Origin of the sequence: Streptomyces sp. A0642, assembly GCF_004795105.1 — a bacterium.
GTDB lineage: Bacteria > Actinomycetota > Actinomycetes > Streptomycetales > Streptomycetaceae > Streptomyces.
In genome coordinates this window covers 1-55,598 of record NZ_SSBL01000036.1, presented here as the reverse complement: position 1 = coordinate 55,598, position 55,598 = coordinate 1, and the positions used below count along the sequence as shown (strand labels likewise).

The window sequence follows — 55,598 nt, the reverse complement described above, 5'->3', positions numbered from 1 at the left end:
AGCCGGCCGTCGGGTGACCGTGCGGCCATGCGGCGGCCGTGCTCGGCCACGTCCGAGGCGAGTGCGGTGAGCAGGGGCATCGCCCCGGGGCCGGAGCGCGGGTTCTCGATGGGTTCGCCGACCACGTAGAGGCTGCCCCCTTCGGCTGTGAAGGATTCCAGCGCGAGCGCGTCGGCGCGGTTCGGTGTGCAGGCCTCCCGGATGTGGACGGAGGACAGGGCGCCGAACGCCCGGACCGTCAGTTCCTGGGCCATTTCGCGGCGTTCGGGGTGCGCGGTGAGGGCGGATTCCAGTAGTCCGGCGAGGCCGGCGGCCGCCTTGGGGTGGGTGCGGAGCAGGCGTACCGGTTCATGGGCGCTGCCGCCGAGGGCCCAGCGGTGGACCTGGCGGAAGGGGCGGCCGTCGATGGCGGCGGCGTGCAGCCAGCACTGGAGGAGGGTCTCGGCGGTGTCGGCCGTCGCCGCGTCGATGCGGGACTGCGGGCGTACGGGGGCGAGGAGCGCGGCGGAGCGGGCGGCCGCGCGGTCGGGCTGTTCGCAGCCGGTGGTGGGGGACCAGTGGAGCCGGGCCGGGGTGTCGCAGAGGTGGCCGGGGTCGTAGACGAGGACCGGGCCGAGCTTGGCCCGGGCGTCCTTGGTCTCGGCCCAGACGCTGGGGTCGGAGGTGACGACGAGTACCGGCCCGTCCGCCTCGCGGATGGCCTGGACTGCGGTGGGCCGGCGGGTGGCCGCGGGGCCGTAGACGACGAGGGGGGTACGGGGGGAGGGGACGACGGGCGGGAGCGGAGCCGGGGCGTCCACGGGCGCGGGGGCTGCCAGGGCCCGGGTCGCGTCAGCCGGGGGATCCGAGCGGACGGGGGCCGACCGGGTCTGGGCCGGTTCCGCCGGGGCGGCCCGCTCGGTGACGGACGGGGAGGGCATGGGCTCCTGGCGGGGGCCCCGCGCCTCGTCCCCGTACTCCTGCGGGGGCCCGCTCGGCTGCTCCAGCCGGGCGTCGGCGCGTTGCCGGGCCCGTACGCCTCGCCAGCGGGCGATCACGCCCATCACGAACACCGTCAGTACCACCAGGACCATCAGTTCGCCGATGAACAGGCCCCAGAACAGCCCGTACCCGGAGAGCTCGCCGGCGGGGGTGGCCGGCCAGGCGGCCTGCAGGTCGTGCGGGGCTTCCACCAGCCGGCGCATGGCGGGCGGGGTCTCGGCGAGGGTGACGCCTTCGGGCCAGCCGCCGTGGGCGAGGAGGCCGGCGAGACCGGTGGCGGTCCAGGCCAGCAGCGTCAGCCCGAGCAGGAAGAGCAGCAGCCCGATCAGCAGCCCGTCCGGGATGCCGCCGCTGTTGCCCCCGCCGCGCACGTCGCCGCGTCCCGCACCCGTCATGTCATGCCACCGTTGACTCGGACGACTCGTTCAGCCGTTGCTGGTTCTCGATGCGTGCCGCGCGTTGCTCCGCCTCCAGTTCGGCGGCGCGTACGTCCTCCGGGAGGAGATCGACGGCGGAGGACTCGGTCATGGCGCGGTCGGTGAAGACGAGGGGGCGTTCGGCCTCGGTGATCAGGTGTTTGACGACCTGCACGTTGCCGTTGACATCCCAGACGGCGATGCCGGGGGTGAGCGTGGGGATGATCTCGACCGCCCATCGGGGCAGGCCGAGCACCCGGCCCGTGGCTCTCGCCTCGTCGGCCTTCTGGGCGTAGATCGTGCGGGTCGAGGCCATCTTCAGGATGGCCGCGGCTTCCCGTGCCGCGGCTCCGTCGACCACGTCGCTGAGGTGGTGGACGACGGCGACGAACGAGAGGCCGAGTCGTCGTCCGAACTTCAGCAGGCGCTGGAAGAGCTGGGCGACGAAGGGCGAGTTGATGATGTGCCAGGCCTCCTCGACCAGGAAGATGCGCTTCTTCCGGTCGGGCCTGATCCAGGTGTGCTCCAGCCAGACGCCGACGATCGCCATGAGGATCGGCATGGCGATGGAGTTGCGGTCGATGTGCGAGAGGTCGAAGACGATCAGCGGGGCGTCGAGGTCGATGCCGACGGACGTCGGTCCGTCGAACATGCCGCGCAGGTCGCCGTCGACGAGCCGGTCCAGGACGAGGGCGACGTCCAGGCCCCAGGCCCGTACGTCGTCTATGTCGACGTTCATCGCCTCGGCGGATTCCGGTTCCGGGTGGCGCAGCTGGTCGACGATGTCCATCAGCACGGGCTGGCGGTCGGTCGTCGTCTCGTTCACATAGGCGTGCGCGACCTTGAGGGCGAAGCCGGACCGCTCGTCGAGGCCGTGGCCCATGGCGACTTCGATGATGGTGCGCAGCAGGGCGAGCTGCCCGGTGGTGGTGATCGCGGGGTCGAGCGGGTTGAGGCGGATGCCGCCGTTGAGCGCGGAGGTGGGGTCGAGGCGAATGGGGGTCAGGCCCAGTTCCTGGGCGATGAGGTTCCATTCGCCGACGCCGTCCTCGCCCTGGGCGTCCAGGACGACGACCTGGCGGTCGCGGAAGCGGAGCTGGCGCAGCACGTACGTCTTCTCCAGCGCGGACTTGCCGTTGCCGGACTCCCCGAGCACCAGCCAGTGCGGGGCGGGGAGCTGCTGTCCGTACAGCTGGAAGGGGTCGTAGATGTAGCCCTTGCCGGAGTACACCTCGCGGCCGATGATCACGCCGGAGTCGCCGAGGCCGGGGGCGGCGGTGGGCAGGTAGACCGCCTGGGCCTGTCCGGTCGAGGTGCGGACGGGCAGCCGGGTCGTCTCCACCTTCCCGAAGAGGAAGGCGGTGAAGGCGTCCGACAACGCGGACAGCGGATCTCGCATGGCGTGACCGACCTCCCTTTCGTCTCTCTCGGTCGTGTGGCGGCTAGCGGCGGATGCCGGTGGCGAACGGCAGGGTGTTCACGAAGGCGCGGTGGTGCTCGCGGTCGCACCATTCCAGCTTCAGGTAGGACTTTCCGGCGGAGGCCCGGATCGTCCGCTTGTCGCGGGCGAGGGCCTCGGGTGAACGCGAGGACACGGTGATGTACCCCACGAGGTTGACTCCGGCCGCGCCGCTCGCGAGATCTTCACCCCGCTGGTCGAGCCGGCCGTGGGCGGCGATGTCGCGGGGGTCGACGGTGCGGTTCATCTTGGCCTGACGGCTGGCCTCGGCCTCGTCGTTGGTCTTCTCGGTGAGCATCCGCTCGATGGCGATCTCGGTGGGTTCGAGGTCCATGGTGACGGCGACCGTGCGGATCACGTCGGGGGTGTGGACGAGAAGGGGGGCGAGGAAGTTGACGCCGACGGGCGTCATCGGCCATTCCTTCACCCAGGCCGTGGAGTGGCACCAGGGTGCGCGGGTGGACGATTCGCGGGTCTTGGCCTGGAGGAACGTGGGCTCGACGGCGTCGAGTTCGGCCGGCCAGGCGTTGCGCTTCGTCATGGCCTGGATGTGGTCGATGGGGTGGTCGGGGTCGTACATCGAATGGACGAGGGAGGCCAGGCGGCTCTGCCCGAGCGGCTGGCGGACCCGGATGTCGGCTTCGGCGAGACGGGCGCAGATGTCGGTGAGCTCGCGCGCCATGACGACGGCGAGTCCGGCGTCCCGGTCGAGCTTGCGGCCGGCGTGCGGGCGGGCGGCACGGGCCATGGCGTTGGCCTCGGCGGCGAGCTCGCGGGTGAAGTGCATGCAGGCGACGAGGTAGGCGCGGTGCTGCTCGCTGGAGGTGGAGACCATGGACTGGAGCTGTTCGTACGACTCCTGCAGCCAGCCCGGGGAGGTCTTGTCGCCGCGCTGGGCGACGTCCTTGGCGTGGGCGTCCGGGTCGGCGGGCAGGGTGCGGGCCAGCATCTGGATGCGGGTGACGAAGCCGTCGCCGTTGGCCACGTGCTTGAGCAGGGTGCCGAAACGGTCGACGAGTGCTTCCTGGTCCTCGCTGTCGCGCAGCCCGACGCCGGGTCCCTCGATCTCGATGGCCGCGGTGACCGTGCGGCGGTCGGCGTGCAGCAGTACGGCGATCTCGTCGGGTCCGAAGGGGGCGGCCAGCCAGTTGATCCGGCCGATGCCGGGGGGCGGTCCGATCTCGACCTCCCGCCCGTCGGCGCTGACGCCCGCCTCCATGGCGGCGGAGCGGTAGGTCGTGCCGCGGCGCAGGGTGCGCTTGAAGCTGCGGTTGATCTCGAACCATTTGTAGAACGTGCGGTGCTTGTACGGGACGTAGACGATCGCCAGCGCGAGCAGCGGGAAGCCGGTGAGCAGCACGATCCGCAGGGAGAGGACCGGGACGAGCAGCCCGCTCATCATGCCGAGGAACGCGCCGCCGATGATCAGGGCGATCTCGCCCGTCTCGCGGTTCTTGCCGACGATCGCGTTCGGCCGGGCGCGGCCGATGAGATACGTACGGCGGGGCGCGATCGGATGGGACTGCGTGCTCAACGGCCGCCACCTCCTGTGCTCTTGTTACCTGAACTGCCTGATCCGCCGCGTGAGCCCCGGCTGCCGTGCGGGGTGCCGGACGTGGGGCCCGAACCGCTGCGGGGCGGAGGTGCGGCGGAGGGGACAGATCCGCCGCCGACCCCGCTCCCGGAGGTGCGGGAGCTGTGCGCGGCGACTCCGCCGCTGACCGGGTTGGAGGGCCGTCCGCCGCCGCTGTTGCCGCCGCCGTCCTGGCCGCCGCCGCGGCTGCTGTGGGTCTTGATGCCCTGTGAGACGAGAGCGGCCGGCGAGCTGATCATCGCGGCGGCCTGGGAGCCGTCGGTGGCCTGCTTGCGGTTGGTGCGGGCGCCCTGGATCTCGTCGCCGAAACCGGGGACGAAGCGGTAGATCATGCCGGAGGCGAAGATGGCGAGGAGGATGATCGCCAGCCCCGACACGACGGCCGAGAACGCGTCGGGCCCGTCGTCCGAGGACAGCGCGCCGGCCAGCCCGAGCACGATGACGATGACGGGCTTCACCATGATCACGGCGATCATGATGCCCGCCCAGCGGCGTACGTGGCCCCACATGTTCTTGTCGACGAGCCCGGCGTACACGGCGGTTCCGAGGAGGGCGCCGACGTAGAGCAGGGCGGCGCGGATCACGAGCTCCAGCCAGAGGATGCCTGCGGCGAGGATCGACACGAGCGAGACGACGATCAGCATGATCGGTCCGCCGCCGATGTCGGCGTCCTTCTTGAGCGCCTCGGCGAACGACCCGAAGAAGACGTCGGTCTGCCCGCCGGAGGACGACGAGATGACCTCGGTGACGCCGTCGGTGGCCGAGACGATCGTGTAGAGGATCAGCGGCGTGAACGCGGACGCGAGCACGGTGAGCCACAGGAACCCGATGGCCTCGGAGATCGCGGTGGTGAGCGGCACGCCACGGATCGCCCGCTTGGCGACGGCGAGCAGCCACAGGACGAGCGTCAGCACGGTGGAGGCGGCGAAGACGATCGCGTACTGCTGGAGGAAGCGGGTGTTGGTGAAGTCGACGTTGGCGGTGCTTTTGACGGCCTCACTGAGCTTGCCCACGATCCAGGCCGCGGCGTCGGCGCAGCCACGGCCGAGGGAGGTGAGGGGGTCCAGGGCGGGGTCGACGCTGTCGGGGAGGTCGGACTTGGGGGCGGGGTCGCCTTCGCAGTAGTCCTTGGCGAGACCCACGATCAGATCGCACGCCTCATTTCCCTTGGTCGGCGACGGCGAGGGTGAAGGCGACGGGGCTGCAGCGGCTTGTGAGGCAAGCAAGATCACCATGGCGGGCAGACTGCCCAGTGCGGTCAGGGCACGGGCGGCGGGGCGGCGGTTAGCGGGCATAGACGAAGCCTCCGTATCCCTCGACCGCGCCGGCGATTTCATCGGCAGACGAAGCCCGATTGTCACCACTGACGGGGGTAGGTCCCTGCGTCTGGCTGGACGACTCGATCTTCCAGTCATTACCGACCCACTTGAGCTTCTCCGAGATGGTGAACCAAGTCTCGGTGACGGGCTTCGTGGACCCTTGTCCGGCCATGCCTACGAGGCCGGTGCACCAGACCTCGACGGTTGCCGCGTCTCCGTTGTGGTCGATCACCTTCGTGCCCACCGGAACCGTCCGGGAGACAAACGTCAGACCGGCTGGTGCACTGCCGTCCTCGTTCAGGCCGACGTTCTTGAGGAACCCGGGGGAGTAGGCGGTGTTCAGATCAGTGACCAGCTTGTCGACGACAGACGGGTCGTGCGTGGACTGCACGATCGTCTGACGCGACGTCGGGTTGAACATGTCTGCAGAGCCAAGCGCCACCGCGAAGTTGGACGCCGCACTCTGCGCCCCCTGCTCATCGTGCGCGAACCCCGAGGGAATCTGCCCGTTCGTCCCCGTCACCGGCTTCGTCCCCGTCGCCGCAGTCGGCGCCGCGTCCGCCTTCTTGCCGTTGCCCCCCGACGCACCCTTCCCGCCGTCCCCGTCCCCGCCGCCCATGTTGGCGAACGCGATCGCTGCGAGCAGCAGGACGATCACGCCCACCACCGTGATCAGTGAGCGCGAGCTGCGGGCCGGGCGGCGGGGGCCGTAGCCGTCGCCGCCCTCGCCGTCGGGGAGGCGGGTGCGGGTCTGGCGGGTGCCGCCGAGGGTGCTGTAGCCGCCGTCGCCGGTACGCCCCGAGTCGTTGCCGTAGCCGTCGTCGTGACTCATGCCGCGTACGCCCCCTCAAGCGTTGCCTGAACCGTCTCCTTGTACGACGGTAGCCGTGCTGGTTTCCGCGCGGAGGCGGTGTGGTGACTCGTCATCAGGGAGACGCAACCTCTGCCGGTGGGCACGACGGACGGATGGTGAGGGTGGGGCGGGACCGCCCCTGGGCGTGGGCCGACGGGTGGTTAGACGGCCATCCCGTAGACGATGGTGAACACGGTGCCCAGCGATCCGATGATGAACACACCGGTCAGGCCGGCGACGATCAGTCCCTTGCCCTGTTCCGCGCTGAACGTGTCACGCAGGGCCGTCGCGCCGATGCGCTGTTTGGCCGCGCCCCAGACGGCGATGCCCAGGCAGAGCAGGATCGAGATCGCCATCACGACCTCGATCATGACGCGGGCCTCGTTGCCCAAGGTCCCGAACGGCCCCCAGTTCGGGGCGATTCCGCCGATGATGGTGGTGATGTCACCCTTCTCAGCTGCCAGGATCATGTAAGTCACCGCCCCTGTTGGGTAGTTCGACGCCCGTGCCGCACGGCACGAGTCACCCTCTATCTTCGCTGATGAAACTGCTCTCGTACGACGACTTGGCGGCTCTCTTTACCCGGATCTCGTACATATGACCGGTCTGGCCGCCCTGACCTGCGGATCGAATCGGTGTGTGAGGGATTTACGTCTGGTTACTCTGTGTATCACGGAGGGTGACGCCGGGCAATGATCGCCATCGCGCCACCCTGGCCGAGACCTGCGAGGAGGGGCGAACCGCACCCATCGGGGGAGGCCGGGCCGGTCGCGGTCAGAGGAGAGGGTGGCGGGGGACCGGGGGCCGGGGCGGGGTCCGCCAGGTCCGCGGCGGCCGGAAATCGCACCAGGAGCCGTCGAAGGGGAACGTTCCGGCCTCGGCGAGCCGGGCGACCCTGGCCCCTTCGGTCCTGATGGCCGCGGCTTCTTCCGCGGTCCAGTAGGCGGGATGGCCCGTCTTCTCGGCGAAGGACTCCTCGTCCTTCCACTGCCAGCTCCGGTCCGGGGCCACGTTGATGTCGAGCTCGTGGTCGGCGATGTCGATGTCGTCGCCGTGGTGGACGCGGCGTTCGAGGTTGACGTACCAGCCGCGGAACCTCTGTCTGCGGCCGAAGAGCCACAGCACGGAGTGCGCGGCGTCCGTCGGCTGGTAGAAGAGGGCGTTGCCCATCGGCCACCGGCCCGCGACCACGGGATAGCCCTCGGCGGGCCGCTCGTGCGGGGCGATGTCCCGCAGGTGTGTGGCGCCGCGGGGGAGAGCCGTGTGCCACATGGGGGTGCCCGACTCCATCCAGACCAGCTGGCCCGCCGGTGTCTGTTCGACGAGGCGTACGGGTACGGAGGCGCTCAGGTGGCCGCCTATGAAGAAGTTCCAGTGCAGGATCCGGCCCGGCTGGGCGGTCCCGGGGCTGCTCGTGCCGATGGTCGCACCGGCCCTCGTGATGCTGCTCGCGTCGTCCCTCTTGCCCGCTTTCATGCGATTGATCATGCCCGCGGCGAGGGCCCCGGACACGTGTCCGTACGCCCGGCCTGACCGGGCGTCAGTGGTGCGCCGCCCTCGGCCGGCTCTCAGTGGCCGCCGCGGTTCTCCACGCACGGCCCCGTCCCCGGCTGGGGTTCGGCGTAGGCGCCGTGCACCTCGATGGTGAGTTCCCGCTCCGTCGCGAGACCGGACACACACACGTCCCCCGTGTGAACGCTGTAGAACCCGTCCCCTATGTACATGCCGTGCTCCGGCCCGCAGCCGAGGTGCTTCAGCGCCGCCGTGATCCGCCGTTCGCTGACGTCGCCCTCCTTGCGGGCCTTCTCCAGCTCGTACCGGATGAGCGCGGCCGATGCCTCGCCCTTGGCGCGTTGGGCCGGGCTGAGCTCGGCCGACATGCGGTAGGCGTGGTTGTCGGCGTAGTTGGGGGGCTGGTCCTCGCCGCTTCCGCGCCGGGGTGGGGCGGTCGTGGCGGCGGCGGGGGAGGAGGACGCCGTGACCGGGGGAGCCTCGGTGGGCTGGGCGCACTTCGGCCGGGGCGTGAACGAGGGGCGCGGACTCGCCGACCGGGCCTCTTGCCGCCCGGCGTGTTCGCTGCCGCACGCGGTCGCGGTGAGGGCGAGGAGAGCGGTTGCTGCGGCTGTACGGCGAAGGTGCCGGGTGAGGGACATGGCTGGAGTCTCCGGGGCCGGGGCGGTGCAGGGCATGAGTAGGGGTACTCAGAGGCCGTCGTCGCGGCGGCCGATGCCGAGGCACCGGCCGCCGCGAGGACGGGCCGGGGTCATTCGACGGCGATCCCCCGGGCCGCCAGCACGTCGGCGTCGAAGGCGGCGCCCATACCGCAGTCCTCGACTCCCTCGATCAGCTTCAGGTTCGGCAGCAGGTCGAGGTCGTCGAGCGAACGCACGTCGAAGAGGTCGTCCTCGCCGTCCCAGACCGGGGAGCACTCCTGGTACACCTCGAGCCCGCCGTCGAGACTGAGCTCTTCGACGGTCGCCAGCAGCTCCGCGCTGATCTCCAGCGCCTCGAAGTGCTCGCGGGACTCGGCGAGGACGGTGTGGGTGAGGTCGTTGTCGTACGCGTACGTCTGCGGGTCGTCGATGCCCTTCGCCTTCAGGCAGTCGGCGATGCGGAAGGCGGGCGTGAGGGTCCCGTCGTTGTACATGAGCTGTTCGATGACGAGCAGTTTGAAGTTGAAGTCGCGGAAGGCAGGCATGCGGGGAGCGTAGCGAGGCGGTGTGACAGCCGGGCGGGGTGGCCGCCGCCCTACGCGTCCGGGAGGCGGCGGCCCGTCGTGGAGCCGAAACCGAGCCAGGTGTGCCGGTTGCCCGCCCAGCACCAGCCGGCCTTCGGGGCGTTGCGCCGCTCGCGGCCGTCCCTGCCGGTCCCGTTGCTGATCCAGAGCGCGGGCGTACGGGCGTCGAGGGCGCCGCCGGCCTTGCGCAGCCGGGAGCCGATGGTCATGAAGCAGTGGGCGCGCTCCAGGGCGGCGGGCTGCTGCAGGACCCAGTGGATGCCCTCGGTGAGCAGCAGCGGGGTGCGGTCCTGCGCGGTGAGGGCGGGCAGCGCCTCGTCCGGGCTCCAGTTGGCCATGTGGTCACCGCGGTCGACGCCGCCGAGGACGTAGAGCGGTGCGTCGGGGACCGTGACGGTGTCGATCGGGGTGAAGAGGTCGACGTCGTCCATGTCGACGACGACGAAACCCGGCTTGCCGTCGCGGCGGAGCAGGGGGGCGAGCGCGGATGCGGGGGCGCGGTCCGGGTGGACGGCGAGCAGCCCGCCGTCTTCTCCGGCTTCGCCGGCCTTGGCGAGGTCGCGGATGTCGGCAGCGGACAGGCCGGCGATCTCGTGGACCCCTAGCCCGATCAGTGTCTCGGCCTGCGTACTCAGCGGCGGCAGCGCGGGGAGGGCGGCGGTGGTGACGGGGGTGGGTTCGGGCACGGTTCTCCTCGGGCGGTTGCGGGTGACGTGGACGGCGCAGGCGTAACGAGGGGGCCTCGGCGGAACGTTCCCTTCACCTTTTCCCGGCGGACAGGACTCGTCCCGTGCGGCGGCGGTGGTAGGCGAGGGCGACCGCGCCCAGCAGCGGGCCCCAGAGGACGAGCGGCTGGTAGAGCAGTCCCACGACGAGGTGGCCGGTGCGGGTCATGCCGGCGTGCGGAAAGGTCCACCACCACGCCATCGGCGTCCACAGCGCGGTGAGGCAGACGGCTCCGAGGAGCGCGGCCCCGGTGGCGGCCAGGGGGTGGACCGTCCGCCCGCCCACACGCGGGATCCAGCGCGGCAGCACCTCGCCCCACGGGCGGACCAGGCCGAGGGTCAGGAGGGCCAGCGACTCGGTGGCCACGCTCAGGAACAGCATCCACGCCTTCGCGCCAGGCGTCTCGAAGGCCGCGAACCCGTCGGCCGTGTACCCCGCCGGGACTCCCAGGACGAGCGCGATGCGCCACAGCCCGGACGGCAGGACAGCGAGGGCGGCGAGGTGCGCCGCCCGCACGGCCCAGCGCGGTGCGGGGGGCGAGGCGGCGGGTGGGGGTGACGGGGCGGGGTTCCTGGTCTTCCTCTCCATGCGTCCAGCCTGTCCCGCGCGTCCGGTCCTCGCGTCGCCCTCCGCGCCTGTTCCGTACGCCCCATGAGGAGGACTGCGGCGCGGAGGGCCTCCGCCGGACGGGGGAGGGCGCCTCGTCGCCGGCCGTGGAGGGGCTTGTCAGTGGACGACGTCGAAAACGTTCTTCTGCAGGCCGTTGGCGTAGGCCTCGTGCTCGACGAGCTTCAGCTTCTGGGTGTCCTTGTCCGTGGCGCTGAACAGGCGCTTTCCCGCGCCGAGCAGGAGGGGGAAGACGAGCAGGTGGTACCGGTCGATCAGGCCCGCGTCCGAGAGGGCGTGATTCAGGGAGGCGCTGCCGTGGACGATGATCGGGCCGCCCTCCGTCTCCTTCAACGCGGCGACCTCATCGAGGGAGCGCAGGATCGTGGTCTCGCCCCAGTTCGCGACGAGGTCGTCCTCGGTGAGGGTGGTGGAGACGACGTACTTGGGCATGACCTTGTAGTCGGCGAAGTCCTCCATGTCGGGCCACACCGGGCTGAATGCCTCATAGCTGTTCCGGCCCAGCAGCATCGCCGTGGCTTCGCCCTGCTCCCGGCCCTTGATCTCGAATGCCTCGGGGAGGAACTCGACGTCCTTGAAGGTCCATCCGGAGTTCCGGTACCCGGGCTCTCCGCCCGGGGCCTCCATCACGCCGTCGAGGGAGATGAAGGCGGTGCTGATCAGGGTGCGCATCGTGGGGTCCTCGGCGTCTCGTGTGGGGCGGTCAGTGGATACGGGCGGTGCGCGGTGGGCCGTGCTCGTGCCCGCAACGCGTCAACGTGATCTTTGACTGCGGTACGCGGGAAAACTCATCGGACGCCACCGTGTCAGCCGGTTGCCGGGGCGGTCGAGCGCCGGAGCCCGGCGAAGCGGCCGGCCTCGCCCGTCCGGATCCCTCGGGCGAAGGCTTCCCGCTCGGGGGTGCGCGTAGGAGATCATCTGGGCCGGCCCTGCAAAGCGATCGCGAAGGTGAGAGCGAAGGGGGCGACTCCCCTACGGGAGCGGCCACGGGAACCCCGAAAGCCTCCTGACGGGGGTTGCGGCCGTCAGGAGGCTTTCGGGGGGACTTCGGGGGGCGTGCGCCGATCCACTGGGGCGCGCCGCGGGTCAGGACTTGGAGTCGGCCTGCTTCATGGAGGCCACCGCGTCGGCGATCGTGGCGCTGTAGAGGCCCAGCTTCGGCTCGCCGACCTTCACGTCGGGGCCGAGGGGGAAGTTGAGCTGCTCGGCGTTGGGCATGTGGTCGCCGTCGGCCAGGACGTTCAGCTCGTTGATCCAGGTCACGCCGTTTCCGCCGCCCGGGTTGAGGTCGATCACCGCGATGGCGGCGGTCTTCGGCTTGACCGGGTACGCGGGGGCGCCGCCGAGGCCACCCGGGACCAGGGGGGTGATGTCGCCGCTGTGGTCCTTGGCGCTCGCGCTGCCCAGGCTGACCCGGGGGAAGTAGCTCAGGCCGCAGGAGTTCGCGCCCGTGTTGTTGACCTCGATCACCTGCTGGGTGGCCGAGCCCTCACGGGGGTACACCCGCACCGACAGGTTGTCGCTCGTGCAGGGGTGCTTGTAGGCGTAGCTGTCGCTGGTGTTGCCGCCGGTAGACTTGGTGCCGCCGGTGGTCTTCGCGGTGCCGGTCTTGGACGCGCCCGTCTGGGACGTGACCTTCTTCGAGGCGGCGGCGGTCGTCGCGCCGTCCGTGGTCGTGTCCGAGCCGGTGGACTGCGAGGCGCCCGCCGAGGCGGTGGTCTTCGCGGCGCTGTCCGCCGGGCCGGCCGACTTCGTGCCGCCGTCGTCCCCGCCGCAGGCGGTGAGGGCGAGAGCGAGGACGGCGGTGACGGCGGCGCCGAGCGTGGCGGTGCGCTTGCGGGAGTGGATCGTACGCATGTGAATTCCCCGAGTGTGTGGCGGTGGAGTGTGGTCATGCAGCCGTGGTCCGGAACTTGCGGCGAACCGCTCCCCCTCCTGACCTGCTGACATAGGAAGCTTCTCGCCCGCCGCTCATGTTCTGCTAACGCCCGCCTGTCGTCCCGCTGACGCGCCCGGGAGGGGTGTTCGCCTCGTCGGAGGGGGCCGCCCGGCGTGAGTGTTCCGGCCCGGCCCGGAAGGGGGGCGGTGGGTACGCCGCCGAGGCGTGCACCGGCCCCCGGGTTTGTGCTCCACGTCACGCGTGACTTCCGTGGTGTGATCACCGTTAGATGTGATGTGCCCAAGCCTGCCTTTTCGGCCGAGACCGCCGCTGTGCCGCCTCTGCCCGCCGCGCCCCAGCCCTTTCTGCTGACGCCACGCCAGGGGGAGGCGGCGCGCGAGCTCCTCTCGTACGTGGCCGGCCTGCCGCTCACCTCCGTCGACGCGCAGCTCCTCGCCGTCGTGGTCGCGATCCGGGCCGCGCGGGCCGGGACCGGGAACCTGACCGGCACGGACCTGCGGTCGCTGCGGCTGGACGATCCGGAGCAGGCCGTCGCCGAGCTGGTCGCCGCCGGATGGCAGGTGCCCGGCTCGCTGCTCGACGGTGACCCGGACAAGCCGGCCGGGATCATCGTGCCAGATATGGCGCCGGGGCCGCGGCACGCGCTGCCCCTCGGCAAGGCCGCACGGTCGAAGGTCTCCGGATGGGCCATGCGGACGCGCCTCGCCAAGCCGGTGAAGAAGACCTCGCCCGCCGCACGGCTCGCCGCGCTGTTCCTGGCGGCGTACTGCACGGACGAACTCGTCGGCGAGGCGCCCGACGAGCTGCCCGTCGCCTGCTACCCAGCCGTGCCCGTCCTCCTCGAGAAGGGGTTCCTGGCGGAGGTCTCCGGCCGGACGTACCGGCTCGGCCCGGCGGTGCGGCACCTCGCCGGCATGTTCCGTACGCCGGAGGAGGTCGCGGCACGCGCCGCGGAGGAGGCGGAGCGCAGGGTGGCGCGCGAGGCGGCGGCCGCGACGGAACTCGTGGACATCACCCCGGCCCAGTGGGCGGAGTGGAAGTCCGGCATCAGCCCGGCCCTGCTGCGGCACGTGGAGGCCGTGGAGCAGTGCGCGTCGTGCCGGTGCGCCTTCGGGCGGATCACCAAGGCGTTCATGTCCGCGCCCTCACCCGTCCCCGCGCCGCGGGCCGCGGCGGGTGACTACGAGGCGTGGCGGGACGCGCACCCGGACTGCGGCCGGGAGGCGGCCGAGTTCACCGTGGCCTTCCGCGCGGAGCACGGACATGGGCCGTCGTACGGGCAGCTGTGCAAGGGGCTGGGCTGGAAGAAGCTGTCGCGCTCGCTGCGCGGCGTGGTCGTGGGCGGAATCCTCGCCGAGGGCTGGCTGGCCGAGACCTCTCCCGTGCCGTGGACCCTGCGCCCGGGCAAGGCCGCCCAGGCCCGGGGGATCGTGCTGCCGGGCCAGTCACCGGCCGCGGCCCGCACAACAGGCTGAGGGGCGCGGTGGGCGCCCGGCCGGCCCCGCCCTACGCGTCTTCTTCCTCCGCGTCCCCTTCCGCGTCCCCGGCTGCCGCGCTGCGCGCCGACAAGGTCAGCGTCGCGGCGATGAGGAGCGCGGTGATGACGCCCGTGAACAGGACCGGGGAGGGAGCGAACGTGGCGGCCAGGACGGCGAGGACCGCGACCGGATGCAGGACGTCGGCCGCCGTGCGCAGACCGCCGGTGCGGTGGTGCAGCAGCCATACGAGGGTCACGAAGACGGCGACCGGAATGGTGTAGGCCGCCGCCGCGGCCCGGTCGGAAAGGTGTCCGTGGCCGGTCGCGTGGGCCACGTTGACGGCGAGACCGGCGCCGACGGCCGCCGCGGAGGCGAAGACCAGATAGTGGCCGTACCCCCACAGCAGTGCCGTGCGCAGGGAGGTGAGCTGGTCGTGCACGCTCGCGTTCCGTGCGAAGTAGAGCCACCACAGGGCGAAGACGGTCAGGATGCCGCCGACGACGAGGGAGGCGAAGTCACCGAGCGGCGCGTGGGACGCGAGTGCGGCGTGCACGGCTCCGGTGGCGGCGGTGATGGACTCGCCCAGCACGATCAGGGTGAACAGGCCGTACCGCTCGGCGATGTGGTGCGGGTGCCAGGTGGTGGTGGCCGTGTGCTCCGCCCAGGCGGGGACGGCGAGCTCGGCCAGGACCAGCACGGCGAAGGTGAGGAGCCGGGTGTCGTCGGGGAGCGCCAGGCGTACCACCCAGCCGACCTGCACGACGAGGATTCCCACGGCGTAGCGCAGGCAGGTGGCGCGCCTGTCGGGGTCGGACCGGGCGGCGCGCAGCCACTGGGTGACCATCGCGAGCCGCATGATCACGTAGCCCCAGGTGATGACCGTGAAGTCCTCGTGCGACAGCGCCTCCGGCGCACCGGCGGCGAGGACCAGGGCACCGGTGATCTGGACGAGGGTGAGCAGCCGGTACGGCACGTCGTCGGTGTCGTAGGCGGAGGCGAACCAGGTGAAGTTCATCCACGCCCACCAGATCGCGAAGAACACCATCGCGTAGCCGAGGACGCCGTGGCCGATGCGCCCCTCCGCGAGTTCGTGCTCGAACGCCGTCGCCGCCTGGGCCACGGCCGTGACGAAGCAGAGGTCGAAGAACAGCTCCAGCATGGTCGCGGTGCGGTGCCGCTCGCCGGGCGGGCGGGCGACCATGGGCCGGTACCAGGAGGCGGGGGAGGGGTGCGAGTTGCTCATAGGGGCGCATTCTTCCCGGTGTTCCGGTCACGGCGGGAGGCGGGCGGGCTGCGTGACCGGCCGGATCTGCTCACCCGCTCGGGGGCGGAACCGAGCCGGGCCGGCACGGCCTTCCGCGATCCGGAGCGGACGGTGGTGCACCCGCGATACGCGGAGGAGGACGGTCCGGCGGCGTACATCGACCGGTGGGTCCCCGAGGACGGCACCCTGGCGGAGGCCCGCGCGGCCGATGCGCCGGGCCGGCTCGCGGCGGTGGAGCCGAGGACGTACGGGGCGTAGCGCCCGGTCCACCGTTCGGGTGATCTCCGCCGGGGCGCGATGCGTTGGGGGGCCCGGGGAACGGGGGCCGGCCGTCTCCCGGCGTCCGGGCGCGCGGCGTGTCGGGGCCGCCGGGTTTGGCACAGTGCCGCTCCACGATCAAGGAACGGGGCGAGCGGTGAACGGTGTGCGGCAGAGGCTGAGCGATCTGGCGGGTGGCGGGGGCGGTCAGGCGGGCGGGGGCGGCCCCGTGGGCGGGGATCAGCTGAGGCACAGCGACGGGGCATGGCTGCGGGCCGCCGGCGGCGCGGAGGGGATGGGGGCGCACCTCGGTCCGGTGAGGACGGAGCTGGCGACCGCGCATGAGGGGCTGATGGCGGGGACCGCCGGACTGAGCGCACTGGCCGAGCTCGGTTCCGTACGCGAGTCGTGGGAGCGGCGCTTCGAGACCGCGCGTCATGAGTGCGGGTCGCTGGCCGGCAGCCTTCGGGCGGTCGCCCGGGCCCAGGGCGAGACCGACGAGACCGTCAAGTCGTCGTTCGCCCCCGTGGCGCGGCGGACGCGGGGGGTCGAGCGATGACGACGGGGACCTCAGGGCTCACCTGGGCCCAGTTACGGGACCTGAAGTGCGCCGAACTGGAGGGCGCGGCCGACGGCTGGGGCAGGGCGAGCAACCGGGCCGACGCCGGGCGGGACCGGATCGAGAAGCAACTGCTGAACGGTTTGCGCGACACCCAGCAGGGGGCGGCGGCGGACGCGGCGGTGCGCAGGCTGCGGCAGCTGAGTTTGAACCTTCAGTACGTGTACACGGAGTGCGGCCTGGTCCGCACGACGCTGAACAGCCTCGCGCACGAGATGAAAGCCCAGCAACGGGCGTTGCGGGAGGCGCTGGACGACGCGCAGGCACTGAGGTTCACGGTGCACGCGGACGGGTCGGTGACGTATCCGGAGGCGGGGGAGGGCCTGATCGGCGGGAAGCCGTTGCCGGGCGGGACGGCGTCGGCGAACGGAGCGCCGGGGCTGCTGCCGCCCTCGGGGTTCGTGGCTCCGAACCCGCACGCGGCCAGGGCTCAGGACATCGCGGACCGGGTCGCGAAGGCGGTGCGGACGGCGGGCGAGATCGACTGGCGGTTCGCCCGCATCCTGCGGAAGCTGAAGGCCGAGGAGGGCCTGAAGGTCCCGGACCGGACGTGGACGGACGCGGCGGGGGACGCGGCGGTGGTCCGGGACGTGGCCGGCGGCTACCTGAAGTCGGGCATCCCGTACGACGCGAGTCCGGCGGCGCGTGCGGAGTGGTGGGCGGGTCTGACGGACGAACAGCGCGAGGAGTACCTCGCGGTGTACCCGGACCAGATCGGCAACCTGGACGGCATCCCGGCCCTGATCCGCGACACGGCGAACCGGGACAACCTGCAGTTGCTGATCGGCAAGCTGGAGGGGCGGGACGACGAGCGGTCGGAGACGCAGTTGGCGGGGCTGCGGGAGATCGACCGGCAGCTGCAGGCGGGGCGCCAGCCGCCGATGTATTTGCTTGGCATCGGCGATGAGGGGAATGGCCGCGCGATCGTTTCTTACGGGAATCCGGATACGGCGCGGAATGTTGCGGCTTATGTGCCGGGGTTGAATACGTCGTTGGATGCGGATTTCGCGAAGAACGACCTTAAGAGGGCTCGCGATACTGCGATCGGCGCTAGGGAGATGGACCCGAATTCTTCGACAGCTTCCATCGTCTGGCTTGGCTACGATGCTCCTCAAGCGCCCAGCGATGCCCCACTGGGGAACTTTGATGTCATGGGTGAATCTAATGCCAGAGCGGGGGCAGGAGCCTACAACAGATTTATGGCAGGCATCTCTGCGACGAATCAGCATGGTGATCCGCATGTGACTGCCATCGGACACTCGTACGGCTCGTTGACCGTTGGCCTGGCGGCTCAACAGCAGGGTGGGATTCCTGGAGCAGACGACGTCGTTTTGGTCGGCAGTCCGGGCACGGGTGCCCGCTCGGCGGAGGAGCTCGGCGTTGGAAAGCAACACGTATTTGTGGGCGCTGCCGATAATGATCCAGTGACCAAGTTGCCTAACAGTAGGGAAGCGAGTGGTTTGGGTACGGGGGTGGCAGGAGGCGCGTCAGCAGGCTTTGTGCTGGGTATGAGCGCCGGGCCCCTGGGTGCAGTTGTCGGAGGAGCGGCAGGAGGTGTTGTCGGTGGTGCGGCTGGATATGCTGCCCAGGATGCCCAGTCCGAGGAAAGTGATGTCTGGTTCGGTACCGATCCAGCGCATCGGGATTTCGGCGCCAACCGATTCGCCGTGAGTGATGGACCCCGGCTATTGGAGCGAGGTCACAGTGCAACTGAGGCGCACTCGAATTACTTTGATCCGGCTAAGGATCAAATGTCCGCCGATAATATTGCCCGAATCGTGGCCGGGAAGTCGGGAGAGATTGAACGGGAGCAACCCAGGTGAAAACTCGCATCATGGCTGTGCCGATCGCCGCGCTCCTAATTTCGGGCTGCGCTTCGGTGTCTGATTCACAAGTCAATCGAAACGCCGGGGGTCGAGGCGACATGAATATGCAGGAAGCGGCAGACCGAGCTGACCGCATTCTGGACGAGACCTTTTCAAGTATCAAGCCGTCGGTTCAATGGGTGCACGGTGAGTCGACAGAGGGATCCTGTGACGTGTCTCGCAGGCGCGCAGTAGTCACTGTGATTTCAGAGAGTCGCAGAGGGAACTTTCTTGGGGTTGTTGAGCGAGGATGGGAAAGGCTTGGCTTTCGTCAGATCGGGGTTAATTCGAATCCAGCGAGTCCGGCAACCTATTTCGAGACGCCAGATGGATTCCGGGTTAGGCTCCTCATCGGCGGGGGCGGGCAGGCCTTCTTCGAGGTCGCTACGCCTTGTGTTGAGGAGTCCCCGGTGTCAACGCCAACGTCGCAGACTGGTGGGACCGAGCATACGAGCGGGCCGGTGCCAACCCCCAACGTCCACTCCGACTTCTGGTCCGCCGGCGCGTCCTGATGGCGCATCAGTGACCCCGATGACTCGTACACACCGTCGAAAACACCCATGAACCCCTGCCCGATGGGGGATGGTTGAGGGGTGCGGAAATACTGGATGGCAGGTGGGATCGGCGTCGGGTTCGCCATGCTCTTCGTGGCGCTGCTCGTCGTCGGTACGTACTCCGCCGCCGCCGGCCTCGTCGGCGGTGGGGGTGGGGCCGTGGCGTTGGCCAAGGGGGCCGTGCCGGCCAAGTACCAGCCGCTCGTGCAGAAGTGGGGCAACCTCTGCCCGGCCATCAACCCCGCCCTCCTCGCCGCCCAGCTCTATCAGGAGAGCGGCTGGAATCCGCGGGCGCAGAGCGCGGCCGCCGCTCAGGGGATCGCGCAGTTCATCCCGGGCACCTGGGCCACGCACGGGGTCGACGGGGACAAGGACGGGGACCGGGACGTCTGGGATCCCGCCGACGCGATCCCGTCCGCCGCCTCGTACGACTGCGAGCTCGCCGGGTACGTGAAGAAGGTCCCCGGCGATCCGACCGACAACATGCTGGCCGCCTACAACGCGGGTGCCTACCGGGTCATCAAGGCCGGCGGGGTCCCCGCCATCTCCGAGACGCAGAACTACGTCAAGATCATCCGGTCCCTGGAGAAGAGCTTCGCCCGGCCCGTCGGGCGGGTGCAGCCCTCGCAGCAGGCCGCGGGCGCCATCTACTTCGCCCAGAAGAAGCTGGGGACGAAGTACCTGTGGGGCGGCAACGGAACCCCGGAGCAGGGCGGCCGGTTCGACTGTTCGGGGCTGACCCAGGCCGCGTACCGGACCGTCGACATCGAGCTGCCGCGTGTGGCGAACGATCAGTACAACGCCGGGCCGCACCCCTCGCGGGACGAACTGCTCCCCGGGGACCTGGTGTTCTTCTCCGACGACCTGAGCAACTCGCGGGCGATCCACCACGTCGGCCTGTACGTGGGGGGCGGGTACATGATCAACGCTCCGTACACCGGTGCCGTCATCCGGTTCGACAAGATCGACACGCCCGACTACTTCGGTGCGACACGCGTCACCAAGGACGGTGCCGCGGCCCTTCCGACCGCACGGCCGGCGGCCTGACCCGAGGGCGTCGGTGGCCGGAACTCTCTGTGAAGCCTGGGCCCTGAGCTGCGACGATGAGTCACTCTTCGATAACGTCATGGTGATCATTCGGTGGAGAGTGGAACGTACGCACGGGACGCGTCGTTCTCTGGTTGGACCGGGGCCCGCAAGCACTGACCTGGCGTCGCCCCTCCGTACGTGAGTGATCGAACCGAACACGGGGGTTCGTCATAGCGGCGCACATGGGCGTGTGCCGCAGCAGCAGACAAGGCAAGGGGCCGCGGCAGATGGCTGGACTCGCACTGGATGGGTCGAACCCCGATGTCAGCCTGCTCTACGACATCAACGGGCTCGCGAAGTCCGCTCCCACCTGGTTCGACCGGGTCATGGAGTTCGTCGGTGAGTACGGGATCATGCTCGGCATGGTCCTGGTGGTCCTGTGGTGCTGGTGGAGCAGCCGCAGGCGCGGCACACCCGAGGACTCGGTGAGCGCTGTCGCCGGGATCGTCTGGGCGCCGCTGGCGGCCGGGATCGCCCTGCTCGTCAACATCCCGATCCGCGAATTCGTGGAACGGCCGCGGCCGTTCAAGGACCACCAGGGGCTGGACGTCCTGGTGGACGGGAAGAACGACTTCTCCTTCGTCAGCGACCACGCCACCATGGCGATGGCGCTGGGCGTCGGACTCTTCGTGGCGAACCGGAAGTTCGGCATCGCGGCCATTGGGCTCGCCCTGCTGGAGGGGTTCTGCCGGATCTACATGGGCGTGCACTACCCGACCGACGTCATCGGCGGTTTCGCGCTCGGCACCGCCGCCGCGCTGTTGCTCGCGCCGCTCGCGATGATGCTGCTGACGCCCCTGATGGGCGCCGTCTCGCGGTCGGGGCGGCTGGGCCGGCTGGTCCGGTCACGCAGTGCGGTGGTGGCGAAAGCCGGGGACAGGGGCGAGGCGCTCGGCATCCCCGAGCCGCGCCCCGGTTCGGGCGGCGGCTCGGACGGCGAGAAGGGCCTGGCCGCGTAGGGTCCGGCGGGCCGGAGGCGCGGCCGGGCAGGGCGCTGGCGGCCCGGGAGCCCGGCCCCCGGGGCCTGGCGGACCCCGGGTCTGGCCCTGCGCGTGGGACCGGGTCGGTCACAGTGACTGCGCGTACGAGAAGAAGCCCTCCGGGTCGTACCGCTTCTTCACCTCGGCCAGGCGGGCGGCGGCCGGACCGTAGTAGGCCGTGCGCCAGTCCGTCAGGGACGGGTCCGCGTAGTTCTGGTAGGCCGCCCCCGACGCGTAACGGCGGAGCGTGGCATGGGTGACTTTCAGCCAGTTCTGCTGAGCGGTGCCGGCCGTGCCCGGGCGCCAGGCGCCGATGTACTGGGCGAGCATCCGGGCACCGCGGTGGACGAACGCGGTGGCCTCGGGGCCGACCCGGTTGACCGCGCCGCCCAGCGCGGTGAGGGCGATCGAGCCCCCGCCGCCCTGGTCCCCGCCGAGCCGGGTGAACGCCTCGGCCCGGTCGAGCAGGGCCTGGATGCCCGCCGGGGACAGGGAGCGGTCGTAGAAGTCGGAGGCCGCCGCGTACGTCTCGCGCTGGAGCGAACCCTGGGGATCGCGGCCCGGTGTGGTCCCGGGCAGGTGGCACTGGGCGTTCGTGATGCCCGAGCAGCCCGCGTACACGAGCATCGCCTCCTGGTAGCTGCGGCGGCGCAGCGCGACGGAGGTCGCGGAGGCGCCGATCCGGTCGGCGAGGCGGTCGACGGCGTTCTGCAGGTCGCCGTACGTGCCGAGGCTGAACGCCGACACCGACACCGTCGGGTTCGCGCCGCCCGGTCCCGCCGCGACGTGCGCGGCGGACCAGATCTCGTCCGGCTGGTCGGGGCCCCATTCCTGCCAGGCCGTCAGGACGGCCCGGGCGCGGGACCATGGCCAGGACATGTACGCGGAGACCGTCTGCGGGGCGGGCCGCGTGCGGAAGCGGAGTTCGGTGACGACGCCGAAGTTGCCGTTGCCCGCGCCGCGCAGCGCCCAGAACAGGTCCGGGTGGTGGGTGGCGTCCGCGGTGAGGGTCCTGCCGTCGGCGGTGACGAGCGTCGCGCCCGTGAGGCTGTCGCACGTCAGGCCGTACGCGCGCGAGGCGACACCGTGGCCGCCGCCCAGGGTGAGGCCGGAGATGCCGACCGTCGGGCAGGAGCCGCCGGGGATCGTAAGGCCGTGCGCGGCGAGGCCCGTGTAGACGCCGAGGAGCCGGGCGCCCGCGCCGATCGTGCCGTCGCGCTCCACACGGTCCATTGACGAGACGTCAACGACCAGCCGTCCGGTGCCGCTCGACCATCCGCCGTAGGAGTGCCCGCCGCTGCGGATGGCGACGGGTATGGAGCTGTGGCGGGCGAACGCCAGGCACTCGCGGATGTCCGCCGCGTGCCGGACGTAGGCGACCGCGGCCGGTTTCTGGTCGTCGTAGCGGGTGTTGTAGAGCTGACGGGCGGTCGGGTAGGCGGCGTCGTCGGGGCGTACGAGGGAACCGGCGAGGCTCCTGCCGAGGGCGGTCCAGTCCGCCGGAACGCTCGGCGAGGCCTTCGAGGGCGTGGCCGGGGAGCCGGTCGCGGCCGTCGGGGTGGCCGGGGACGGGCCGGGGCCCGGAGCGCCCTGACCCGTGTCGTCGCAGGCGGTGGCGGTGGCGCCGGTGAGGACGGCTGCGGCGCCCGCGGTCAGGACGGTGCGCCGGTTCGGCAGGGTCATCGGACCTCCGGGGTGGGGGCGGGGGTGAGGGTGGAGGGCCGGTGGTCAGGCCGTGGCCGCGCGGTGGTCCGCGGCGTCCGTGCGGGCCCGGTCGCGGGAGCGGCGGGCCGGTCCCGACCAGCCGCAGCTGCAGCGGGCGGTGCAGAACGAACCGCGTTCGACGGTGGTTGCTTCATGGGCGGGCCGTGCCGGTGGAACGGCCGGCGGGACCTCTGCGGTGTGTTGGTCGTACACGCGTCCACGGTACTGGGCAGGGCCGTCCGGCGGTGAGGGGTGTGCGGGCGGCGTGACGAGCGGCAGGGGCCGTCGTTATGCGGAACGGGTGGGGGCTCGGGCAGGCGGTCGGCGTTGGGGGTTGGCAGGCGATGGTGGTGCAGCAGCACAGGTCCGGAGGCGGGACGCGCGCTGTCTGCGCCCTCGCCGTGATGGGCGTGATGGTCGCGGCCGCCGGATGCGCCGGGGGCGGTGGGAGCGGGGACGGTGCGGTGGCCGACGAGCGGTCCGGTGCCGCGGGCGTCGAAGCGGTGCGGCGGAGCGCGGCGGTCCTCGCCGGCAGGGGGGCCGAGGCCGGCAGCGCCGAGGTGGTGACGTCGATGGAGACGGCGGCCGGTGGCACGCGCGTGACGATCAGGGGCAAGGGGACGTACGACTTCCGCACCCGGTCGGGCCGGCTCAAGGTCGTGCTGCCGCAGGACGCGACCGGCGAGGACGAGCACCGGCCGATCACGGAGATCCTGGCCCCGGGTGCGCTCTACATGATGAACCGCGGTGCCGGAGTGCCCGCCGACAAGTGGGTCAGGATCGACACGACGGCGCTGGCGGACGGCAACCTGGTGACCGGCGGGGTCACCGACCCGATGGCCGCGGCCGAACTGCTGGGCGGCGCGCGTGCGGTGACGTACGTGGGGGAGACCGATCTCGCCGGGGTCACCGTGCGGCACTACCGGGGGGTCGCGGACATCGGCCGGGCCGCGCGCCGGGCCCCGGCCGGTTCCCGGGGTGCGCTGACGGCGGCGGCGAAGGGGTTCCGTACGCACACGGTGCCGTTCGACGCGTATCTGGACGAGCGGGGCCGGCTGCGCAAGGTGCGCCACCGGTTCAGCTTCGCCAACGAGGGGCAGGTGCGGGAGGTGGTGTCGACGACGCTGCTGTACGGATTCGGGGTGGCGGTCTCCGTGCCGCTGCCGGACGCGCGCGACCTCTACACGGGGAAGATCGACCAGGGGCGGCGGGAGTGACCGCCCCACGGGCCTCGTGGCCCGTCACGCCTGTCGCCGGTTGTGGCACTAGGCATCTGAGGGGCGGCGAAATGGTCCGTCCGTGCCATGCGCGGTGTGTGCCGGGATCCCTACCCTGGGAAGTCGGCGACGGCAGTGAGAGGTGAGTGACGTGGTGGCGCTCAGCCCGCGGACCGTATCGGACCATGTGGCCCTCGCCGAGATCGAGCTCTGCGGAGAGCTGATGATCGCGGCGTCGGCGGCCGTCGGGGAGCGGCTCAGCGTGGACCGCATCGACGAGGTGCTGTGCGTGAAGGTGATCACCGAGCGCACCACCGTCCCCCGGCAGGCGGGGCACCGGGGATGACGGGGCGGGCGGCGGCCGTGAAACCGGGCCGGCTCTGAGGGGCGTGGCACCGCACTGCTTCTGATCAGGTGCGCAGCAGGCGGGCGATGGCCTTGGTGGCCTCCTCGACCTTCGCGTCGACCTCGTCGCCGCCCTTGACCGCGGCGTCGGCGACGCAGTGGCGCAGGTGTTCCTCGAGCAGCTGGAGCGCGAAGGACTGGAGCGCCTTGGTGGACGCCGAGACCTGGGTGAGTATGTCGATGCAGTAGACGTCCTCGTCGACCATGCGCTGCAGGCCCCGGATCTGGCCCTCGATGCGGCGCAGGCGCTTGAGGTGCTCGGCCTTCTGATGGTGGTAGCCGTGTATCCCGCGGTCGTGGTCGGTCACGAGCGCTTCGGCGGGAGCCGCGGCGCCGGCGGTGCCCGCCTCGCCCGCCGCGTCGGGCGCCCGGTCCGCCTCGGTGGCCTCGGTAGTGGTCATTGCTGCCTCCCGTTTTTCCTTTACCCTGCCGTTTACATACCCCTGGTGGGTATATCCTAACGAATTCTGCTGAAACGTGACCGGGGCCCCGTGCTGATCACTGTGCCTGATGCGCGACACTGAAGAACGCCGGTTAGCCGTGGCCGGATGATGCGCCTAGCATCAGCCTGACCGAATCCAAAGCACCCCGAGGACCCCACGTGCGCTTTCGTCTGACCCCCAGGGAGACGAGCTTCTACGACATGTTCTCCGCCTCCGCGGACAACATCGTCACGGGCTCGAAGCTCCTCATGGAACTGCTCGGGGCGGATTCTGCCTCCCGAGTCGAGATCGCGGAGCGCATGCGGGCAGCGGAGCACGCGGGGGACGATGCCACCCACGCGATCTTCCACCAGCTGAACTCCTCCTTCATCACGCCGTTCGACCGCGAGGACATCTACAACCTGGCCTCGTCGCTCGACGACATCATGGACTTCATGGAGGAGGCCGTCGACCTGGTCGTTCTGTACCAGGTCGAGGAGCTCCCCAAGGGTGTCGAGCAGCAGGTCGAGGTGCTGGCGCGGGCGGCTGAACTGACGGCCGCCGCCATGCCGAACCTGCGGACCATGGACAACCTCACCGAGTACTGGATCGAGGTCAACCGCCTGGAGAACCAGGCCGACCAGATCCACCGCAAGCTGCTCGCCCAGCTCTTCAACGGCAAGTACGACGCCATGGAGGTGCTGAAGCTGAAGCAGATCGTGGACGTGCTGGAAGAGGCTGCGGACGCGTTCGAGCACGTCGCGAACACGGTGGAGACCATCGCGGTCAAGGAGTCCTGAACCACGTGGACACCTTTGTACTGATCGTGACCATCGGCGTCGCGCTCGGCTTCACGTACACGAACGGCTTCCACGACTCGGCGAACGCCATCGCCACCTCGGTCTCCACCCGGGCGCTCACGCCGCGGGCGGCCCTGGCCATGGCGGCGGTGATGAACCTCGCGGGCGCGTTCCTCGGCAGCGGGGTCGCCAAGACCGTCAGCGAGGGACTGATCGCGACGCCCACGGGCGACAAGGGGATGGGAATCCTCTTCGCCGCGCTGGTCGGCGCGATCATCTGGAACCTCGTCACCTGGTACTTCGGCCTGCCGTCGTCGTCCTCCCACGCCCTGTTTGGCGGGATGGTCGGCGCGGCGCTGGCCGGCGGGACGCTGGTGCACTGGAGAGGGGTGCTCGACAAGGTCGTCATCCCGATGTTCATCTCGCCGGTGATCGGCCTGGTGGCCGGCTATCTGGTGATGGTCGCCATCATGTGGATGTTCCGGAAGTCCAACCCGCACAAGGCCAAGCGCGGTTTCCGCATCGCGCAGACGGTCTCGGCCGCGGGCATGGCCCTCGGCCACGGTCTGCAGGACGCGCAGAAGACGATGGGCATCGTGGTGATGGCCCTGGTCATCTCCGGCCACGAGACCTACAGCGACCCGATCCCGGTCTGGGTCAAGCTCGTCTGCGCGCTGATGCTGTCGCTGGGCACGTACGCCGGTGGCTGGCGCATCATGCGTACGCTCGGCCGCAAGATCATCGAGCTGGACCCGCCGCAGGGCTTCGCCGCGGAGACGACGGGGGCCTCGATCATGTTCGGTTCGGCGTTCCTGTTCCACGCGCCGATCTCGACGACGCACGTCATCACCTCGGCGATCATGGGTGTCGGCGCCACGAAGCGGGTGAACGCGGTGCGCTGGGGTGTCGCGAAGAACATCATCCTGGGGTGGTTCATCACGATGCCGGCGGCGGCGCTCGTCGCTGCCGCGAGCTACGGGGTCGTCGAGCTGATCTTCGGCTGACCGCTCCGCAGGGGTCCGCCCGCCCCGGAAGCCGTACGAACGGGTCCGCCCCGCCCTCCTCACGGAGAGCGGGGCGGACCCTTCGCCTTGCGGTGGCACCGCCATGCAGCACCTCAAGGCCGTCTGGGGATCAGCCGAAGCGGCCGGAGATGTAGTCCTCCGTGGCCTGGACCGAGGGGTTGGAGAAGATCCGTTCCGTCTCGTCGATCTCGATGAGCTTGCCGGGCTTGCCGACCGCCGCGAGGTTGAAGAACGCCGTACGGTCCGAGACCCGGGCCGCCTGCTGCATGTTGTGCGTCACGATGACGATCGTGAAGCGCTCCTTCAGCTCGCCGATCAGGTCCTCGATGGCGAGGGTGGAGATCGGGTCGAGGGCGGAGCACGGCTCGTCCATCAGCAGGACCTGGGGCTCGACCGCGATGGCGCGGGCGATGCACAGGCGCTGCTGCTGACCGCCGGAGAGGCCGGAGCCGGGCTTGTTCAGCCGGTCCTTGACCTCGTTCCAGAGGTTCGCGCCGCGCAGCGACTTCTCCACGATGTCGCCGAGTGCGCTCTTGCGGTACGAGCCGTTCAGGCGCAGGCCCGCCGCGACGTTGTCGAAGATCGACATGGTGGGGAACGGGTTCGGGCGCTGGAAGACCATGCCGACCGTGCGGCGCACGGTGACCGGGTCGACGTTCGACCCGTACAGGTCCTCCTCGTCCAGCAGCACCTTGCCCTCGACGCGGCCGCCGGGGGTGACCTCGTGCATCCGGTTCAGGGTGCGCAGGAAGGTGGACTTGCCGCAGCCGGACGGGCCGATGAAGGCCGTCACGGAGCGGGGCTCCACGGTCATGGAGATGTCGTCGATCGCCTTGTGGCTGCCGTAGAAGGCCGACAGGCCGCTGATGTCGATGCGCTTGGCCATCTGAATCACTGCTTTCCGCCGGACCTAGCGGCCGGTCTTCGGGGCCTTCCAGCGGGCGATGCCGCGGGCCACCAGATTGAGGATCATGACGAAGGCGATCAGGACCAGGGCCGCTGCCCAGGCGCGGTCGTAGGACGCGGCCTCGCCGATCTTGTACTGCTCGTAGATGTAGAACGGCAGTGACGACTGGGCGCCTTCGAAGGGGTTCGGGTTGATCAGCTGACTGCCGAAGACCAGCAGGATGATCGGTGCGGTCTCGCCCGCGATGCGCGCGATGGCGAGCATGACGCCGGTCGCGATCCCGCCGATCGCGGTCGGCAGGACCACCTTCAGGATGGTGCGCCACTTCGGGATGCCGAGGGCGAGGGAGGCCTCGCGGAGCTCGTTCGGTACGAGCTTCAGCATCTCCTCGGTGGAGCGGACCACGACCGGGAGCATCAGGATCGTCAGGGCCAGGGCGCCCATCAGGCCGGACGGCTCCAGTCCCGCGATCAGCATGATCGAGAGGATGAAGAGACCGGCGACGATGGACGGGATGCCGGTCATCACGTCGACGAAGAAGGTGACGGCCTTGGCGAGCGCGCCCTTGCCGTACTCCACCAGGTAGACCGCGGTGAGCAGGCCGAGCGGGGCGGAGATCAGCGTGGCGATGCCGACCTGCTCCAGGGTGCCGATCAGGGCGTGGTAGACGCCGCCGCTGGCCTCGGGGCCGAGGACGCCGGCCATCGAGTGGGTGAGGAAGTAGCCGTCGAGGCGTTCCGAGCCCCGGCTGACCGTCGTCCAGAGCAGGGAGGCGAGCGGGACGACCGCGACCAGGAAGCAGACCCAGACGAGGCTGGTGGCGAGGCGGTCCTTGGCCTGGCGCTTGTTCTCCACGACGCTGGTCGCGACGTACGAGATCGTCAGGAAGAGCAGCGCGGACAGCAGGCCCCACTGGACGCGGCTGTGCCAGCCGGCCGCCGCGCCGATGCCGACGCCGAGGGCGATCGCGAGGGCGGCGAAGCCGAGCGGGGCCAGGCGCGGCAGGGACCGGCTGCTGAGGCCGGTGGCCGGCGCGGTCGGTGCGGGCGCCGGGCGGTCCTGGACGCTGGTGGTTGCGTGGCTCATGCGTTGGCCCCCGAGTACTCCTTGCGGCGGGCGATGATGAGCCGCGCGGCGCCGTTGACCAGCAGGGTGAGGACGAAGAGGACCAGGCCGGAGGCGATCAGGGCGTCGCGCCCGAACGCGTCGGCCTCGCCGAACTTCGCGGCGATGTTCTGGGCGAACGTCCCGCCGCCCGGGTTGAGCACGTGCAGCGAGATCAGGAAGCTCGGCGACAGGACCGTGGCGACGGCCATCGTCTCGCCGAGCGCGCGGCCCAGGCCCAGCATCGACGCGGAGATCACGCCGGAGCGGCCGAACGGCAGGACCGAGAGGCGGATGACCTCCCAGCGGGTGGCGCCGAGCGCGAGCGCGGCCTCCTCGTTCATCTTCGGGACCTGGAGGAAGACCTCGCGGCTGACGCTGGTCACGATCGGCAGGATCATGATCGCCAGCAGGATGCCGACGGTGAAGAGCGAGCGGGCGACGCCGATCTCGGTCTTCTCGAAGAGGTACGTCCAGCCGAAGAACTGGTCGAGCCAGAGGTTCAGGCCCTCGAGGTACGGCACGAGGACGAGCGCGCCCCAGATGCCGTAGACGATGCTGGGCACCGCGGCGAGCAGGTCGATGACGTACGCGATCGCGCCGGCGAGCCTGCGCGGCGCGTAGTGCGAGATGAACAGGGCGATGCCGACAGCGATCGGAACCGCGATGACCATCGCGATGATCGAGCTGACGACGGTCCCGAAGAGCAGGACGGCGATGCCGAAGACGGGCGGGTCGCCCGCCGGGTTCCAGTCGAAGGTGGTGAGGAAGTTGCCTTCGTCCCCGGAGATGGCGATCGCGGCGCGGTAGCTGAGGAACACGGCGATCGACGCCATGAGCACGAGCAGCAGGATGCCCGAGCCGCGGGACAGGCCCAGGAAGATCGTGTCACCGGCGCGGCCGGTGGACTTGGCGCGGGTGCGCCCGCCCGGCGGGGCCGGTGGAATTTCTGTCTGTGTGGTGGAAGCCATGGTCTTTCCGGTCTGTGTGGGGGAGCGGAGGGCTCCCCTGGCGGCGGTGCACCGGATGGGTCTGAGAGGTGTCGGGCGGCCCGGTCGGGGCCGCCCGACAGCCTCCGGAGTGGCGGGCCGGTCCGGAGGGGTGCGTCGGACCGGGACCGCCTGTCGCGTCGTGCCGGGTGTTACGAGAGGCCGGCGACGGTCTCGCGGACCTTGGCGTTGATCGCGTCGGGGATCGGGGCGTAGCCGGCCTCGGTGAGGAGCTTCTGGCCGTCCGCGGAGGCGGTGTAGCTCAGGAAGGACTTCACGGTGCCGAGGGTGTCGGCCTTGTTGCCGGTGTCGCAGACGACCTCGTACGTCACCAGGACCAGCGGGTACGCGCCCTCGGCCTTGGTGGTGTAGTCGAGGCTGAGCGCCAGGTCCTTGCCGGTGCCCTTGACCTTGGCGGCGGCGATGGCCTTGGAGGCGTTCTCCGAGGAGGCCTTGACCGGGGCGGCGCCACCGGTGTTGATGTCGACCGTGGTGATCTTCTGCGAGGCGGCGTACGAGAGCTCGAAGTAGCCGATCGAGCCGTCGACCTGCTTGACCTGGGTGGCGACGCCGGACGAGCCGGTCGCGCCCTGGCCGCCGGGGGCCGGCCACTTCTTCTCGGGCTCGTACTTCCAGTCGCCCGGGGCCGCGGCGCTGAGGTACTTGCCGAGGTTCTGGGTGGTGCCCGAGTCCTCGGAGCGGTGGAAGGGCTGGATCGCCTTGTCCGGGAGCTTGGCGCCCGGGTTGAGCTTGGCGATCGCCTCGTCGTTCCACTTCTTGATCTTCGTGTCGAAGATCTTGGCGAGGGTGGGGGCGTCCAGCGTCAGGCTGTCGACACCGTCGAGGTGGAAGCCGACCGCGATCGGGCCGCCGACCATCGGGAGGTTGATGCCCTGGCCGGTCTTGCAGATCTTCTTCGAGTCGGCGACCTCTTCGGGCTTCAGCGCCGAGTCGGAGCCGGCGAAGCCGACGGTGCCCTGGTTGAAGGCGACGATGCCCTCGCCGGACGAGGAGGAGTTGTAGTTGATCTCCACGCCGGAGCAGGCGGCCATGTACTCCTTGACCCAGAGGTCCATGGCGTTCTTCTGGGCGCTGGAGCCGGAGGCCCGCAGCTGGCCCTTGGCGCCGTCGCACTTGACGTTCGACGCGGCCTTCGTCTGGCCGCCGTTCCCGCCGGTGTCGCTGCCGCTGTTGTTGTCCGAACCGCACGCCGTGAGGACCAGGGCGCCGGAGACGGCGAGGGCACCGAGCGCGGTGGCACGAAGCCGGTTCTTGCGCTGAAGCTTCACTTTCGGGTGTTCCTTCCAGGAGCCGCCGCGGTGGTTTTCGCTCTACGACGGCGTGCGAGGTGGTGGGTGGTGCGGAAGTCGTGGCCGGTGCGGTGTGTGCCTCGCACCGTGTACTGCCGAAATTAGGCAGAACAGGTGAAGTGGCCTGCGGGGGTGAGTGAACGGAAGGTGAACCGTGTCGGGCGGCCTGGTTCCGGGGCCTCGCGGGCCATTCCAGCCCGTCGGGGCGCTTGAGGACGGAAACCCCCGCCCGGTCCCGGGCGGGGGTTTCCGTGAGCGCCCGCCCGGTTTCGGGCGGGCCCCGTGAGCGCCCGCCTCGGGGCACCCGGGTCCGGCTAAGCGCGCGGCAGGACCCGCAGGGCCGCGTCCAGCAGGTCGCGGTCGCGGGGCTGGGTCAGGCGGGCGCGGGCGGCTTCCGGACGGAGCCACAGCACGTCGTCCACCTCGTTGTTCGGCACGAAGGCGCCCGCCGTGGCCTCGGCGGTCCAGTACGTGACTTCTTTCGGCCGGCCGTTCGCGACGTACCGGGCCATGGGCAGCACGGCGCCCGGGACGCAGTGGTGGCCCGTCTCCTCCAGCACCTCGCGCAGGGCCGCGTCCCGCGGGGACTCGCCGCGCTTCAGCTTGCCCTTGGGGAACGACCAGTCGTCATAGCGCGGGCGGTGGACGAGACAGAGCTCCACGCCCCCGCCGTCGGACGCGGGCGGGCGGCGCCACAGGACGCAGCCCGCCGCCCGCACGGTGCCGCCCGCCCTCCCGGTCATGGCCGGACCGCCGCCGCCGTCGCGTAGGGCCAGCTCTCCCGGAACACCGACCGGGCCGCCTCCACCTCGTGGCGCTGGTCGGCGTGGAGCACCCCCAGCGCGTAGGCCGTCGTCGGCGCGATGCGGGGCGTGCGGGCGGCCGCGGAGGCCGCCGTGGCCGCCTCCGCCGCGTCCCGGTGCAGATCGAGCGCGTGACCGGGGCCGGCCAGGACCGGATCGGGGGCGCCGCGCAGCACCTCCTGCGCGTACCGGTGCAGGCGCAGCAGCAGCCGGGTCTGGTGCCAGGGTGCGTCCTGCGCCTCGTTGTACGGCTCGGCCGTCTCGTCGGAGGGGAGTGCGGCGACGGCCCCGAGCAGCCGTTGTTCCGCCCGGTCTGCGGGCTCGTGGAGCATTTCACCGGCGGGTGCGGCGGCCGCGGCGGAGAGCGGGACCTCGGAGGCTAGCAGCGCGACGGCGTCGGCGACCGCGTGGAAACGTGAGGAGCCCAGCGCCTGGAGCGCCGCCGAGTGGGCGCGGGTGCGGGCGAGGGTCAGCTGCCGTTCCAGGAGTGCGCCGGCGCGCGCGGCGCCGACGCCGAGGACGGCCCGCTCCTTGTCGACGACGGCGACGCCGCCGGCGGCGGTGGCGCCGGACCCCGCACGGGCCGTCGGCAGGGGCGGCGCCCCCGACAGCCCGTGCAGCGCTTCGAGGAGCCGGGTCAGCCGTTCCGCGTACGCGTGCTCGCGGGCGAGCGTGCCGGAGAGCCAGGCCAGTTCGGTGCGCAGCTGCTCGGCCCAGAGCGGGTCGAGCGCGGCCCGGAAGGTGTGCAGGGTGCCGCTGATGCGGCGGGACGAGCGGCGCAGCGCCCGGGCGGCCTGTTCGGCGGCCTGGGGTCCGGCGTCGCTGGGGGCACTGTTCTCGCGGTGCAGACGCAGGCTGCGCAAGAAGTCCGCGGCCTGGGTGCGCAGATACGGTGCGAGCACCGTTCCCGCGGTCACGTCCGCCTGTGTCTGGTGGTCAGGGCGTCGCACGCCGGCGCCTCCGGGCGTCAATGAGCATTTCCTGTACGTGGCGCAGCGGCCGGCCCTCCGCGTCCGTGGCGTGCCGGGTCCAGTTCCCGTCGGGGCCCAGGTGCCAGGAGGCGGTGGTGTCGGCCATGCCGGTCTCCAGCAGCCGGCTGAGCGCGGCCCGGTGCGCGGGGTCGGTGACCCGGACCAGGGCCTCGATCCGGCGGTCGAGGTTGCGGTGCATCATGTCGGCGCTGCCGAACCAGACTTCGGGCTCGCCGCCGTTGCCGAACGAGAAGACCCGGGAGTGTTCGAGGAAGCGGCCGAGGATCGAGCGGACCCGGACGTTCTCGGAGAGGCCGGTGACGCCGGGGCGGATCGCGCAGATGCCGCGGACCCAGATGTCGACGGGGACGCCCGCCTGCGCGGCCCGGTAGCAGGCGTCGATGATCGCTTCGTCGACCATCGAGTTGACCTTGATGCGTACGTAGGCGGGGCGGCCGGCCCGCTGGTGCGCGATCTCCTTGTCGATCCGGGCGATCAGTCCGTCGCGCAGCGACTTCGGGGCGACGAGCAGGCGGCGGTAGGTCTCGCGGCGCGAGTAGCCGGAGAGCCGGTTGAAGAGGTCGGAGAGGTCCGCGCCGACCTGCGGGTCGGCGGTGAGCAGGCCGAGGTCCTCGTACAGCCGGGCCGTCTTGGGGTGGTAGTTGCCCGTGCCGACGTGCGAGTAGCGGCGCAGCGTGTCGCCCTCCTGCCGGACGACGAGCGAGAGCTTGCAGTGCGTCTTCAGGCCGACGAGCCCGTAGACGACGTGGCAGCCCGCCTCCTCCAGCTTCCGCGCCCACTTGATGTTGGCCTGCTCGTCGAAGCGGGCCTTGATCTCGACGAGTACGAGGACCTGCTTGCCGGACTCGGCGGCGTCGATCAGGGCGTCCACTATCGGGGAGTCGCCCGAGGTCCGGTACAGCGTCTGCTTGATCGCGAGGACGTCCGGGTCGCCGGCCGCCTGCTCCAGGAAGGCCTGGACGGAGGTGGAGAAGGAGTCGTACGGGTGGTGCAGCAGCACGTCGCGTTCGCGCAGGGCGGCGAAGATGTCGGGCGCCGAGGCGGACTCGACCTCGGCGAGGTCGCGGTGCGTGCCGGCGATGAACTTGGGGTACTTCAGCTCGGGCCGGTCGAGCGACGCTATGCCGAACAGGCCGGTGAGGTCGAGCGGCCCGGGCAGCGGGTAGACCTCGGCGTCGGACACCTTCAGCTCGCGGACCAGCAGGTCCAGCACGTACGGGTCGATGGACTCCTCGACCTCCAGGCGCACCGGCGGGCCGAAGCGCCGCCGCATGAGCTCCTTCTCCAGGGCCTTGAGGAGATTCTCGGTGTCGTCCTCCTCGACCTCCAGGTCCTCGTTCCTGGTGACCCGGAACATGTGGTGCGCCAGCACCTCCATGCCCGGGAACAGCTCCTCCAGATGGGCGGCGATGACGTCCTCGATGGGGACGTAGCGCTGCGGCGAGGCCTCCAGGAAGCGGGTCAGCAGCGGCGGCACCTTGACCCGGGCGAAGTGGCGGTGGCCGCTGACCGGGTTGCGTACGACGACGGCGAGGTTGAGCGAGAGGCCGGAGATGTACGGGAAGGGGTGCGCGGGGTCCACGGCCAGCGGCGTCAGCACGGGGAAGACGCGCTGACGGAAGAAGGTGAACAGCCGGGCCTGCTCCTTCTCGGTCAGGTCCGGCCAGCGGATCAGCTGGATGCCCTCGTCGGACAGGGCGGGGGCGACGTCCTGCTGGTAGCAGGCGGCGTGCCGGGCCATGAGCTCGCGCGACCGGGTCCAGATCAGATCGAGGACCTCGCGGGGCTGGAGGCCGGAGGCGGACCGGGTGGCGACCCCGGTCGCGATCCGGCGCTTGAGGCCGGCCACCCGGACCATGAAGAACTCGTCCAGGTTCGAGGCGAAGATGGCGAGGAAATTAGCCCGTTCGAGGAGCGGGGTCGCCGGATCCTCGGCCAGTTCCAGAACGCGTTCGTTGAACGCGAGCCAACTGCGTTCCCGGTCGAGGAAACGGCCCTGCGGCAGCTCGTCCCCGTCGGCATCGGGTTCGTACGCGTCGGGATCGGCGTCGATGTCCGGGTCCAGGTCGGCCGCGGTGGACAGGGCGTGGGAGGACGACGGCTTGGCGACGGCGTGCGGCCGGTGCGCGGCGAGGGAGCCGACGGACGGCTGGGCGGTGGGCTGGACCGGGACCTCGGAGCTGGGCTGCTGGCTCATGGGCCCATTCTTCCGCGTGGAATGCTCCGGGGGCGCGTCGGAGGGGGATGAGATCACGGAGAGCGCGTGGTCGGCGCGCTCTCCGCCGGGAATTCTCCCGTTGCGGGGGGTCGGCACAGCTGGCTGCATCCTGAGAGGGTCGCAAGGCCGTCTGAATGCCCGGTAACGGCGACATGACATGCAGGAAGCGGGTGGCCGTGCCCGGGATGCGGTTCCGGCCCGGGCACGGCCGTGTGACGTCCGCGCGGTCAGGCGTGGCGGCGGCGCAGGACGCGGAAGGCGAGGGCGACGGCCGCCGCGGCGAGGACGAGGAGGATGCCGGTCTCGACGAGCTGGAGGGGCCAGAAGTGGGAGGCGGGGTTGGTAGTCCGTGAAGTCGGTGACCCCGCCCCGGCCCCGCATGCAGCGGGAGAGGTCCTCGGGGGAGTAGTGGCCGGCGTCCCAGCAGTCCTGCCGGTAGATCTCCTTGCCGGAGGGGGTGAGCATGCCCGAGGCGATGTGCCAGGCGTCGCGCGGCGGGAGGCCCTTGCCGTGGAGGCGGGTGGCCGGCCAGAGCGTGTAGCGGCGGTGGCCGAACCCGAGCAGGACCGTGCCCAGGACGAGAGCGGTGAGGCTCATGGCCAGGAGAGTGCGGCGTACGAGGACGGCGCACAGGGCCCCCACTGCCACGGCGAGCAGGGCATAGGCGACGGCGGTCGGACCGAGGGCGGGGAAGACTCCGGCCTGGTTCCAGGCGAGTCCGCCGGCGTACGCGTTGTGCCGCAGGTCCGACGAGCCCCAGCGGTGGACGAGGCTGGAGAAGGAGCTCATGCGGCGCCGCTTCGGTCCGCTGGGGCGACGTCAAGTGACGCCGCCCCTGGCGAGGTTGAGGCGTGCTCAGGACTCCGTGCGGTACATCAGGTCGGTCTCATGGGTGGTGAACCCCATCCGCTCGTAGACGGCCACGGCCGCCGTGTTGTCGGCGTCGACGTACAGCATCGCGGTGGGCAGCCCCTCGGAGGCGAGGTGACGCAGCCCGATGGCGGTGAGCGCCTTGCCCAGGCCGCCGCCCTGTGCGTCGGGCCTGATGCCGACGACGTACACCTCACCGAGCTGCTCCTCGGCGTGCACCTTCGTCCAGTGGAAGCCCACCAGCTCGGACCCGCCGTCGTCCGTCGCGCGCTCGGCGAGGAAGAAGCCCTTCGGGTCGAACCACGACTCGGCCTTGCGGTCGTCGAGGTCGCGCTGGGTCAGCGAGCCCTGCTCGGGGTGGTGCGCGAAGGCGGCGGCGTTCACGGCGAGCCAGGCGGCGTCGTCCTCGCCCGGCACGAAGGTGCGGACGCTGACGCCGGGCGGCAGCGTCGGCTCCTCGATGTTCAGCGGGCTCAACGGACGTCGCAGCTGCCGCAGTTCCCGGAACAGTGACAGGCCGAGCACCTGCGCGAGGTGCCGCGCCGCCGACTTCCCGCCGTGCGCCCAGACCCGCAGCCGCTTGCCCGTCGCGGCGAGCAGCGCCGCCCCGAGCGCCCGCCCGTGCCCGTGCCCGCGGTGCGAGGGATGCACGACCAGCTCGGCGGCCGGCGCCTCGACGGGGTCGGTGTCCTCCAGCTGTGCGTACCCGACCAGGACGCCCCCGGCCGTCAGCAGGAAATGCCGCACGCCTTCCCGGTGTCCGCCCCGCAACTGCAACCGCCCCTGCTCGGACACGGCCTGCCGGCCGTCGGACCTCGCGGCCTCGGCCAGGAGCTCGGTGACGGCTCCCGCCTGGTCGGGGGAGAGGGTGTCGAGGGTCTGGATCTCGCGTCCGGGGGCGGGGAGGGGTACGTCAGTCGTCATGTCTACGAGCGTACGGCGGCAGGCGGTGTTGTTGCTCGCCCCATACCGGGGTGTGGGCCCCCTTGCGGGGTGCGGCGCCTTGTCATGGTTGCCCCTTTCCAGGGCGCGGGGTTCCGTCCTCAATCTCCCCCATAGCCTGAAGGGCATGGGGGGACCCCCATGACGGGCTTGATTGGTGCGGGTGCTCCGCGAGGTTTTGCGCCTGGCCCGGTGGGTGGGGGTTCGGGGTCCCTCCGGGGTGTCTCCTCAAACGACGAACGTTCGGCGGGTACGCAGCGGGCCCGGGTCGGTGTTCGTCGTCCTGCGGGGACTCCCCTGCACGCCCCCGAACCCGCCCGTCTTGCGTCTGCGGCAGTCGTCTCGCCGGTGTGCAGACGCAGACGAGGCCGGGTGGGGGCGTGCAGGGGAGTCCCCGCAGGAAATGGCGTACGACTCCGATCCTTTTCCCACCTGCCCGCACACGCCATTTCTGAGGAGACGCCCCGGAGGGACCCCGCCCCCACCCACCGGACAGAGGCGAACACCCGCACAACACGGCGCACCCGCACCACCACAGCCCGTCCGGCGATTGAGGACGGAACCCCGCCGCCCCGACGCGGGCCGCCCTTTCGACCGGACGGCAACCTATTTGTAACCCCGAATACCTACCGCGCTACGCGCGTTGACTCTAGGCTGCGGCACGCAGTCTCACCACCCTCATGCCACCCGTTGAACTCACAAGGGGCCCGATGTCCTCACCGCAGAAGAACCGCGCGTCCCGGCGGGTGCTCGCCGCCGCGGCCGGTCTGGCCACCGCCGGCGCGCTGGTCGCCGCCATGCCGGCCGGCGCCCAGGCGCACGGGAAGGGCCACGGCCACCACACGCCGGCCCGGACCGTCGACGTACAACTGCTGTCGTTCAACGACCTGCACGGCAACCTGGAGCCGCCGGCCGGTTCGGCCGGCACGGTCACCGAGAAGCAGGCCGACGGCACGACGAAGGCCATTCCGGCCGGAGGGGTGGAGTACCTCGCCTCCTCGCTGCGTGCCGCCCGCAAGGGCCACCCGTACTCCATCACCGCCGCCGGCGGCGACATGGTCGGGGCGAGCCCGCTGCTGTCGGGGCTGTTCCACGACGAGCCGACCATCGAGGCGCTCAACAAGATCGACCTCGATGTGACGACCGTCGGCAACCACGAGTTCGACGAGGGCGCCACCGAGCTGGCCCGCCTTCAGAACGGCGGCTGTCACCCGGTCGAGGGGTGCTACGAGCAGGGCAAGACGTTCGAGGGCGCCGACTTCCCGTACCTCGCCGCCAATGTGACGGACGAGAAGACCGGCAAGCCGATCCTCAAGCCGTACACGGTGTGGAAGAAGAACGGCGTCAAGATCGGCTTCATCGGGGTGACCCTGGAGGGTACGCCGAACATCGTGACGGCCAACGGCGTCAAGGGCCTGAAGTTCCACGACGAGATCGAGACGGTCAACAAGTACGCCAAGGAGCTGGACCGCCAGGGCGTGAAGTCGATCGTCGCGCTGATCCACGAGGGCGGCGCTCCGGCCTCGTCCTCGTACAACTACAACTGTGACAGCCCGGGGGCGGGCGACGGGATCTCCGGACCGATCACGGACATCGCCAAGGGCATCTCGCCCAAGGTCGACGCACTGGTGACGGGTCACACCCACCAGGCGTACGTGTGCACGATCCCGGACCCGGCGGGCAATCCGCGCATGGTCACCTCGGCCGCGTCGTTCGGCAAGCTGTACACGGACACGACGCTCACCTACGACCGCCGCACCAAGGACATCGTGCGCACCGCGGTGAAGGGCTCGGCCGCCAACCCGGTCTCGGCGAACCACATCGTCACCCGGGACCAGGCCAAGGCCACCGACATGACGGACCTGATCGCCCGTTGGAACACCCTCGCGGCGCCGATCGCCAGCCGGCCGCAGGGCTTCATCTCGGCCGACATCAACGGCCGCGGCTCCACGGCCCCCGAGAAGCCGCTCGGCAACCTGATCGCCGACGCGCAGCTCGAGGGCATGGCCCCGGCGGACAAGGGCGGGGCGGTCGTCGCGTTCATGAACCCGGGCGGCATCCGTGCCGACCTGGTGTACAAGGCGACGGGCAGCGAGGGCGACGGCGTGGTGACGTACGGGGAGTCGTTCACCGTGCAGCCGTTCACCAACATGATGAACGTCGTCGACCTGACCGGTGCGCAGCTGGTGTCCGCGCTCCAGCAGCAGGTCAGCGGTTCGAACGAGGCCAGCCCGAAGATCCTTCAGATCTCCCGGGGCCTCACCTACACGCTGGACCTGACGAAGACCGGTGCGGCGCGCGTGGTCACCGACACGATCAGGCTGAACGGTGAGGCGATCGATCCGGCCAAGTCGTACCGCGTCGCGATGAACGAGTTCCTCGCGGGCGGCGGCGACGGCTTCGCGGCCCTCGGCGCGGGTACGAACAAGCTGGTCGGCCCTTCCGACCTGGACCTGTTCAACGCGTACCTGGCCGCGCACTCCACGGCCTCGGCGCCGCTGGCCCCGCCGGCGACGGACCGGATCACGGTCGTCCAGTAGGACGGCGGGACCACCGGACGGCGGGACCCGCCACCGGACGGCAGGACGCAGGACGCAGGGCGCAGGACACAGGACGCATGAGGATGCGCGGGCGGGGCGAAGGCCCCGGCCGCGCATCCGTCGTTTTCCCGCCGCACCCCGTCCGTACGCCTTGTTCCGTGAGTGACGTGTACGGGTCATAATCCGTGAGCTGACCCCCACACGGCCCCGGAGGCGTCCCCGCATGAGCCCGTACACCGCGAACCGCAGACACTTCCTGGCCGGGGCGCTGGCCGTCTCCGCCACCGCCCTCGTCGGGGCGGCGCCCGCCCGGGCCGCCGCCCGGCAGGCCCTCGCCGTGCAGGACTGGATGCGCGGCATCGCGGACGCCACCGCCCTCCAGCGTCTGACGATTCCGGGTTCGCACGACTCCGGCGCCCGCTACGGAGGTCCGTGGACCGAGTGCCAGAACACGACGATCACGGAGCAGCTGAACAGCGGGGTGCGGTTTCTCGACGTACGGTGCCGGATCACCGGTGACTCGTTCGCGATCCACCACGGGGCCTCGTACCAGAACCTGATGTTCGGCGATGTCCTCGGCGCGTGCTGGGACTTCCTCGCCCAGCGGCCCACGGAGACGGTGCTGATGCGGGTCAAGCAGGAGTACTCGGAGGAGAGCGACGCGGCGTTCCGCCGGATCTTCGACCTGTACCTCGACGCCAAGGGCTGGCGGCCGCTGTTCCACATCGACTCCACGCTGCCGACGCTGGGCGGGGCGCGCGGCAAGGTGGTGCTGCTCGCCGACAACGGGGGCCTGCCCGGCGTGCGGTACGCCGATCCGGGACTCTTCGACATCCAGGACGACTACATGGCGGAGCCGTTCGCCAAGTACCCCAAGATCGAGGCGCAGTTCCGCAAGGCGGCCGGACAGCCGGGCAAGCTCTTCATGAATTACGTGAGTACCGCCGCCCTGCTGCCGCCCCGCTGGAACGCGGACCGGCTGAACCCCCAGGTCCACTCCTTCCTCGACTCCTCGCAGGCGGCCGGCTGGACGGGGCTCGGCATCGTCCCGCTGGACTTCCCGGCGACGCGGACCGGACTGGTGGAGTCGCTGATCCGGCACAACCCGGCGGCCTGAGAAGGGCCTTCGGCCTCTACAGGGTCTCCAGGAACTCCCGCACCACCCCCGCGAATCCCTTCGGGTCCTGCAGTTGCACGAAGTGGTCCGTGTCCAGCGTGACGAGCGTCGTGTGCGGCCGCCGTGAGGTCATGGCGGCGGCCTGCCCGGCGGGCAGCACCTGACTGGTGCGGCCGTTGATCACGAGCGCGGGGCAGTCGCTCGCCAGCCACTGCGCCCAGTGGTCGCCGTGCACCTGCCGCTCGGAGTCGAGCGTGTCCTTCGGGTGGAACGGCAGCCGCCAGCCGTCGCCGTCCGGCAGGGGCCGCAGCCGCGGCGCCACGGCCGGGCCCACCGGGCCGCAGGCGGCGATCAGTTCCTCGCGGGTGGGGGCGGTGTACGGGAAGCCCGTGAGGAAGTCCAGCGGACCGGGGTCCTGGTGCGGCAGGTCGACCGGGCCGTCGGTGTTGACGAGGGCCGCGACGGTGGCGGGGCGGGCGGCCGCGAGGTGCAGGGCGTTGATGCCGCCGAGCGAGTGCCCGAGGGCGACGACCGGGCCGGTGCCGAGGTGGTCGAGCAGGGCGGTCAGGTCGGAGACGTACCCCTCGCGGGTGTAGTCGTCCGCGCGGTCGGAGTCGCCGTGGCCACGCTGGTCGGGGGCGATGACCCGCCACTCGGGGCCGAGTCCGGTGGCGAGGTCGTCGAAGGAGGCGCCCTCGGAGAGGTGCCCGTGCAGGGCGAGGAGCGGCCGGCCGGTGGCGGGGCCGTGGTCGAGGTAGGAGAGGCGGCGGCCGTCGAGGGTCAGTTCGCGGCGGACTGCGGTGTGGGTTCGCTGAGGCATGACAGAGACTGTACGCCCGTATAGATCAGATGCGCAATACGTTCGTATAGATCGCTTGCCCAAGTGCCGCGCCGTACGATCCCGGGCATGGGAAACCGTGAGGATCTGCTGGCCGGGGCGAGGCGCTGTCTGGAGGAGAAGGGCTATCTCCGCACCACCGTGCGCGACATCGCCACCGCCTCCCGGGTGTCGATGGCGGCGATCGGCTACCACTTCGGCTCCCGCGAGGCCCTGCTCAACCAGGCGCTGTTCGCGGCCATCGACGAGTGGGGGCAGGGGGTCGGCGCGCAGGCCGGGGAGGAGGGCGGCAGCGCCTCGGCGGCCGAGCGCTACACGGACATGTGGACCCGGGAGATCGCCTCGTACCGCACCGACCGCTGGCTCTGGATCGCCTCCGTGGAGGCCTTCGTCCACGCCCAGACCTCCCCGGATCTGCTGGCGCTCCTCGCCGCGGGCCAGCGCGAGGGCCGCCGGGGTGTGGCGGCCCGGCTGGCCGGGGTGCCGGAGGCGGAGGTCGGGGAGGCGGACGTGCGGGGGCTCGGGTCGGTGCAGCTCGCGCTGATGAGCGGCGTGATGATCCAGTGGCTGACCGACCCGGATCAGGCGCCCGACGCCGGTGAGATCGCGTCGGGACTGCGGGCGCTGGCGGAGCGGCTGGAGGGGGCGTAGGGCCTGTGTGGAGTTGTCCCGCGGCGTCGCCGGGCTGGGCACGCGCGCTCGCGGCGTTGCCGGAACGTCCTGGTAGCTCCGCTACAAGGACGCTCCGGCGCCTTGCGATCACACGCGCCCAGCCCCGCTCCTTCTCCCACGGGACAACTCCACACAGGCCCTAGGGTCCCGCTCACCCCCGCGGGGCCTCCGGCGGAGGCTGGGGCGCCCCCGGGAGGCGGATCGCCGCCTCCGTGCCGCCGCCCGGTGCGGGGCGCAGGTCGATCTCGCCGCCGGCCTGCTGGACCGTACGCGCCACGATCGACAGGCCCAGGCCCGAGCCGGGGAGCTGGCGGGCGGACGGAGAGCGCCAGAAGCGTTCGAAGACGTGGGGGAGCTCGTCGGCGGGGATGCCGGGGCCGTGGTCCCGTACCGTCAGCTCGCCGCCGTGCAGGGCGACCTCGACCGTCCCGCCCGGCGGGCTGAACTTGATCGCGTTGTCCAGCACGTTGACGACCGCCCGCTCGAGGGCGGCCGGCTCCGCCCGGACGTACCAGGGGTCCAGATCCGCGGTGACGGTCAGTTCCGGGCCGCGCAGGCGGGCGCGGTCCAGGGCGGTGCGGGCGATGTCGTGGAGCGCGATCACCTGGAGCGGTTCGTGTTCCGCCGCGTCGGGGCGGGCCAGTTCCTGGAGGTCGCCGATGAGCGAGGCCAGCTCCGTCATCTGCGCCTTCACCGACGTCATCAGCGCCTTGCGGTCGTCCGGGGGGATCGCCCGGCCGGTCTCGTCGCTGCGGGCGAGGAGTTCCACGTTGGTGCGCAGCGAGGTCAGGGGGGTGCGCAGCTCGTGGCCGGCGTCGGCGATGAGCTGGGCCTGGCGGTCCCGGGACGTGGCGAGGGAGGCCGTCATGGAGTTGAAGGAACGGGAGAGGCGCGCGATCTCGTCCTCGCCCTCGACCGGAATGCGGACCGTCAGGTCCTCGGTACGGGCGACGTGCTCGACGGCCTCGGTCAGTTCGTCGACGGGTCGCAGGCCGGAGCGGGCCACCCAGAGCCCGGCGGCGCCCGCGCCGACCACGCCGATGCCGGAGACGATGAGGAGGACCCACGCGAGGGTGGAGAGGGGCTTGTCGATCTCGCTCAGGGGGCGGGCGATGGAGACACCGAGGTCGGTGGGCGGCAGGCCGGGTCCGCGGGACGCCGTCACCGGATAGGTGAAGACGCGCATCTTCGCCCCGTCCGCATCGGACTCGGTGTGCAGGGCGCCGCGCTGCCGGCCCGCGACCACCGCCAGGTCCGCGGCCGTCACCGGGAGTTCGTCCGCGCCCGGGGCGATGCAGACCGTCCCGTGAGCGTCGATGAGCTGGACGGTGAGCCCGGTGTAGGGCTGGGGCGGCAGCTTCCGGGTCTCGCCGCAGTACTGGTAGAGCTGGTTCAGATAGTCGATGTCGACCGTGGCCGCGCGCAGCGACGTGTCCTGCTGGTGCTCCAGCTGCGCCCTCGTCACGAACCAGCAGGCCGCCGCCACCGCCGCCACCGCCACGGCCACCGCCACCGCGACCAGGAGCGCCAGCCGGGAGCGGAGCGGCAGGGCGCGGATCCGCTGGAGCGGGCCCGTCATCCCTCGGCCCCGCCCGCCCGCAGCGCGTACCCCACACCCCGGACCGTGTGGACCAGGCGGGGTTCGCCGCCCGCCTCGGTCTTGCGGCGCAGGTACATCACGTACACGTCCAGGGAGTTGGAGCTCGGCTCGAAGTCGAAGCCCCACACGGCCTTGAGGATCTGCTCGCGGGTCAGCACCTGGCGGGGGTGCGCGAGGAACATCTCCAGGAGGGTGAACTCCGTGCGGGTCAGTTCCACATGGCGGGTGCCGCGCATGACCTCGCGGGTCGCGAGGTCCATGCGCAGGTCGGCGAAGGCCAGCACGTTGTCGTCGGGCACGGGGCCGCCCGCCGTGGCCGCGTACGAGCTGCGGCGCAGCAGGGCCCGGATGCGGGCGAACAGCTCGTCGAGTTCGAAGGGCTTGACCAGGTAGTCGTCGGCGCCCGCGTCGAGCCCGGTGACGCGGTCGCCGACGGTGTCGCGGGCGGTGAGCATCAGGATGGGGGTGGTGGCGCCCGTGGCACGGATGCGGCGGGCGGCGGTCAGGCCGTCCATACGCGGCATCTGGATGTCGAGGACGATGAGGTCGGGGTCGTACGACTCCGCCTTCGTGAGGGCGTCGAGCCCGTCGACGGCGACCTCGGTGCCGTACCCCTCGAACGCGAGGCTGCGCTGCAGGGCCTCACGCACGGCGGGCTCGTCGTCGACGATCAGGATGCGTTGCGGATCGTCTTCGGCGGGGCTCATCGCTGTCTCGTCCTCTTCTCGTTCGGTACGGGCCGTAGCGCGGCGGGCCCAGTTTCTCAGTCCCGCACGTTCAGGAGCCGCTGCCGTCCCTCAGGGTGTCGAGGTCGGCCTTCAGGGTGTTCACCGGGATGGCGAAGCCGAGGCCGACGCTCCCCGCGCTGGAGCTGTCCGATCCGCTGGCCGAACTCGCCGAGTACATGGCCGAGTTGATGCCGATGATCTCGCCGTTCATGTTGATCAGCGCGCCGCCGGAGTTGCCCGGGTTCAGTGAGGCGTCGGTCTGGATGGCCTTGTACGTGGTGGTGGAGTCGCCGGTGTCGCCGTTGAACTGCCGGCCGCCGAACTCGAACGGCCACTGCTGCCCGCCGCCCTGACCGCCCTGCGACTGGCCGCTTCCGCCGTCGCCGTCCTTGGCGACCGTGACATCGCGGTCGAGCGCGGACACGATGCCGCTGGTGACCGTGCCGGTCAGGCCCTCCGGCGAGCCGATCGCCACGACCTGGTCGCCGACGGCGACCTTGGAGGAGTCGCCGAGCGTGGCCGTCTTCAGGCCGCTCGCGCCCTTGAGCTTGATCAGCGCGAGGTCCTTGTCGGCGTCGGTGCCGACGACCTCCGCGGTGTACGTCCTGCCGGTGCTCAGCGTGACCTTGATGGAGGTCGCGCCGGCGATGACGTGGTTGTTGGTGACGATCTCGCCGTCCGACGTGATGACCACGCCGGACCCGGTGGACTGGCCCGCGGTCGACGTCGCGCCGATCTCGACGATCGTGGGCGAGAGAGCCGCGGCCACGCCGGAGACGGTGCCCTTGCTGCTCTGCGAGACGGTCGTGCCGGGGACGACGCTGCCGGCCGAGCTGCTGCCGGCGGGGTCGTCGGTGAGCTGTCCGATCACCGTCGCGGTGCCGCCGCCCACGACCGCGGCCGCGATGGCCACCGCCGCGAGGAGCGCGACGGGCCGGCGGGCCCGGCGGCGGGAGGCGGGAGGCTCGGGCGCGGCGTGCGGCACCCCGTGGGACCCGTCACCGCCGTGGCCCGCGCCGCCGGAGTACGACGCGGCCGTGCCGGGGGCCGGCCACACGGTGGTGCCGGGACCCGTGGAGACCGGCTGGGCGGGGTCGTATGACGGCGGCGGCGGGTAGGCCGCGTCGCCGTTGCCGTACGAGGGGTACATCGGGTACTCGCCGCTCGGGCGCTGGCTCTCTGTCATGTCTACGAGGGTGTCCAGCGAACATGAGAGAAGTGTGAGTACGCCCTGAGAAGCCCGGCAGAACCTCGTATGCCCGATATAAGGGCCCGACGCGAAGACCGGCGCCCAGGGCCGAAGTGAAGACCCCGGCCCAAGGGCCCTGCGCGAAGACCTAGGACAGCACCCGGGCCGCCGGGGGCTCCCCGCAGCCGCAGGAGCGCCGGACCACCAGCGCGGACGGGAACTGCTTCAGCCGCTCACGCCGCGAACCCGACACCCGCAGCGAGTCGTCCAGCACCAGGTCCACCGCGGCCCGCGCCATCGCCGGCCGGTCCGAGAAGACCGTCGTCAGCGGCGGGTCGGTGAGACCGGCTTCCTTCACGTCGTCGAAACCCGCCACCGCGAGCTCGCCGGGCACATCGATCCGCAGCTCCCGGGCGGCCCTCAGCACCCCGATGGCCTGGTCGTCCGTGGCACAGAAGATCGCCGGCGGGCGGTCGGGGCCCGCGAGGAGTTCCAGGGCCACCTGGTAGGCGTCGTAGCGGTTGTACGGGGCCTGGAAGAGCCGGCCCTCCGTCGAGCGGCCCGACTCGTGCATCGCCCGGCGCCAGCCCTCGACGTGGTCGGCGACCGGGTCGCCGACCGACGGGGTCGACTCCATGCCGCCGAGGCACGCCACGTACGCGTTGCCGTGTTCCAGCAGGTGGCGGGTGGCGAGCTGGGCGCCGCCCACGTCGTCCGTGACGACCGCGACGTCGTCGATCGCCTCGGGCCGCTCGTGCAGCAGCACGACCCGGGCGTCCCACGCCTCCACCTCCGCCGCCGCGCGCTCGCTCGGCCCCTGGCTGACCAGGATCAGGCCGGAGACGCGCATGCCGAGGAAGGCCCGCAGATAATGGACCTCGCGCTCGTCGCGGTAGTCGGAGTTGCCGACGAGCACCATTTTCCCGCGCTCGGCCGCGGCCTGTTCGACCGCGTGCGCCATCTCCGCGAAGAACGGCTGCCGCGCGTCCGGCACGATCATCCCTATGAGATCGGTCCGCCGCGAGGCCATCGCCTGGGCGACCCGGTCGGGCCGGTAGCCCAGCTCCTTGATCGCGGCGAGTACCCGCTCGCGCGTGGCCGGGGCGACCGGCCGGGGTCCGTTGTTGATGACGTAACTGACGACCGCGGTCGACGTCCCCGCCAGTCTCGCCACATCGTCCCGCGTCACCTTGGCCACGCGCGGCAGTCTACGCGGATGGAACTACTTCCCGGCAGGCCGGACCGGGGCTTCTTCCGTGACCTCGGCTACCTCCGGCTGCTCCGAACGGGTGAGGGTTTCGGCGGTGGTCTTCGCGGCCGCGGCCTTGGCCTCCTCGGCGGCGGCACGCTCCACCTTCTCCGGTGCGACGAAGCGGTAGCCCACGTTGCGGACGGTGCCGATGAGCGACTCGTGCTCGGGCCCGAGCTTGGCGCGCAGCCGCCGCACGTGGACGTCGACCGTCCGCGTACCGCCGAAGTAGTCGTAGCCCCAGACCTCCTGGAGCAGCTGGGCGCGGGTGAAGACGCGGCCCGGGTGCTGCGCCAGATACTTGAGCAGTTCGAATTCCTTGAAGGTCAGGTCCAGGACCCGGCCCTTGAGCTTCGCGCTGTACGTGGCCTCGTCCACCGAGAGGTCGCCGTTGCGGATCTCCATGGGGGAGTCGTCGGCGGTGATCTGCTGCCGGCCGGTGGCCAGCCGCAGCCGCGCCTCGACCTCGGCGGGGCCCGCCGTGTCCAGCAGCACGTCGTCGATGCCCCAGTCCGCGGTGACGGCCGCGAGGCCGCCTTCCGTGACGACGAGTATCAGCGGACAGCCGGGTCCGGTGGACCGCAGCAGCTGACAGAGCGAACGGACCTGAGGAAGGTCGCGCCGTCCGTCGACGAGGATGACGTCGGCACCGGGGGTGTCGACGAGGGCGGGGCCTTCGGCGGGAGCCACCCGCACGCTGTGCAGCAGGAGGCCGAGGGCGGGAAGCACCTCCGTCGACGGCTGGAGGGCATTCGTCAGGAGCAGCAGTGAACTCATCGCCGTCCACCTGCCGGGTTCGTCGGTCGATGATCGTGCACGGTTGGCTCGCCCATTACGTCGGTCCTCCTCGTTCCCTGCGAGAGGGGCACTCCCGGGTCGGACCCGGGGGAGTATGCGGCACTGCTTCGTACGCTTATTCGTGCGTGGTCGTACGACGTTTCGTCATACGGGCCTTACCGGTGCGACCCCGCGCCCAGGGCCGCTGAGCTTGTCGAAACGTCGTCGTAACAACGCGCGGAAAGCACAAAAGGACCCGGGGGCTGCTTTGCCCGGATCCTCTTCCCAGCAGAATAGCCCACATGACTTCAGTGTCCGAGGGGCGATTTCCGAGTTCTTCTGTTCCCTTGATCACGCGCGGTGCGCTGCGGACCACATTGCGGGCCGGTGACGGGGTCCGTATCGAGGCGGTGTACGACCCGTGTACGGCGGGTGCCGACGCGGCCCCGGGGGCCGGTGACGCCCGCACGGCGATCGTCGTCGCGCACGGATTCACCGGTTCGGCGGACCGCCCCGCGGTGCGCCGCGCCGTGCGGGTGTTCTCGCAGCGTGCGGCGGTGGTGACGTTCTCCTTCCGGGGGCACGGGCGCTCCGGCGGACGGTCCACGGTGGGCGACCGGGAGGTGCTGGATCTGGCGGCCGCGGTGGCCTGGGCGCGGTCGCTCGGACACACCCGGATCGTTACGGCAGGCTTCTCGATGGGCGGCTCCGTGGTGCTTCGTCACGGAGCGCTGTATACGGCCCCCGGAGCGGACGCGGGGCCCGGGGAGCCCGGGGGGCGTACGGAAGCGCACAAGGAGGCGCACGCGGATGCGGTGGTGTCCGTGAGTGCTCCCGCGCGCTGGTACTACCGGGGTACGGCCCCGATGCGCCGCCTGCACTGGATGGTCACCCGGCCCACGGGACGGTTCGTCGGGCGGTACGGCTTCCGGACCCGGATCGACCGCGACGACTGGGACCCGGTTCCGCTCTCCCCGGTCGAGGCCGCCGGGCTGATCGCCCCGAGGCCGTTGCTGATCGTGCACGGCGACCGGGACCCGTACTTCCCGCTCGACCACCCCCGGATGCTCGCCCACGCGGCGGGCGGGGCCGCCGACCTGTGGCTGGAGCCCGGCATGGGCCACGCGGAGAACGCGGCCGACGAGACCTTGCTCACCCGCATCGCCGACTGGGCGACGACGCGTGAACCATGATGGACAGCCGACGCGTGAGCTGACGCGAGACGAGAGGAGTGCCGCCATGCCTGCGGGAACGATCCGCTACTGGGCAGCAGCCAAGGCCGCGGCCGGAACCGCGGAGGAGCCCTACACCGCCGAGACGCTCGAGGAAGCGCTCGACGCGGTGCGCGAACGGCACCCCGGTGAGCTGAGCCGCGTACTCCGAAGGTGTTCGTTCCTCATCGACGGTGACCCCGTCGGGACCCGGAGCCATGAGACCGTACGCCTTGCCGAGGGCGGCACGGTCGAGGTGCTCCCGCCGTTCGCAGGAGGGTGAACCGCAGAACATGAGCAGCAGCGATCAGCAGCAGCCGCAGTATCCGTACGGGCAGGAGCCGCAGCCCCCGACGTACGGGCAGGAGCCGCAGCCCCCGACGTACGGGCAGGAGCCGCAGCAGTCGGCGTACGGGCAGGAGCCGCAGCAGGCCTACGGGCAGCCGCAGCAGCCGTACGGGGACGCCTCGTACGGCGCTCCGGCGTATCCGGCGTATCCGGATCAGGGTTACGCGGACCCCTCCTACGGACAGCAGGCGCCCTACGGGGGCGATGCGGCGCCGTACGGAGCGCAGGGCGCGTACGACCCGCAGCCCCAGCAGCCCGGCCCCTACCCGCAGTCCGGGGCCGGGTGGCCCGCCGGCGACCAGGGGGTCACCCAGACCTGGGAGGGCCAGACGTGGGACACCCAGTACCAGCCCACGATCCAGCCCGCGCGGCCCTCTCGGCCGGCCGAACCCGTCCGGTCGCCGGAGCCCGTCGGTGCGGCGGAGCCGTTCCGGGCCGCGCCTCCTGTGCGGGCCTCCGCCGAAGAGGCCGCGTATCCGGCCCCGGTGGGCGCGTCCGGCGCGTACCCCCTGCCCCCCGAGACCCGGGCGGCCCCGGACGCCCCCGCCCCGGCGCAGGGTGAGGACGGTTACGGCGCGCCGACCACCCTGGGCGGCAACCGCCTCACCGCTGCCCAGCGCGCGCGGGCCGAGGGGCGTTCGCCGGTCATCGCGCCCGGCATGCAGCCGGCCGCGATCACCGCGGGGCTCGGACTCCTGCTCGCGCTCGGTGCGGCCGTCGGGCAGTACGCCCTGGTCGTCCCGCTGGTGCTGCTCCAGGCGGTGACCGCGGCGGGATGGTTCCGGCTCAACGGCATGTGGCCGGCCCGGCAGGGCATCGCGCTCGCCTTCGCCGGCGGCTTCGTCGCCGACGTGGCGCTGCTCGCGGCCGGCCGGGAGAACGGTCCGGCCGCGATCCTGGGCACCCTCGGTGTCTGGGTCCTGCTCACGGTGGTGCTCCAGCTGCGCAGCCGGGCCGGTGCCGACGAGCGGATGCAGGGCCTGATGGCCACGGTCGCCTCGGCCGCGCTCGCGGTCCTCGCCGCCGGCCACCTGGCGGCCGTCCCGGACGCCGTGACGGCCGGCGGAATCGCCGTCGCCGCCGCCGTGCTCGTCCGGGCGCTGCCGCTGCCCGGTCCGGCCTCCGTCGTGGCGGCCCTCGTCGTCGCCGCGGGCGCCGGTGCGGTCGCGGGCGGCGTCACCGACCTCGGGGCCAAGGGCGCGCTCCTGGGCCTCGCCGCCGGTGGCTGCGCGCTGATCGGGCTGCGGGTGGCGAGCTACGACTACCCGTCGCGCTTCGTGCACATGACCGCGGGCGTGGCACTGCCGCTCACCGCGGCCGCCCCGGCCGTCTATCTGATCGGCCGCGCGCTCACGTAAGGCGCGGGTGGTCCACGAGACGCGTGCTCCGCATGCGGAAGCCCTCCACGGGGAACCGATGGGGGGCTTCCGCACGTCGAGCATCGTGGGGCGTGTGGTGGGTCCGGAGGAACGGCGCGGGGGAGGACAGGCATGCGTGCACTGCGAATACTGCTGATCGTCGTGGTGGTTCTGGCGGGGGTGTTCGTCGCCGTGGACCGCGCGGCGGTCTACTTCGCCGAATCGCAGGCGGCGGACCGGGTGGTGGTCTCCGGGGCGCGGATCGGTTCCACGGACGTCTCCATCAAGGGCTTTCCCTTCCTCACCCAGGTCGCCGGATCGGAACTCGACGAGGTCGACGTGAAGATCACCGGCATCGAGGCGACCGCCGGCGGGCGCACGCTCCGGATCAGCAGCATGGACGCGGAGCTGTACCGGGTGCGGCTGACCGACGGCTTCTCCGGCGCGACCGCCGCCCGTGCCTCCGGGACGGCCGTCATCTCGTACGCGGACCTGACCGAGGCCGCCTCCGACGGTGTCGCCGTCGAGTACGGCGGCAACGGCAAGGTGAAGGTGACCGGAACGGTCGGCATCCTCGGCAGGACCCTCTCGCGGAGCGTGCTGTCCACCGTGACCCTCGTCGACGGCCACACCGTCCGCGTCCACGCGGACAAGGTGCCGGGCGAGGGAATCCCCGGCCTGGAAGGGCTCGTACGCGAGAAGACCGACTTCGAGCGCGAGGTCGGCAAGCTGCCCAACGGCCTGAAGCTGGAGAGGATCCAGCCGACCGCCGCCGGTCTGGAGATCTCCGTGACGGGCACCGACGTCCGCCTCGCCGGATGACTCCCGCCACGGCCGGGTAGGGCCCCTGGGCGGAGCCATGGGCCCGCCCGGGTGGAGTCATGGACCCCCTGGGCGGCCGTGCCGCCACATGCTGAGACGGCGGCGTCCGTTCCGCAGATGCCCGTACGGCCCCGAGGGCCCGCGCACCGCCTCGCGACGTCCGGGCCCCCCTTGCCGTCTCACACATCGGACGATCGTGTCTCATTATGCGACACGACGGTGACACGCCCGCCCGTACGTCCCTACGATCGGTCCCATGCAGTGCTCTATTAGCGGTCTCCGACAGCGGGGACAGGCGGATCTCACGAAGCGGCGGGCAGTGGACCTGTGCCGCGTCGCCGCCATGCTCTGTCGCACTGTCTGAGCGGGATCCCGTCGGATTTCCCGCATTCCCGGCCCTTCGACCTTCGTCGGGGCCATCCCGCGTGGCACCGCGCACGCGCCGAACCCGCGCCGCGTACATCCGGATCACCACGCACCAACGCGCACCACTCGCACCATCTCGCCGCAGACTGCCCCGGAGGAGAACAGCATGAGCCGCAGTGACGTCCTGGTAGACGCCGACTGGGTCGAGGCCCACATCGACGACCCGAAGGTCGCCATCGTCGAGGTCGACGAGGACACCTCCGCGTACGAGAAGAACCACATCAAGAACGCGATCCGGATCGACTGGACCAAGGACCTCCAGGACCCGGTCCGCCGCGACTTCGTCGACCAGGCCGGCTTCGAGGAGCTGCTGTCGAAGAAGGGCATCGGCAACGACACCACGGTCGTCCTCTACGGCGGCAACAACAACTGGTTCGCGTCCTACGCGTTCTGGTACTTCAAGCTCTACGGCCACCAGGACGTCCGCCTGCTCGACGGCGGCCGCAAGAAGTGGGAGCTCGACTCCCGCGACCTGGTCGACGGCGACCAGATCCCGTCCCGCCCGGCCACGCAGTACAAGGCCCAGCCGCAGGACGAGTCGATCCGCGCCTACCGCGACGACGTCGTGAAGGCCATCGGCAACCAGAACCTGGTCGACGTGCGGTCGCCCGACGAGTTCAGCGGCAAGCTGCTCGCCCCGGCCCACCTCCCGCAGGAGCAGTCGCAGCGCCCCGGCCACGTGCCGAGCGCCCGCAACATCCCGTGGTCGAAGAACGCCAACGACGACGGCACCTTCAAGTCGGACGACGAGCTCCGGGCCCTCTACGAGGCCGAGCAGGTCGACCTGTCGAAGGACACCATCGCCTACTGCCGCATCGGCGAGCGTTCCGCGCTCACCTGGTTCGTGCTGCACCAGCTGCTCGGCCAGGAGAACGTCAAGAACTACGACGGCTCGTGGACCGAGTACGGCTCCCTCGTGGGCGTGCCGATCGAGCTCGGCGCCAACAAGTAACTCCGCACGACCCGGACGGCACGACCCCCGACGAGAAGGACAGAACACCATGTGTGGAGCAAAGGCCGGCGGCCCCGACGCTTCGACGATCAAGCCCGGCGAGACCACCATCCAGGGCAGCGTGACCCGCGACGGCGAGCCCGTCACCGGCTACGTCCGCCTGCTGGACTCGACCGGTGAGTTCACCGCAGAGGTCCCGACCTCGGCGACCGGACAGTTCCGCTTCTACGCGGCCGAGGGCACCTGGACGCTGCGCGCCCTGGTCCCCGGCGGCAGCGCCGACCGTACGGTCGTGGCCCAGACGGGCGGCCTCTCCGAGGTGGCCATCGCCGTCTAGGCGGCACCGCTGTCACGGCTCCGCCGATGACCGGCCGAAGGGCCGCACCCCAGGGGGTTGGACGCTTCCTGTGACGGGGTGCGGCCCTTCGCGCCGTCCGCGGGCGGAGGCCCCGCGGGCCAGCAGCGGCCGGGCGGGCGGATCGGGCCTACTCTGGATTCATGTACCGCCGACGCCGGCGCGCCTACTTCGTGATGATGGGCACCTGCCTCGTCCTCTTCGTCTCGGCCTGGGCCTTCGTGAGGCTCTGGTCGATGCCGGCCGCCATCGCGATGTGCGTGGTCGCGATGGTGATCCCGCCCGTCGCGGCGATGGTCGCCAACCGCAAGGGGCCGGAGGACAGCTGGTGGGACGACCCCGCCGACGCGTCCAGGCCCCGCACCGCGCCCCGCCCCGCCAAGGGGGGCCCCACCGGGCCCAAGGGCTCCACGGGGCCCGCCGGGCCCACGGGTGACCCGGAATCCGACGCGTGGTGGGACGAGCTCGACGGCAAGAAGCGCCGCCAGTGACCGAGGGGGCCGGTGCGCCCGGTCCCGGACCCCGTCAGTAGACGAGGGCCTGGACGCCGTCCACCATGATCTCGCTGACGAAGACCTGCGCGCCGGCGATCCGCACGCCCTCGATGACGTCCTGCTCGGTGATGTCGCGGCGCGCCGCGCACTGGGTGCACAGGGTGATCAGGCCGCCCGCCTGAATCGACTCGATCAGGTCCGGCAGCGGTGCCGCGTGCGGGAGTTCGAACTCGGCGGCGCGGCCCGGCAGCGCGAACCAGGCGGACTCCCCGGTCAGCCAGAGCGAGACCTCCACCCCGCTCGCGACGGCGACCGCCGCGACGGTGAAGGCCTGGGAGCAGCGCTCGGCGGAGTCGGCTCCTGCGGTCACCTTGATCACGAGCTTCTTCGGCATATGCCGAACTGTAATCCCCGGCCGCACAACCTCGTTGGCGGCTGGCGGGTCTGTGGGGTGCGCAGATAACGGAATCTGCGCCTCAGGTCTCGTGGGGGGACCCCTTTTGAACCCGAAAACCACTGTTCCTGACGGGGCGGCCGAGCCGTCCGTGCAGGTCGAGGCAGCGGACCAGGCACTTCCGGAAGCAGTGTCCCCGGAAGCGCCGGAACCCGTGGTGTCTCTCGTGGACACCTCTGTCGAAGAGCCGCGACCGCCTTACCCGCCGCACCTGCCGCAGGCGGACCTGCCGGAGCCCGTCGCCGTGCCCGTGAAACGGCGTCCGCGCGGACGTACGACGCTGATCATCGCCGCGGCCGCGTTCCTGGGCATCGCGGCCGGCACCGCCGCCGGCTACGGCGTACAGGCCGAGCGCGCCCCGACTCCGCTGACCGCGCTCTCGCAGCCGGGCCTCGGATATCCGGCGAAGGCGCTGCCCGCCGACCAGGCGCCGGACCCGCTGCCGGCGTCGCAGGACCGCCAGGTCCGTACGGACGGGGATCTGCGCAAGCTGCTCATTCCCCGGCCGGCCGGCTGGAGCGAGAACAAGAACGCGCTGTTCGCTCGGGACGGCTGGATGGGGCTGGGGGAGTACGCCCTCGACTTCGAGGACGAGGGCTTCATGTTCAGCCGGCTCCTGGAGAGCGACTTCCGCCGGGTCGCGGCTGCCGACTGGAAGAAGGGCGCGCACCGCACCGCCAGTGTCTGGCTCGTGCAGTTCCGCTCCGGCGTGACCACGGGAGCCGCCGACCACGCCGCGGCCCAGCGCGCCTACATGCCCGACGAGAAGAACGGCGCGGGCAACGAGGGCGACGCGATCAAGGGCAGCCTCGACGGCCGCTATTACGTGTACAAGGCCCGGGCAACGCCCGGGTACCTGCCGTTGTACCGGGCCAGGGCCGTGTTCGAACGCGGCGATGTCATGGCCGAGATCAACATGTTCGACACCGAACCGATCAGCAAGAAGGACATCCGGACGCTGGCCGAGCGACAGTTGGAGCGCCTGTGAACGACGACGGAGTCAACACTCCGGCTCCGCCGACCGCACCCCCGTCCGAGCCGGCGTCCGGGCCGGTCCCGGGCCTCGCGCCCGTTTCGGACCCCGGCCCCTCCCGCACCGGCAGGGCCCGCCGGGTGATCTCCGCGACGGTGCCCGTCGTGCTGGTCCTCGCCGCCGTCGCCGGCGCGGCCGCGTACACGAAGGCCACCGTCGACGGCGCCGATCGCACGGTGGCGACCCGGCTGTGGCACGACCCCTCGCAGGGACCGGGCGAGGACCCGGCCGGTGACGTCTCCCGGGGAAGGGCCTCCACCGAGCTGAGCAAGCTGCTCCTGCCGGTCCCCCGCGGATACCGGCTCGGCCCGGACTCCGGGGAGCTGGGCAACGACAGCGAACTCAGCGGCCGCCAGGCGGCCGCCGAGATGAAGGACAGCAGCCGCGGTCTGGCGGGCAAGCGGCGCCGGGAGTTCGAGAAGAGGATCGACAAGCTGCGGGTGCGGGGCCTGGCCGTCCGCACGTACGCCTCGGCGGCGAACGACCTGGTCGTCGAGACCCAGCTGGTGCGGATGGACGCGAAGGCCGTCCGGGACATGTACGGATTCAAGGTGGAGCTCTTCGACGCCGTCGGCCTGTTCCGCGACGGGCCGGCGATCGACGGGCACAAGAAGAACGCCAAGTGCTTCCTGGCCCGCAAGGGCGAGCAGAAGGTCGAGACCATGGTCTGCACGGCGTACGACGGCGGGGTCCTGCTCAGCTTCTCGGCGTCCGGGGCCAAGCCCTTCGACAAGTCGGCCGTCGCCGAACTGGTGAAGGACCAGCTCGACCACATCAAGTCCCCGGGAGAGTACGTATGACCGAGCAGACGGCCGCGCCGGCCACCGAGCCCGCGCCGGCCACCGAGCCCGCGCCGGCCTCCGAGCCCGTCCCGGCCGTGCTCGGGTCCGCGCCGGAACCCGCTGGGTCTCGACGACCAGGTCGTTCGCCGCCGAGGCGTACGTGCGGACGGCCAGGCCCCGCACCCGCAGCTTGTCGATCCTCTTCTCGAACTCCCGGCGCCGCTTG

Annotated in this window: 54 protein-coding genes (1 of these 54 running past the window's edge); 22 read left to right on the top strand and 32 right to left on the bottom strand. The window is 71.2% G+C overall.

Translation table 11 applies throughout. The features are described 5' to 3' along the window. The 13 genes from E6R60_RS33650 to E6R60_RS33590 form a co-directional block, all read right to left on the bottom strand. Positions 1-1,376, bottom strand: the 5' portion of a protein-coding gene (locus E6R60_RS33650) for a type IV secretory system conjugative DNA transfer family protein (protein WP_136330510.1). Its footprint begins 178 nt before the window's first position; only the first 1,376 of its 1,554 coding nucleotides appear in the window; its start codon is at positions 1,374-1,376; the stop codon falls past the left edge of the window. A gap of 1 nt (position 1,377) precedes the next feature. Continuing rightward, positions 1,378-2,796, bottom strand: coding sequence for an ATP-binding protein (locus E6R60_RS33645; protein ID WP_136330509.1), 1,419 nt, complete (start codon positions 2,794-2,796; stop codon positions 1,378-1,380). Positions 2,797-2,839: 43 nt separating this feature from the next. Continuing rightward, positions 2,840-4,390, bottom strand: a complete 1,551-nt coding sequence (locus tag E6R60_RS33640; RefSeq protein ID WP_136330508.1) for an SCO6880 family protein — start codon at positions 4,388-4,390, stop codon at positions 2,840-2,842. Continuing rightward, entirely contained in the window at positions 4,387-5,745 is a 1,359-nt protein-coding gene (locus tag E6R60_RS33635; RefSeq protein ID WP_206309582.1) for a hypothetical protein, read from the bottom strand. Before E6R60_RS33635 ends, E6R60_RS33640 begins: the two co-directional genes overlap by 4 nt. Beyond that, positions 5,735-6,601: a hypothetical protein gene (locus E6R60_RS33630; RefSeq protein ID WP_136330507.1), complete on the bottom strand. Its 867-nt coding sequence runs from the start codon at positions 6,599-6,601 to the stop codon at positions 5,735-5,737. Before E6R60_RS33630 ends, E6R60_RS33635 begins: the two co-directional genes overlap by 11 nt. Positions 6,602-6,783: 182 nt before the next feature. Beyond that, on the bottom strand, positions 6,784-7,092 hold the full coding sequence (locus E6R60_RS33625; RefSeq protein WP_136330506.1) for a hypothetical protein: 309 nt from the start codon (positions 7,090-7,092) through the stop codon (positions 6,784-6,786). Between the two features lie 304 nt (positions 7,093-7,396). Then, positions 7,397-8,098 carry a DUF402 domain-containing protein gene (locus E6R60_RS33620; protein WP_136330505.1) on the bottom strand — a complete coding sequence of 234 codons (702 nt, stop codon included), beginning with the start codon at positions 8,096-8,098 and terminating at the stop codon, positions 7,397-7,399. Between the two features lie 92 nt (positions 8,099-8,190). After that, positions 8,191-8,775, bottom strand: coding sequence for a hypothetical protein (locus tag E6R60_RS37665; RefSeq protein ID WP_240802792.1), 585 nt, complete (start codon positions 8,773-8,775; stop codon positions 8,191-8,193). A gap of 110 nt (positions 8,776-8,885) precedes the next feature. Then, positions 8,886-9,320, bottom strand: coding sequence for a hypothetical protein (locus E6R60_RS33610; RefSeq protein WP_136330504.1), 435 nt, complete (start codon positions 9,318-9,320; stop codon positions 8,886-8,888). 50 nt (positions 9,321-9,370) lie between these two features. Continuing rightward, positions 9,371-10,045, bottom strand: coding sequence for a DUF5701 family protein (locus tag E6R60_RS33605; protein WP_136330503.1), 675 nt, complete (start codon positions 10,043-10,045; stop codon positions 9,371-9,373). A 73-nt stretch (positions 10,046-10,118) separates the two neighbouring features. Continuing rightward, on the bottom strand, positions 10,119-10,673 hold the full coding sequence (locus E6R60_RS33600; RefSeq protein ID WP_136330502.1) for a hypothetical protein: 555 nt from the start codon (positions 10,671-10,673) through the stop codon (positions 10,119-10,121). A 138-nt stretch (positions 10,674-10,811) separates the two neighbouring features. Beyond that, the gene (locus E6R60_RS33595; RefSeq protein ID WP_136330501.1) at positions 10,812-11,384 is read right to left on the bottom strand and encodes a dihydrofolate reductase family protein; all 573 of its coding nucleotides are present in this window, start codon (positions 11,382-11,384) and stop codon (positions 10,812-10,814) included. A gap of 414 nt (positions 11,385-11,798) precedes the next feature. Further along, positions 11,799-12,569, bottom strand: a complete 771-nt coding sequence (locus E6R60_RS33590) for a DUF4232 domain-containing protein (RefSeq protein WP_136330500.1) — start codon at positions 12,567-12,569, stop codon at positions 11,799-11,801. A 354-nt stretch (positions 12,570-12,923) separates the two neighbouring features. Here E6R60_RS33590 and E6R60_RS33585 point away from each other — a divergent pair, with 354 nt between their 5' ends. Beyond that, positions 12,924-14,087 (top strand): hypothetical protein, encoded by a 1,164-nt coding sequence (locus E6R60_RS33585; RefSeq protein WP_136330499.1) that lies wholly within the window; start codon positions 12,924-12,926, stop codon positions 14,085-14,087. A gap of 31 nt (positions 14,088-14,118) precedes the next feature. On the opposite strand, the gene E6R60_RS33580 is transcribed toward E6R60_RS33585, so the two are convergent. Then, the gene (locus E6R60_RS33580; protein WP_136330498.1) at positions 14,119-15,333 is read right to left on the bottom strand and encodes a low temperature requirement protein A; all 1,215 of its coding nucleotides are present in this window, start codon (positions 15,331-15,333) and stop codon (positions 14,119-14,121) included. Positions 15,334-15,351: 18 nt separating this feature from the next. On the opposite strand from E6R60_RS33580, the gene E6R60_RS33575 reads away from it, so the two are divergent. From E6R60_RS33575 to E6R60_RS33550, 5 genes are all read left to right on the top strand, one after another. After that, a complete protein-coding gene (locus E6R60_RS33575; RefSeq protein ID WP_136330497.1) occupies positions 15,352-15,612 on the top strand; it encodes a hypothetical protein in 261 nt (86 codons plus the stop codon). A gap of 157 nt (positions 15,613-15,769) precedes the next feature. After that, positions 15,770-16,171 (top strand): hypothetical protein, encoded by a 402-nt coding sequence (locus tag E6R60_RS33570; protein WP_240802791.1) that lies wholly within the window; start codon positions 15,770-15,772, stop codon positions 16,169-16,171. Continuing rightward, positions 16,168-18,054, top strand: coding sequence for an alpha/beta hydrolase (locus E6R60_RS33565; protein WP_136330496.1), 1,887 nt, complete (start codon positions 16,168-16,170; stop codon positions 18,052-18,054). The genes E6R60_RS33570 and E6R60_RS33565 overlap by 4 nt, the downstream gene beginning before the upstream one ends. 650 nt (positions 18,055-18,704) lie before the next feature. Next, positions 18,705-19,697 carry a bifunctional lytic transglycosylase/C40 family peptidase gene (locus E6R60_RS33555; RefSeq protein WP_136330495.1) on the top strand — a complete coding sequence of 331 codons (993 nt, stop codon included), beginning with the start codon at positions 18,705-18,707 and terminating at the stop codon, positions 19,695-19,697. A 269-nt stretch (positions 19,698-19,966) separates the two neighbouring features. Beyond that, positions 19,967-20,698, top strand: a complete 732-nt coding sequence (locus E6R60_RS33550) for a phosphatase PAP2 family protein (protein WP_136330494.1) — start codon at positions 19,967-19,969, stop codon at positions 20,696-20,698. A gap of 108 nt (positions 20,699-20,806) precedes the next feature. Here E6R60_RS33550 and E6R60_RS33540 read toward each other — a convergent pair whose 3' ends face one another. Together E6R60_RS33540 and E6R60_RS33535 are read right to left on the bottom strand one after the other, a co-directional pair. Continuing rightward, entirely contained in the window at positions 20,807-22,402 is a 1,596-nt protein-coding gene (locus E6R60_RS33540; RefSeq protein ID WP_136330492.1) for an FAD-binding oxidoreductase, read from the bottom strand. A gap of 45 nt (positions 22,403-22,447) precedes the next feature. Continuing rightward, a complete protein-coding gene (locus tag E6R60_RS33535; RefSeq protein WP_136330491.1) occupies positions 22,448-22,636 on the bottom strand; it encodes a hypothetical protein in 189 nt (62 codons plus the stop codon). 131 nt (positions 22,637-22,767) lie between these two features. Here E6R60_RS33535 and E6R60_RS33530 point away from each other — a divergent pair, with 131 nt between their 5' ends. Beyond that, a complete protein-coding gene (locus tag E6R60_RS33530; protein ID WP_136330490.1) occupies positions 22,768-23,640 on the top strand; it encodes a hypothetical protein in 873 nt (290 codons plus the stop codon). Between the two features lie 151 nt (positions 23,641-23,791). Continuing rightward, the gene (locus tag E6R60_RS33525) at positions 23,792-23,986 is read left to right on the top strand and encodes a hypothetical protein (protein WP_136330489.1); all 195 of its coding nucleotides are present in this window, start codon (positions 23,792-23,794) and stop codon (positions 23,984-23,986) included. A 64-nt stretch (positions 23,987-24,050) separates the two neighbouring features. Here the strand turns inward: E6R60_RS33525 and E6R60_RS33520 are convergent, their stop codons facing one another. Next, positions 24,051-24,446: a metal-sensitive transcriptional regulator gene (locus E6R60_RS33520; protein ID WP_136330488.1), complete on the bottom strand. Its 396-nt coding sequence runs from the start codon at positions 24,444-24,446 to the stop codon at positions 24,051-24,053. Between the two features lie 200 nt (positions 24,447-24,646). Here E6R60_RS33520 and E6R60_RS33515 point away from each other — a divergent pair, with 200 nt between their 5' ends. Beyond that, complete coding sequence (locus E6R60_RS33515) at positions 24,647-25,267, top strand: DUF47 family protein (RefSeq protein ID WP_136330487.1); 621 nt, start codon at positions 24,647-24,649, stop codon at positions 25,265-25,267. 5 nt (positions 25,268-25,272) lie between these two features. Then, entirely contained in the window at positions 25,273-26,271 is a 999-nt protein-coding gene (locus E6R60_RS33510; protein ID WP_136330486.1) for an inorganic phosphate transporter, read from the top strand. Between the two features lie 130 nt (positions 26,272-26,401). Here the strand turns inward: E6R60_RS33510 and pstB are convergent, their stop codons facing one another. From pstB to mshD, 8 genes are all read right to left on the bottom strand, one after another. After that, on the bottom strand, positions 26,402-27,178 hold the full coding sequence (gene pstB, locus E6R60_RS33505; RefSeq protein WP_136330485.1) for a phosphate ABC transporter ATP-binding protein PstB: 777 nt from the start codon (positions 27,176-27,178) through the stop codon (positions 26,402-26,404). A 24-nt stretch (positions 27,179-27,202) separates the two neighbouring features. After that, positions 27,203-28,285: a phosphate ABC transporter permease PstA gene (gene pstA, locus E6R60_RS33500; protein ID WP_136330484.1), complete on the bottom strand. Its 1,083-nt coding sequence runs from the start codon at positions 28,283-28,285 to the stop codon at positions 27,203-27,205. Continuing rightward, positions 28,282-29,274, bottom strand: a complete 993-nt coding sequence (pstC, locus tag E6R60_RS33495) for a phosphate ABC transporter permease subunit PstC (protein ID WP_136330483.1) — start codon at positions 29,272-29,274, stop codon at positions 28,282-28,284. Before pstC ends, pstA begins: the two co-directional genes overlap by 4 nt. A gap of 170 nt (positions 29,275-29,444) precedes the next feature. Next, entirely contained in the window at positions 29,445-30,581 is a 1,137-nt protein-coding gene (pstS, locus tag E6R60_RS33490; protein ID WP_136330482.1) for a phosphate ABC transporter substrate-binding protein PstS, read from the bottom strand. A 335-nt stretch (positions 30,582-30,916) separates the two neighbouring features. Further along, complete coding sequence (locus E6R60_RS33485) at positions 30,917-31,345, bottom strand: NUDIX hydrolase (RefSeq protein WP_136330481.1); 429 nt, start codon at positions 31,343-31,345, stop codon at positions 30,917-30,919. Then, complete coding sequence (locus tag E6R60_RS33480; protein WP_206309581.1) at positions 31,342-32,376, bottom strand: CHAD domain-containing protein; 1,035 nt, start codon at positions 32,374-32,376, stop codon at positions 31,342-31,344. Before E6R60_RS33480 ends, E6R60_RS33485 begins: the two co-directional genes overlap by 4 nt. Then, positions 32,342-34,594, bottom strand: coding sequence for an RNA degradosome polyphosphate kinase (locus E6R60_RS33475; RefSeq protein WP_136330516.1), 2,253 nt, complete (start codon positions 34,592-34,594; stop codon positions 32,342-32,344). Before E6R60_RS33475 ends, E6R60_RS33480 begins: the two co-directional genes overlap by 35 nt. 876 nt (positions 34,595-35,470) lie before the next feature. After that, positions 35,471-36,409: a mycothiol synthase gene (mshD, locus tag E6R60_RS33465; RefSeq protein WP_136330479.1), complete on the bottom strand. Its 939-nt coding sequence runs from the start codon at positions 36,407-36,409 to the stop codon at positions 35,471-35,473. A 728-nt stretch (positions 36,410-37,137) separates the two neighbouring features. Here mshD and E6R60_RS33460 point away from each other — a divergent pair. Further along, complete coding sequence (locus tag E6R60_RS33460; RefSeq protein WP_136330478.1) at positions 37,138-38,967, top strand: bifunctional metallophosphatase/5'-nucleotidase; 1,830 nt, start codon at positions 37,138-37,140, stop codon at positions 38,965-38,967. A gap of 223 nt (positions 38,968-39,190) precedes the next feature. Beyond that, complete coding sequence (locus E6R60_RS33455) at positions 39,191-40,084, top strand: phosphatidylinositol-specific phospholipase C (protein WP_136330477.1); 894 nt, start codon at positions 39,191-39,193, stop codon at positions 40,082-40,084. Positions 40,085-40,100: 16 nt separating this feature from the next. Here E6R60_RS33455 and E6R60_RS33450 read toward each other — a convergent pair whose 3' ends face one another. Continuing rightward, the gene (locus E6R60_RS33450) at positions 40,101-40,904 is read right to left on the bottom strand and encodes an alpha/beta hydrolase (protein ID WP_136330476.1); all 804 of its coding nucleotides are present in this window, start codon (positions 40,902-40,904) and stop codon (positions 40,101-40,103) included. An 87-nt stretch (positions 40,905-40,991) separates the two neighbouring features. On the opposite strand from E6R60_RS33450, the gene E6R60_RS33445 reads away from it, so the two are divergent. Then, positions 40,992-41,573, top strand: a complete 582-nt coding sequence (locus E6R60_RS33445) for a TetR/AcrR family transcriptional regulator (RefSeq protein WP_136330475.1) — start codon at positions 40,992-40,994, stop codon at positions 41,571-41,573. 172 nt (positions 41,574-41,745) lie between these two features. Here the strand turns inward: E6R60_RS33445 and E6R60_RS33440 are convergent, their stop codons facing one another. From E6R60_RS33440 to E6R60_RS33420, 5 genes are all read right to left on the bottom strand, one after another. Then, positions 41,746-43,173 carry a HAMP domain-containing sensor histidine kinase gene (locus E6R60_RS33440; RefSeq protein WP_136330474.1) on the bottom strand — a complete coding sequence of 476 codons (1,428 nt, stop codon included), beginning with the start codon at positions 43,171-43,173 and terminating at the stop codon, positions 41,746-41,748. Beyond that, complete coding sequence (locus tag E6R60_RS33435; protein ID WP_136330473.1) at positions 43,170-43,901, bottom strand: response regulator transcription factor; 732 nt, start codon at positions 43,899-43,901, stop codon at positions 43,170-43,172. Before E6R60_RS33435 ends, E6R60_RS33440 begins: the two co-directional genes overlap by 4 nt. 70 nt (positions 43,902-43,971) lie before the next feature. Then, complete coding sequence (locus E6R60_RS33430) at positions 43,972-45,108, bottom strand: trypsin-like peptidase domain-containing protein (RefSeq protein WP_136330472.1); 1,137 nt, start codon at positions 45,106-45,108, stop codon at positions 43,972-43,974. Positions 45,109-45,259: 151 nt separating this feature from the next. Then, positions 45,260-46,309, bottom strand: coding sequence for a LacI family DNA-binding transcriptional regulator (locus E6R60_RS33425; protein ID WP_136330471.1), 1,050 nt, complete (start codon positions 46,307-46,309; stop codon positions 45,260-45,262). 24 nt (positions 46,310-46,333) lie between these two features. Then, positions 46,334-47,137: a response regulator transcription factor gene (locus tag E6R60_RS33420; RefSeq protein WP_136330470.1), complete on the bottom strand. Its 804-nt coding sequence runs from the start codon at positions 47,135-47,137 to the stop codon at positions 46,334-46,336. 302 nt (positions 47,138-47,439) lie between these two features. Here E6R60_RS33420 and E6R60_RS33415 point away from each other — a divergent pair, with 302 nt between their 5' ends. The 7 genes from E6R60_RS33415 to E6R60_RS33380 all read left to right on the top strand — a co-directional run bounded on the left by E6R60_RS33415 (position 47,440) and on the right by E6R60_RS33380 (position 53,100). Further along, entirely contained in the window at positions 47,440-48,330 is an 891-nt protein-coding gene (locus tag E6R60_RS33415) for an alpha/beta fold hydrolase (RefSeq protein WP_136330469.1), read from the top strand. A 46-nt stretch (positions 48,331-48,376) separates the two neighbouring features. After that, positions 48,377-48,631 (top strand): MoaD/ThiS family protein, encoded by a 255-nt coding sequence (locus tag E6R60_RS33410; RefSeq protein WP_136330468.1) that lies wholly within the window; start codon positions 48,377-48,379, stop codon positions 48,629-48,631. Between the two features lie 10 nt (positions 48,632-48,641). Next, a complete protein-coding gene (locus E6R60_RS33405) occupies positions 48,642-50,054 on the top strand; it encodes a hypothetical protein (protein WP_136330467.1) in 1,413 nt (470 codons plus the stop codon). A gap of 132 nt (positions 50,055-50,186) precedes the next feature. Beyond that, a complete protein-coding gene (locus E6R60_RS33400) occupies positions 50,187-50,876 on the top strand; it encodes a DUF2993 domain-containing protein (protein WP_136330466.1) in 690 nt (229 codons plus the stop codon). 532 nt (positions 50,877-51,408) lie between these two features. After that, positions 51,409-52,254, top strand: coding sequence for a sulfurtransferase (locus E6R60_RS33390; protein ID WP_136330465.1), 846 nt, complete (start codon positions 51,409-51,411; stop codon positions 52,252-52,254). Between the two features lie 49 nt (positions 52,255-52,303). Next, complete coding sequence (locus E6R60_RS33385) at positions 52,304-52,591, top strand: DUF1416 domain-containing protein (RefSeq protein ID WP_018490348.1); 288 nt, start codon at positions 52,304-52,306, stop codon at positions 52,589-52,591. Between the two features lie 161 nt (positions 52,592-52,752). Further along, positions 52,753-53,100 (top strand): DUF3099 domain-containing protein, encoded by a 348-nt coding sequence (locus E6R60_RS33380; protein ID WP_136330464.1) that lies wholly within the window; start codon positions 52,753-52,755, stop codon positions 53,098-53,100. A gap of 34 nt (positions 53,101-53,134) precedes the next feature. Here E6R60_RS33380 and E6R60_RS33375 read toward each other — a convergent pair whose 3' ends face one another. Then, positions 53,135-53,497: a DsrE family protein gene (locus E6R60_RS33375; RefSeq protein ID WP_136330463.1), complete on the bottom strand. Its 363-nt coding sequence runs from the start codon at positions 53,495-53,497 to the stop codon at positions 53,135-53,137. 271 nt (positions 53,498-53,768) lie between these two features. On the opposite strand from E6R60_RS33375, the gene E6R60_RS33370 reads away from it, so the two are divergent. After that, the gene (locus E6R60_RS33370) at positions 53,769-54,545 is read left to right on the top strand and encodes a hypothetical protein (protein ID WP_240802793.1); all 777 of its coding nucleotides are present in this window, start codon (positions 53,769-53,771) and stop codon (positions 54,543-54,545) included. After that, positions 54,542-55,390 (top strand): hypothetical protein, encoded by an 849-nt coding sequence (locus E6R60_RS33365; RefSeq protein ID WP_136330461.1) that lies wholly within the window; start codon positions 54,542-54,544, stop codon positions 55,388-55,390. Before E6R60_RS33370 ends, E6R60_RS33365 begins: the two co-directional genes overlap by 4 nt. Positions 55,391-55,598 lie beyond the last annotated feature (208 nt).

Excerpts from the sequence above, each read along its gene's own strand:
- E6R60_RS33455 (WP_136330477.1), top strand. The coding sequence starts at position 39,191 with ATGAGCCCGTACACCGCGAACCGCAGACACTTCCTGGCCGGGGCGCTG.
- E6R60_RS33460 (WP_136330478.1), top strand. The coding sequence starts at position 37,138 with ATGTCCTCACCGCAGAAGAACCGCGCGTCCCGGCGGGTGCTCGCCGCC.
- E6R60_RS33590 (WP_136330500.1), bottom strand. The coding sequence starts at position 12,569 with ATGCGTACGATCCACTCCCGCAAGCGCACCGCCACGCTCGGCGCCGCC.
- E6R60_RS33450 (WP_136330476.1), bottom strand. The coding sequence starts at position 40,904 with ATGCCTCAGCGAACCCACACCGCAGTCCGCCGCGAACTGACCCTCGAC.
- E6R60_RS33645 (WP_136330509.1), bottom strand. The coding sequence starts at position 2,796 with ATGCGAGATCCGCTGTCCGCGTTGTCGGACGCCTTCACCGCCTTCCTC.
- pstB (WP_136330485.1), bottom strand. The coding sequence starts at position 27,178 with ATGGCCAAGCGCATCGACATCAGCGGCCTGTCGGCCTTCTACGGCAGC.
- E6R60_RS33475 (WP_136330516.1), bottom strand. The coding sequence starts at position 34,594 with ATGAGCCAGCAGCCCAGCTCCGAGGTCCCGGTCCAGCCCACCGCCCAG.
- E6R60_RS33435 (WP_136330473.1), bottom strand. The coding sequence starts at position 43,901 with ATGAGCCCCGCCGAAGACGATCCGCAACGCATCCTGATCGTCGACGAC.
- E6R60_RS33625 (WP_136330506.1), bottom strand. The coding sequence starts at position 7,092 with ATGATCCTGGCAGCTGAGAAGGGTGACATCACCACCATCATCGGCGGA.
- E6R60_RS33420 (WP_136330470.1), bottom strand. The coding sequence starts at position 47,137 with ATGAGTTCACTGCTGCTCCTGACGAATGCCCTCCAGCCGTCGACGGAG.
- E6R60_RS33410 (WP_136330468.1), top strand. The coding sequence starts at position 48,377 with ATGCCTGCGGGAACGATCCGCTACTGGGCAGCAGCCAAGGCCGCGGCC.
- E6R60_RS33405 (WP_136330467.1), top strand. The coding sequence starts at position 48,642 with ATGAGCAGCAGCGATCAGCAGCAGCCGCAGTATCCGTACGGGCAGGAG.
- E6R60_RS33385 (WP_018490348.1), top strand. The coding sequence starts at position 52,304 with ATGTGTGGAGCAAAGGCCGGCGGCCCCGACGCTTCGACGATCAAGCCC.
- mshD (WP_136330479.1), bottom strand. The coding sequence starts at position 36,409 with ATGACGACTGACGTACCCCTCCCCGCCCCCGGACGCGAGATCCAGACC.
- E6R60_RS33375 (WP_136330463.1), bottom strand. The coding sequence starts at position 53,497 with ATGCCGAAGAAGCTCGTGATCAAGGTGACCGCAGGAGCCGACTCCGCC.
- E6R60_RS33595 (WP_136330501.1), bottom strand. The coding sequence starts at position 11,384 with ATGCGCACCCTGATCAGCACCGCCTTCATCTCCCTCGACGGCGTGATG.
- E6R60_RS33415 (WP_136330469.1), top strand. The coding sequence starts at position 47,440 with ATGACTTCAGTGTCCGAGGGGCGATTTCCGAGTTCTTCTGTTCCCTTG.
- E6R60_RS33485 (WP_136330481.1), bottom strand. The coding sequence starts at position 31,345 with ATGACCGGGAGGGCGGGCGGCACCGTGCGGGCGGCGGGCTGCGTCCTG.
- E6R60_RS33630 (WP_136330507.1), bottom strand. The coding sequence starts at position 6,601 with ATGAGTCACGACGACGGCTACGGCAACGACTCGGGGCGTACCGGCGAC.
- E6R60_RS33390 (WP_136330465.1), top strand. The coding sequence starts at position 51,409 with ATGAGCCGCAGTGACGTCCTGGTAGACGCCGACTGGGTCGAGGCCCAC.
- E6R60_RS33530 (WP_136330490.1), top strand. The coding sequence starts at position 22,768 with ATGGTGGTGCAGCAGCACAGGTCCGGAGGCGGGACGCGCGCTGTCTGC.
- E6R60_RS33565 (WP_136330496.1), top strand. The coding sequence starts at position 16,168 with ATGACGACGGGGACCTCAGGGCTCACCTGGGCCCAGTTACGGGACCTG.
- E6R60_RS33550 (WP_136330494.1), top strand. The coding sequence starts at position 19,967 with ATGGCTGGACTCGCACTGGATGGGTCGAACCCCGATGTCAGCCTGCTC.
- pstC (WP_136330483.1), bottom strand. The coding sequence starts at position 29,274 with ATGGCTTCCACCACACAGACAGAAATTCCACCGGCCCCGCCGGGCGGG.
- E6R60_RS33600 (WP_136330502.1), bottom strand. The coding sequence starts at position 10,673 with ATGGAGAGGAAGACCAGGAACCCCGCCCCGTCACCCCCACCCGCCGCC.
- E6R60_RS33380 (WP_136330464.1), top strand. The coding sequence starts at position 52,753 with ATGTACCGCCGACGCCGGCGCGCCTACTTCGTGATGATGGGCACCTGC.
- E6R60_RS33620 (WP_136330505.1), bottom strand. The coding sequence starts at position 8,098 with ATGAAAGCGGGCAAGAGGGACGACGCGAGCAGCATCACGAGGGCCGGT.
- E6R60_RS33610 (WP_136330504.1), bottom strand. The coding sequence starts at position 9,320 with ATGCCTGCCTTCCGCGACTTCAACTTCAAACTGCTCGTCATCGAACAG.
- E6R60_RS33400 (WP_136330466.1), top strand. The coding sequence starts at position 50,187 with ATGCGTGCACTGCGAATACTGCTGATCGTCGTGGTGGTTCTGGCGGGG.
- E6R60_RS33445 (WP_136330475.1), top strand. The coding sequence starts at position 40,992 with ATGGGAAACCGTGAGGATCTGCTGGCCGGGGCGAGGCGCTGTCTGGAG.
- pstA (WP_136330484.1), bottom strand. The coding sequence starts at position 28,285 with ATGAGCCACGCAACCACCAGCGTCCAGGACCGCCCGGCGCCCGCACCG.
- E6R60_RS33520 (WP_136330488.1), bottom strand. The coding sequence starts at position 24,446 with ATGACCACTACCGAGGCCACCGAGGCGGACCGGGCGCCCGACGCGGCG.
- E6R60_RS33555 (WP_136330495.1), top strand. The coding sequence starts at position 18,705 with ATGGCAGGTGGGATCGGCGTCGGGTTCGCCATGCTCTTCGTGGCGCTG.
- E6R60_RS33440 (WP_136330474.1), bottom strand. The coding sequence starts at position 43,173 with ATGACGGGCCCGCTCCAGCGGATCCGCGCCCTGCCGCTCCGCTCCCGG.
- E6R60_RS33580 (WP_136330498.1), bottom strand. The coding sequence starts at position 15,333 with ATGAGCAACTCGCACCCCTCCCCCGCCTCCTGGTACCGGCCCATGGTC.
- E6R60_RS33540 (WP_136330492.1), bottom strand. The coding sequence starts at position 22,402 with ATGACCCTGCCGAACCGGCGCACCGTCCTGACCGCGGGCGCCGCAGCC.
- E6R60_RS33635 (WP_206309582.1), bottom strand. The coding sequence starts at position 5,745 with ATGCCCGCTAACCGCCGCCCCGCCGCCCGTGCCCTGACCGCACTGGGC.
- E6R60_RS37665 (WP_240802792.1), bottom strand. The coding sequence starts at position 8,775 with ATGTCCCTCACCCGGCACCTTCGCCGTACAGCCGCAGCAACCGCTCTC.
- E6R60_RS33430 (WP_136330472.1), bottom strand. The coding sequence starts at position 45,108 with ATGACAGAGAGCCAGCGCCCGAGCGGCGAGTACCCGATGTACCCCTCG.